48 protein-coding genes and 1 riboswitch (1 of these 49 only partly in view) are annotated in these 56,058 nt (G+C 72.0%); of the genes, 29 read left to right on the forward strand and 19 right to left on the reverse strand.

Translation table 11 applies throughout. From position 1 onward, the window contains the following. Nucleotides 1-1,287: the 3' portion of an NADH-quinone oxidoreductase subunit NuoN gene (gene nuoN / locus ACZ5C2_RS26895; RefSeq protein ID WP_468795992.1), read on the forward strand. 375 nt of this gene lie to the left of the window's left edge; only the last 1,287 of its 1,662 coding nucleotides appear in the window; its start codon lies beyond the left edge, outside the window; the stop codon is at nucleotides 1,285-1,287. 158 nt (nucleotides 1,288-1,445) lie between these two features. Beyond that, complete coding sequence (gene recQ / locus ACZ5C2_RS26900) at nucleotides 1,446-3,407, forward strand: DNA helicase RecQ (protein ID WP_468796617.1); 1,962 nt, start codon at nucleotides 1,446-1,448, stop codon at nucleotides 3,405-3,407. Between the two features lie 121 nt (nucleotides 3,408-3,528). Here recQ and ACZ5C2_RS26905 read toward each other — a convergent pair whose 3' ends face one another. Beyond that, complete coding sequence (locus ACZ5C2_RS26905; RefSeq protein ID WP_468795995.1) at nucleotides 3,529-4,467, reverse strand: M56 family metallopeptidase; 939 nt, start codon at nucleotides 4,465-4,467, stop codon at nucleotides 3,529-3,531. Nucleotides 4,468-4,642: 175 nt separating this feature from the next. Further along, a complete protein-coding gene (gene fahA / locus ACZ5C2_RS26910) occupies nucleotides 4,643-5,857 on the reverse strand; it encodes a fumarylacetoacetase (RefSeq protein WP_468795997.1) in 1,215 nt (404 codons plus the stop codon). A gap of 294 nt (nucleotides 5,858-6,151) precedes the next feature. On the opposite strand from fahA, the gene ACZ5C2_RS26915 reads away from it, so the two are divergent. From ACZ5C2_RS26915 to ACZ5C2_RS26935, 5 genes are all read left to right on the forward strand, one after another. Continuing rightward, complete coding sequence (locus ACZ5C2_RS26915; RefSeq protein WP_468796000.1) at nucleotides 6,152-7,411, forward strand: DegT/DnrJ/EryC1/StrS family aminotransferase; 1,260 nt, start codon at nucleotides 6,152-6,154, stop codon at nucleotides 7,409-7,411. Further along, a complete protein-coding gene (locus ACZ5C2_RS26920) occupies nucleotides 7,404-10,088 on the forward strand; it encodes a lipopolysaccharide biosynthesis protein (protein ID WP_468796003.1) in 2,685 nt (894 codons plus the stop codon). Before ACZ5C2_RS26915 ends, ACZ5C2_RS26920 begins: the two co-directional genes overlap by 8 nt. Nucleotides 10,089-10,281: 193 nt before the next feature. Further along, nucleotides 10,282-12,255: a glycosyltransferase gene (locus ACZ5C2_RS26925; RefSeq protein WP_468796006.1), complete on the forward strand. Its 1,974-nt coding sequence runs from the start codon at nucleotides 10,282-10,284 to the stop codon at nucleotides 12,253-12,255. Then, a complete protein-coding gene (locus ACZ5C2_RS26930; RefSeq protein ID WP_468796009.1) occupies nucleotides 12,252-12,692 on the forward strand; it encodes a hypothetical protein in 441 nt (146 codons plus the stop codon). The genes ACZ5C2_RS26925 and ACZ5C2_RS26930 overlap by 4 nt, the downstream gene beginning before the upstream one ends. Continuing rightward, entirely contained in the window at nucleotides 12,689-13,837 is a 1,149-nt protein-coding gene (locus ACZ5C2_RS26935) for a glycoside hydrolase family 26 protein (RefSeq protein ID WP_468796012.1), read from the forward strand. The genes ACZ5C2_RS26930 and ACZ5C2_RS26935 overlap by 4 nt, the downstream gene beginning before the upstream one ends. Nucleotides 13,838-13,927: 90 nt before the next feature. On the opposite strand, the gene ACZ5C2_RS26940 is transcribed toward ACZ5C2_RS26935, so the two are convergent. The 3 genes from ACZ5C2_RS26940 to ACZ5C2_RS26950 are packed head-to-tail and all read right to left on the reverse strand — an operon-like array spanning nucleotide 13,928 to nucleotide 17,332. Beyond that, nucleotides 13,928-14,743 carry a polysaccharide deacetylase family protein gene (locus tag ACZ5C2_RS26940; RefSeq protein WP_468796015.1) on the reverse strand — a complete coding sequence of 272 codons (816 nt, stop codon included), beginning with the start codon at nucleotides 14,741-14,743 and terminating at the stop codon, nucleotides 13,928-13,930. After that, complete coding sequence (locus tag ACZ5C2_RS26945) at nucleotides 14,740-16,242, reverse strand: glycosyltransferase family 2 protein (protein ID WP_468796018.1); 1,503 nt, start codon at nucleotides 16,240-16,242, stop codon at nucleotides 14,740-14,742. The genes ACZ5C2_RS26940 and ACZ5C2_RS26945 overlap by 4 nt, the downstream gene beginning before the upstream one ends. Nucleotides 16,243-16,261: 19 nt before the next feature. After that, nucleotides 16,262-17,332, reverse strand: coding sequence for a GNAT family N-acetyltransferase (locus tag ACZ5C2_RS26950; RefSeq protein ID WP_468796021.1), 1,071 nt, complete (start codon nucleotides 17,330-17,332; stop codon nucleotides 16,262-16,264). Nucleotides 17,333-17,553: 221 nt separating this feature from the next. On the opposite strand from ACZ5C2_RS26950, the gene ACZ5C2_RS26955 reads away from it, so the two are divergent. Then, a complete protein-coding gene (locus ACZ5C2_RS26955; RefSeq protein WP_468796024.1) occupies nucleotides 17,554-18,426 on the forward strand; it encodes an HAD family hydrolase in 873 nt (290 codons plus the stop codon). On the opposite strand, the gene ACZ5C2_RS26960 is transcribed toward ACZ5C2_RS26955, so the two are convergent. Beyond that, complete coding sequence (locus ACZ5C2_RS26960) at nucleotides 18,390-18,866, reverse strand: transglycosylase SLT domain-containing protein (RefSeq protein ID WP_468796027.1); 477 nt, start codon at nucleotides 18,864-18,866, stop codon at nucleotides 18,390-18,392. The two genes, ACZ5C2_RS26955 and ACZ5C2_RS26960, sit on opposite strands and share 37 nt — an antisense overlap. A gap of 7 nt (nucleotides 18,867-18,873) precedes the next feature. Further along, nucleotides 18,874-19,047, reverse strand: a riboswitch (cyclic di-AMP (ydaO/yuaA leader). Nucleotides 19,048-19,570: 523 nt separating this feature from the next. Here ACZ5C2_RS26960 and ACZ5C2_RS26965 point away from each other — a divergent pair. The 4 genes from ACZ5C2_RS26965 (at nucleotide 19,571) to ACZ5C2_RS26980 (ending at nucleotide 24,040) form a co-directional block, all read left to right on the forward strand. Beyond that, complete coding sequence (locus ACZ5C2_RS26965) at nucleotides 19,571-20,581, forward strand: polyprenyl synthetase family protein (protein ID WP_468796030.1); 1,011 nt, start codon at nucleotides 19,571-19,573, stop codon at nucleotides 20,579-20,581. Nucleotides 20,582-20,948: 367 nt separating this feature from the next. Then, nucleotides 20,949-22,169, forward strand: a complete 1,221-nt coding sequence (locus ACZ5C2_RS26970) for a LolA family protein (protein WP_468796033.1) — start codon at nucleotides 20,949-20,951, stop codon at nucleotides 22,167-22,169. A gap of 40 nt (nucleotides 22,170-22,209) precedes the next feature. Continuing rightward, on the forward strand, nucleotides 22,210-23,184 hold the full coding sequence (locus ACZ5C2_RS26975) for an ABC transporter ATP-binding protein (RefSeq protein ID WP_468796036.1): 975 nt from the start codon (nucleotides 22,210-22,212) through the stop codon (nucleotides 23,182-23,184). Further along, complete coding sequence (locus tag ACZ5C2_RS26980; protein ID WP_468796039.1) at nucleotides 23,171-24,040, forward strand: ABC transporter permease; 870 nt, start codon at nucleotides 23,171-23,173, stop codon at nucleotides 24,038-24,040. Before ACZ5C2_RS26975 ends, ACZ5C2_RS26980 begins: the two co-directional genes overlap by 14 nt. A 154-nt stretch (nucleotides 24,041-24,194) precedes the next feature. Here ACZ5C2_RS26980 and ACZ5C2_RS26985 read toward each other — a convergent pair whose 3' ends face one another. The 3 genes from ACZ5C2_RS26985 to ACZ5C2_RS26995 form a co-directional block, all read right to left on the reverse strand. Continuing rightward, nucleotides 24,195-24,779, reverse strand: a complete 585-nt coding sequence (locus tag ACZ5C2_RS26985; protein ID WP_468796620.1) for a flavodoxin family protein — start codon at nucleotides 24,777-24,779, stop codon at nucleotides 24,195-24,197. Between the two features lie 81 nt (nucleotides 24,780-24,860). Continuing rightward, entirely contained in the window at nucleotides 24,861-25,943 is a 1,083-nt protein-coding gene (locus ACZ5C2_RS26990) for an amidase family protein (RefSeq protein ID WP_468796042.1), read from the reverse strand. 56 nt (nucleotides 25,944-25,999) lie between these two features. Then, nucleotides 26,000-26,515, reverse strand: coding sequence for a DUF6668 family protein (locus tag ACZ5C2_RS26995; protein ID WP_468796045.1), 516 nt, complete (start codon nucleotides 26,513-26,515; stop codon nucleotides 26,000-26,002). A gap of 159 nt (nucleotides 26,516-26,674) precedes the next feature. On the opposite strand from ACZ5C2_RS26995, the gene ACZ5C2_RS27000 reads away from it, so the two are divergent. After that, nucleotides 26,675-27,886 (forward strand): tetratricopeptide repeat protein, encoded by a 1,212-nt coding sequence (locus tag ACZ5C2_RS27000; protein WP_468796048.1) that lies wholly within the window; start codon nucleotides 26,675-26,677, stop codon nucleotides 27,884-27,886. Nucleotides 27,887-27,907: 21 nt separating this feature from the next. On the opposite strand, the gene ACZ5C2_RS27005 is transcribed toward ACZ5C2_RS27000, so the two are convergent. Further along, nucleotides 27,908-28,381, reverse strand: a complete 474-nt coding sequence (locus ACZ5C2_RS27005) for a VOC family protein (protein WP_468796051.1) — start codon at nucleotides 28,379-28,381, stop codon at nucleotides 27,908-27,910. Between the two features lie 112 nt (nucleotides 28,382-28,493). After that, nucleotides 28,494-29,522, reverse strand: a complete 1,029-nt coding sequence (gene rarD / locus ACZ5C2_RS27010; RefSeq protein ID WP_468796054.1) for an EamA family transporter RarD — start codon at nucleotides 29,520-29,522, stop codon at nucleotides 28,494-28,496. A gap of 207 nt (nucleotides 29,523-29,729) precedes the next feature. On the opposite strand from rarD, the gene ACZ5C2_RS27015 reads away from it, so the two are divergent. Beyond that, nucleotides 29,730-30,317 (forward strand): M23 family metallopeptidase, encoded by a 588-nt coding sequence (locus ACZ5C2_RS27015; RefSeq protein ID WP_468796057.1) that lies wholly within the window; start codon nucleotides 29,730-29,732, stop codon nucleotides 30,315-30,317. 116 nt (nucleotides 30,318-30,433) lie between these two features. On the opposite strand, the gene ACZ5C2_RS27020 is transcribed toward ACZ5C2_RS27015, so the two are convergent. Together ACZ5C2_RS27020 and ACZ5C2_RS27025 are read right to left on the reverse strand one after the other, a co-directional pair. Then, nucleotides 30,434-33,328: an AfsR/SARP family transcriptional regulator gene (locus tag ACZ5C2_RS27020; RefSeq protein WP_468796060.1), complete on the reverse strand. Its 2,895-nt coding sequence runs from the start codon at nucleotides 33,326-33,328 to the stop codon at nucleotides 30,434-30,436. A gap of 211 nt (nucleotides 33,329-33,539) precedes the next feature. Further along, on the reverse strand, nucleotides 33,540-34,394 hold the full coding sequence (locus ACZ5C2_RS27025) for an SDR family oxidoreductase (RefSeq protein WP_468796063.1): 855 nt from the start codon (nucleotides 34,392-34,394) through the stop codon (nucleotides 33,540-33,542). Nucleotides 34,395-34,533: 139 nt separating this feature from the next. Here ACZ5C2_RS27025 and ACZ5C2_RS27030 point away from each other — a divergent pair, with 139 nt between their 5' ends. After that, nucleotides 34,534-34,872 (forward strand): winged helix-turn-helix transcriptional regulator, encoded by a 339-nt coding sequence (locus ACZ5C2_RS27030; protein WP_468796623.1) that lies wholly within the window; start codon nucleotides 34,534-34,536, stop codon nucleotides 34,870-34,872. Between the two features lie 36 nt (nucleotides 34,873-34,908). Here the strand turns inward: ACZ5C2_RS27030 and ACZ5C2_RS27035 are convergent, their stop codons facing one another. The 5 genes from ACZ5C2_RS27035 to ACZ5C2_RS27055 all read right to left on the reverse strand — a co-directional run bounded on the left by ACZ5C2_RS27035 (nucleotide 34,909) and on the right by ACZ5C2_RS27055 (nucleotide 41,797). Further along, on the reverse strand, nucleotides 34,909-35,967 hold the full coding sequence (locus tag ACZ5C2_RS27035; protein ID WP_468796066.1) for a 2-oxoacid:ferredoxin oxidoreductase subunit beta: 1,059 nt from the start codon (nucleotides 35,965-35,967) through the stop codon (nucleotides 34,909-34,911). Then, nucleotides 35,960-37,891: a 2-oxoacid:acceptor oxidoreductase subunit alpha gene (locus tag ACZ5C2_RS27040; protein ID WP_468796069.1), complete on the reverse strand. Its 1,932-nt coding sequence runs from the start codon at nucleotides 37,889-37,891 to the stop codon at nucleotides 35,960-35,962. The genes ACZ5C2_RS27035 and ACZ5C2_RS27040 overlap by 8 nt, the downstream gene beginning before the upstream one ends. Nucleotides 37,892-38,021: 130 nt before the next feature. Further along, entirely contained in the window at nucleotides 38,022-38,681 is a 660-nt protein-coding gene (locus ACZ5C2_RS27045) for a LuxR C-terminal-related transcriptional regulator (RefSeq protein ID WP_468796626.1), read from the reverse strand. Nucleotides 38,682-39,065: 384 nt separating this feature from the next. Further along, nucleotides 39,066-40,430 carry a sensor histidine kinase gene (locus tag ACZ5C2_RS27050; RefSeq protein ID WP_468796072.1) on the reverse strand — a complete coding sequence of 455 codons (1,365 nt, stop codon included), beginning with the start codon at nucleotides 40,428-40,430 and terminating at the stop codon, nucleotides 39,066-39,068. Between the two features lie 110 nt (nucleotides 40,431-40,540). Next, on the reverse strand, nucleotides 40,541-41,797 hold the full coding sequence (locus tag ACZ5C2_RS27055) for a sensor histidine kinase (RefSeq protein WP_468796075.1): 1,257 nt from the start codon (nucleotides 41,795-41,797) through the stop codon (nucleotides 40,541-40,543). Nucleotides 41,798-42,036: 239 nt separating this feature from the next. Here ACZ5C2_RS27055 and ACZ5C2_RS27060 point away from each other — a divergent pair, with 239 nt between their 5' ends. The 13 genes from ACZ5C2_RS27060 (at nucleotide 42,037) to ACZ5C2_RS27120 (ending at nucleotide 54,313) form a co-directional block, all read left to right on the forward strand. Further along, the gene (locus ACZ5C2_RS27060; protein WP_030860845.1) at nucleotides 42,037-42,429 is read left to right on the forward strand and encodes an NADH-quinone oxidoreductase subunit A; all 393 of its coding nucleotides are present in this window, start codon (nucleotides 42,037-42,039) and stop codon (nucleotides 42,427-42,429) included. Continuing rightward, the gene (locus ACZ5C2_RS27065; protein WP_468796078.1) at nucleotides 42,420-43,034 is read left to right on the forward strand and encodes an NADH-quinone oxidoreductase subunit B; all 615 of its coding nucleotides are present in this window, start codon (nucleotides 42,420-42,422) and stop codon (nucleotides 43,032-43,034) included. Before ACZ5C2_RS27060 ends, ACZ5C2_RS27065 begins: the two co-directional genes overlap by 10 nt. Continuing rightward, nucleotides 43,031-44,461, forward strand: a complete 1,431-nt coding sequence (locus tag ACZ5C2_RS27070; protein WP_468796081.1) for an NADH-quinone oxidoreductase subunit C — start codon at nucleotides 43,031-43,033, stop codon at nucleotides 44,459-44,461. The genes ACZ5C2_RS27065 and ACZ5C2_RS27070 overlap by 4 nt, the downstream gene beginning before the upstream one ends. Then, nucleotides 44,458-45,426, forward strand: a complete 969-nt coding sequence (locus ACZ5C2_RS27075; RefSeq protein WP_468796084.1) for a complex I subunit 1/NuoH family protein — start codon at nucleotides 44,458-44,460, stop codon at nucleotides 45,424-45,426. Before ACZ5C2_RS27070 ends, ACZ5C2_RS27075 begins: the two co-directional genes overlap by 4 nt. A gap of 2 nt (nucleotides 45,427-45,428) precedes the next feature. Then, nucleotides 45,429-45,980, forward strand: coding sequence for a NuoI/complex I 23 kDa subunit family protein (locus ACZ5C2_RS27080; protein WP_468796087.1), 552 nt, complete (start codon nucleotides 45,429-45,431; stop codon nucleotides 45,978-45,980). Next, nucleotides 45,977-46,648: an NADH-quinone oxidoreductase subunit J family protein gene (locus tag ACZ5C2_RS27085; RefSeq protein ID WP_468796090.1), complete on the forward strand. Its 672-nt coding sequence runs from the start codon at nucleotides 45,977-45,979 to the stop codon at nucleotides 46,646-46,648. The genes ACZ5C2_RS27080 and ACZ5C2_RS27085 overlap by 4 nt, the downstream gene beginning before the upstream one ends. Then, entirely contained in the window at nucleotides 46,648-47,052 is a 405-nt protein-coding gene (gene nuoK / locus ACZ5C2_RS27090; protein WP_468796093.1) for an NADH-quinone oxidoreductase subunit NuoK, read from the forward strand. Before ACZ5C2_RS27085 ends, nuoK begins: the two co-directional genes overlap by 1 nt. Next, the gene (locus ACZ5C2_RS27095; RefSeq protein WP_468796096.1) at nucleotides 47,049-49,043 is read left to right on the forward strand and encodes an NADH-quinone oxidoreductase subunit 5 family protein; all 1,995 of its coding nucleotides are present in this window, start codon (nucleotides 47,049-47,051) and stop codon (nucleotides 49,041-49,043) included. The genes nuoK and ACZ5C2_RS27095 overlap by 4 nt, the downstream gene beginning before the upstream one ends. A gap of 6 nt (nucleotides 49,044-49,049) precedes the next feature. Beyond that, nucleotides 49,050-50,624, forward strand: a complete 1,575-nt coding sequence (locus ACZ5C2_RS27100) for a complex I subunit 4 family protein (RefSeq protein WP_468796099.1) — start codon at nucleotides 49,050-49,052, stop codon at nucleotides 50,622-50,624. Then, on the forward strand, nucleotides 50,621-52,120 hold the full coding sequence (locus tag ACZ5C2_RS27105; RefSeq protein ID WP_468796102.1) for an NADH-quinone oxidoreductase subunit N: 1,500 nt from the start codon (nucleotides 50,621-50,623) through the stop codon (nucleotides 52,118-52,120). Before ACZ5C2_RS27100 ends, ACZ5C2_RS27105 begins: the two co-directional genes overlap by 4 nt. Before the next feature lie 262 nt (nucleotides 52,121-52,382). Continuing rightward, nucleotides 52,383-53,246 carry a zinc metalloprotease HtpX gene (gene htpX / locus ACZ5C2_RS27110; RefSeq protein WP_468796105.1) on the forward strand — a complete coding sequence of 288 codons (864 nt, stop codon included), beginning with the start codon at nucleotides 52,383-52,385 and terminating at the stop codon, nucleotides 53,244-53,246. Continuing rightward, on the forward strand, nucleotides 53,243-53,638 hold the full coding sequence (locus ACZ5C2_RS27115; protein WP_468796108.1) for a YccF domain-containing protein: 396 nt from the start codon (nucleotides 53,243-53,245) through the stop codon (nucleotides 53,636-53,638). Before htpX ends, ACZ5C2_RS27115 begins: the two co-directional genes overlap by 4 nt. Before the next feature lie 108 nt (nucleotides 53,639-53,746). Continuing rightward, on the forward strand, nucleotides 53,747-54,313 hold the full coding sequence (locus tag ACZ5C2_RS27120; protein WP_468796111.1) for an SMI1/KNR4 family protein: 567 nt from the start codon (nucleotides 53,747-53,749) through the stop codon (nucleotides 54,311-54,313). Nucleotides 54,314-54,352: 39 nt separating this feature from the next. On the opposite strand, the gene ACZ5C2_RS27125 is transcribed toward ACZ5C2_RS27120, so the two are convergent. Continuing rightward, nucleotides 54,353-55,600: an APC family permease gene (locus ACZ5C2_RS27125; protein ID WP_468796114.1), complete on the reverse strand. Its 1,248-nt coding sequence runs from the start codon at nucleotides 55,598-55,600 to the stop codon at nucleotides 54,353-54,355. A gap of 93 nt (nucleotides 55,601-55,693) precedes the next feature. Between ACZ5C2_RS27125 and ACZ5C2_RS27130 the strand changes: the two genes are divergently transcribed. Continuing rightward, nucleotides 55,694-55,960 (forward strand): GlsB/YeaQ/YmgE family stress response membrane protein, encoded by a 267-nt coding sequence (locus tag ACZ5C2_RS27130; RefSeq protein ID WP_468796117.1) that lies wholly within the window; start codon nucleotides 55,694-55,696, stop codon nucleotides 55,958-55,960. The last annotated feature ends 98 nt before the right edge of the window (nucleotides 55,961-56,058 follow it).

Genomic DNA, 56,058 nt, shown 5'->3' on the forward strand with positions numbered 1-56,058 from the left:
CGCCGGCTCGACCCGGAAGCGCACGGCAACCGCGTCGACTCCTTCGCCGCGCAGGCGGCGGCCGTACCGGGCAGCGAGGGCGAGAAGAAGGCGGTCAAGGCCGGGTTCACCACCACCGAGGTGTTCCCGCTGCTGCTCTTCGCGGTCGCCGGCATGCTGGTCTTCCCGGCGGCCAACGACCTGCTGACGCTGTTCGTGGCGCTGGAGGTCCTCTCGCTCCCGCTGTACCTGATGTGCGCGCTGGCCCGCCGCAAGCGGCTGATGTCGCAGGAGGCGGCGGTCAAGTACTTCCTGCTCGGCGCGTTCGCCTCCGCGTTCATGCTGTTCGGCATCGCGCTGCTGTACGGCTACGCGGGCTCGATGTCGTACGCGACCATCGCGCAGGTCGTCGAGGGCACCGTCCCGGAGATCACCCCGGCACTCGCCGCCACCATGGGCAACGACGCGCTGCTGCTGATCGGCGCCGCGCTGGTGGTCATGGGCCTGCTGTTCAAGGTCGGCGCCGTGCCCTTCCACATGTGGACGCCCGATGTGTACCAGGGCGCCCCGACGCCGGTGACGGGCTTCATGGCGGCGGCGACCAAGGTGGCGGCGTTCGGCGCTCTGCTGCGGATCCTGTACGTCGTGCTGCCCGGCCTGCGCTGGGACTGGCGGCCGGTCATGTGGGCCGTCGCCATCGTCACCATGGTGGTCGGGGCGATCGTCGCGATCACCCAGACCGACATCAAGCGGCTGCTGGCGTACTCGGCGATCTCGCACGCGGGCTTCATCCTCGCGGGTGTCATCGCGGCCACGCCGTCGGGTATCTCGTCCGTCCTCTTCTATCTGGCGGCGTACTCGTTCGTGACGGTCGGTGCGTTCGCGGTGGTCACGCTGGTACGGGACGCCGGCGGTGAGGCGACGCACCTGTCCAAGTGGGCGGGGCTCGGCCGTCGCTCCCCACTGGTGGCGGCGGTGTTCGCGGTGTTCCTGCTGGCCTTCGCCGGCATCCCGCTGACCTCCGGATTCACCGGGAAGTTCGCCGTGTTCAAGGCGGCGGCGGAGGGCGGAGCCGTCCCGCTGGTCGTGGTCGGTGTGATCGCGTCGGCCATCGCGGCGTTCTTCTACATCCGCGTCATCGTCCTGATGTTCTTCAGCGAGCCGCGCCCCGAGGGTCCGACCGTCGCGGTGCCGTCACCGCTGACGATGGCGGCGATCGGGGTCGGCGTGGCGGTCACGGTGGTGCTCGGTGTGGCACCGCAGTACTTCCTCGAGCTGGCCGCGGACGCGGGAGTGTTCGTGCGCTGACAGCGCGCCCGGCGGACGACGGAGCGGCCCGGTACCCCGTGGGTGGGGGTGCCGGGCCGCTGCCGTTGCGGGTGGGCCTGTGGACAACTCCGGGGCTGTCGGTGCGGGCGCCTATCGTGGACGCAGTGGTCGAGGGACGACGTACGGGGGACGGGACGATGCAGGGGACGGGCGGTGTCGCCGAGATGGCAGTGACGGATGGTGAGGCGCAGGCGGCGCTGCACCGGGTGTTCGGGTATGAGGCATTCCGCGGCGAGCAGGAAGCGGTCGTCGAGCATGTGATCGCGGGCGGCGACGCCGTTGTCCTCATGCCCACCGGCGGCGGAAAGTCGTTGTGCTACCAGATTCCGGCCCTGGTCAGGCCAGGTACGGGAGTCGTCGTCTCCCCCCTGATCGCCCTGATGCAGGACCAGGTGGACGCGCTCCGGGCGCTGGGCGTACGCGCGGGGTTCATGAACTCCACGCAGGACTTCGACGAGCGGCGGACCGTCGAGGCCGAGTTCCTTGCCGGCGAGCTGGACCTGCTGTACCTCGCGCCGGAGCGGCTGCGGCTGGACAGCAGCCTGGATCTGCTCTCGCGCGGCAAGATCTCCGTCTTCGCCATCGACGAGGCGCACTGCGTGTCCCAGTGGGGACACGACTTCCGGCCGGACTACCTCAGCCTGTCCCTGCTGGGCGAGCGGTGGCCGGAGGTGCCCCGGCTCGCGCTCACGGCGACCGCCACGGACGCCACGCACCGGGAGATCACCGACCGGCTGAGGATGCCGGAGGCCCGCCACTTCGTGGCCAGCTTCGACCGGCCCAACATCCAGTACCGGATCGTGCCCAAGGCCGACCCCCGGAAGCAGCTGCTGAACTTCCTGCGCGAGGAGCACGCAGGGGACGCGGGCATCGTGTACTGCCTCTCGCGCAACTCCGTGGACAAGACGGCGGAGTTCCTCTCGCGCAACGGCATCGAGGCGGTGCCGTACCACGCGGGCCTCGACGCCGGGACGCGAGCCGCGCATCAGGCACGCTTCCTGCGGGAGGAGGGGCTGGTCGTGGTGGCGACCATCGCCTTCGGCATGGGCATCGACAAGCCGGACGTCAGATTCGTCGCCCACCTCGACCTGCCCAAGTCGGTCGAGGGCTACTACCAGGAGACGGGGCGTGCGGGGCGTGACGGACTGCCGTCCACGGCCTGGATGGCGTACGGACTGAACGACGTCATACAGCAGCGCAAACTGATCCAGTCCGGGGAGGGCGACGAGGCGTTCCGGCGGCGGGCGAATCAGCATCTGGACGCGATGCTGGCGCTGTGCGAGACCGTACGGTGCCGGCGTGGGCAACTGCTCGCCTACTTCGGTCAGGACCCCGACCCGGCAGGCTGCGGCAACTGCGACACCTGCCTCGTCCCGCCGGAGACCTGGGACGGGACGGTCGCGGCGCAGAAGGTGCTGTCGACGGTGGTGCGGTTGCAGCGGGAGCGCGGGCAGAAGTTCGGCGCGGTGCAGATCGTGGACATCCTGCTGGGGCGGCGCACCGCCAAGGTCATCCAGTTCGACCACGATCAGCTGTCGGTGTTCGGCATCGGTGAGGAGCTGAGCGAGGCCGAATGGCGGGGCGTCGTCCGGCAGCTGCTCGCCCAGGGACTGCTCGCGGTCGAGGGGGAGTACGGCACGCTGGTGTTGACCGAGGCGAGTGGGACGGTGCTGCGGAGGGAACGGGAGGTACCGCTGCGCAAGGAGCCGAAGAAGCCGGTCACCTCGCGGTCGGCTCAGGGGCGGGGGGAGCGCAAGGCCAAGGCCGCCGCTGTCGAGCTGCCCGAAGAGCTGCGGCCCGCGTTCGAGGCGCTGCGTTCCTGGCGTGCCGAGCAGGCCCGCGAGCTGGGCGTCCCGGCGTACGTCATCTTCCACGACGCCACACTCCGGGAGATCGCCACCGTGTGGCCCACGTCGGTGGGCGAGCTCGGGGGGATCAGCGGGGTGGGGGAGAAGAAGCTGGCGACGCACGGGGAGGGTGTGGTGGCGGTGCTGGCCGGGTTGACGGCGCCGGGGGACGCCGGTGTCGGTGCCGGGTCCGAGGACCCCGGTAGCCCGGACGACTGGCCCGAGGAGGAGCCGGAGCCCGACTGGACGTAGGGGGCCGCGTGGTGGGGCTGCGCGGGGGTTTTGCGCAGCCCGGCATCCACGGGGTGCCGGTGCGCCCGCCCCCCCCATGGCCCTTGAGGCGCTGGGGGAGGCGCGACTGCCCGCCATGACCTCATGGCAGTGCGGTCAGGCCCGGGGCGAACGTGATCAGCAGCGGGACCAGCGGTACCAGCGCCGCCGCGGCGGTCGCCAGGGCCCGGTGGCGGCGGCCGAGGCGGGGCGGGGGCTCCAGGAGGCGGTCGACGCGCTCTCCCAGCAGGCGGTGGCTGGAGGCGCAGGACAGTACGCCGCGGTGCCGGTTGAGCTCGATCAGCGCCAGGGCGGTGGTCAGATGGCCGCAGTGGCGGGAGGCCGTGTCGTCGGCCGACAGCTCGACCAGACGGTGGGTCTGGTCGCAGAAGTGGGCGAACAGCGGGATCCGCGGGAAACCGGTGGCCAGGGCAGTGGAGAGGTGCAGCAGCCAGTCGTGGCGGGCGCGGGCGTGGCCGCGCTCGTGGGTGAGGACGGCGTCGAGCTGGTGGTCGGTGAGGCGCCGCAGGGCGCCGGTGGTGACGATCAGCCGGGGCGGACTGCCGGGCATCCACCAGGCGTCGGGGTACGCGTCCTCCAGCACCAGCAGGGGACCGCGGGCGGCCGGGAGACCGGCGGGCAGGTCGGGGGCGCGCTCCCGCAGATGCTCCCGGGACCGGGCACGACGGCGGCGGGTCTCGACCAGCTCGCGTCCGAGTACGGCCGCTGTCCAGGCCGCCCCGCAGACGAGCAGCACGGTGAGGACGACCGTCCAGGGCGAGGCGGCGGACAGGTCGTAGGCCGCGGTCACGGCGGGCGGTGCCGGGGCGAAGAGCTGGGCGCGGACGGTGCCGAAGACGGCGGCCGCGCTCAGCGCGAGAGCCGTCAGACAGCACAGCAGAACGGTGGCGACCAGGCACTGCCACACCCACAGCCCGACCACCGGCTCCCGCTCCGGCCATGTCGCGCGGGTCAGAGCCCGGGGGACGGGCACGGCGGCCGTCACGGCGACCACGCTCAGCAGCAGCAGGCAGAGGGTCATGCCACGGGCTCCGGGTCCTGTCGGAAGGGGCGGCTCGGGGGCGTGCGGGTCGTGCCGGGGTGCCGGGTGAGAAGGGTCGTGCGGGCGCGGAACGCACACACCGCCCGACGCCGATTATGACGGCGAAGGGCGGTGCGGGTCAGGGGTCGTCGGAGATCGGACAGGGCCCAAGGGGTCAGAGAGCGGGGACCACCCGTCCCGTGACCTCGCCGAGGCCCACGCGCACACCGTCCGGGCCCGGTGCCCAGGCGGCCAGCGTCACCACGTCGCCGTCCTCGAGGAAGGTCCGCTTGCCGTCGGGGAGTTCGAGGGGGTCGCGGCCGTTCCAGGTCAGTTCCAGCAGCGAGCCGCGTTCCCGCTCGGTGGGTCCGCTCACCGTGCCGGAGCCGTACAGGTCGCCGGTGCGCAGGGAGGCGCCGTTGACAGTCATGTGGGCGAGCTGCTGGGCGGCCGTCCAGTACATGGTGGAGAAGGGAGGTTCGGAGACGACATGGCCGTTGACGGTGACGGTGATGCGCAGGTCGTAGCCACCGGGTTCCTCGTCGCTGTCGTCCAGGTACGGCAGCAGTGCGTGGGTGCGCTCCGGCGGCGCCACGCGGGCCTCCTCCAAGGCGTCCAGCGGGGTGATCCAGGCCGACACCGACGTGGTGAAGGACTTGCCGAGGAACGGGCCGAGGGGAACGTACTCCCAGGCCTGGACGTCGCGGGCGGACCAGTCGTTGAGGAGGCAGAGGCCGAAGACGTGGTCGCGGTAGTCGCCGAGCGGCACCGGCCGGCCCAGCTCGGACGGCACACCGACCACGAAGCCGACCTCGGCCTCGATGTCCAGCCGGACGGACGGTCCGAAGACGGGGGCGGCGTCGGTGGGCGCCTTGCGCTGGCCGGAGGGGCGTACGACGTCGGTGCCGGACACCACGACGGTGCCGGAGCGGCCGTGGTAGCCGATCGGCAGGTGCTTCCAGTTGGGGGTCAGGGAGTCGGCGGCGTCGGGGCGGAACATCCGGCCGACGTTTCGGGCGTGGTTCTCGGAGGCGTAGAAGTCGACGTAGTCCGCGACCTCGAAGGGGAGGTGCAGGGTCACCTCGGACAACGGATGGAACAGGGGCTCGACGGTCTCCCGGTGTGCCGGGACGGTCACCCAGGCCGTGAGCGCCCGCCGCACGTCCGACCAGGCCGTACGGCCCGCCGCCAGCAGCGGGTTCAGGGTCGGGCGGGCGAGCAGGGTCGCGTAGGGGGAGCCCAGGGCGTGCGCCGCCGCGCCGGCGTCGAGGACATGGTCGCCGAGCCGGACGCCGACGGTCCGCTCCGACGAGCCGGGGGGCGAGAACACGCCGTACGGCAGGTTGTGCGGGCCGAAGGGGTCGCCCTCGGGGACATCGAAGGGGGGCATCGGGTGCTGCCTCGCTTTCGTGTGCGCAGGTGCGCCACGTGTCCGTGGCCGTGCCACACGTTACGGGGGCTGTGGCGTTCTTGGGCAGAGCGGGAGCGGTGGTGCGGCGGCGGAGAGGAAGCGTGGGCGGGCAGCGCGGGGGCGCAAGGGCGACATGCACGGCTTCCACTCGCGTACCGGAAGTTATCCACAGGACGGGACGCAATCTTGACGGAGCGGTGCGAACGGGGCGACTCTGGGCGGGTGCCGGAAGGCCTCGGGGAGGGGGCGTTCCGATGGCACGCAGGGGGGCGGATGGCCATGGGGGAGGCCGGCCCGCGCTCGGCGCGCTCGGGGTCGCGGCCGAAACGGCTGGAAGAGACCATGCGCGGCCGGCTCGGCCGGGAATGTGTGTACGTGCCGTCATGCAGGTTCGGGCTGTACGTGGCGCTGCGCCACTGGTGCCCGCCGGGTGGCCGGGTGCTGATGTCGCCGGTCAACGACGACGTCATCTTCTTCGTGGTGCTGGCGGCCGGACTGCGTCCGGTGCAGGCGCCGTTGAACCCGCTCGACGCGTCCATCGACATCGGTGCCGTGCCCGAGGAGACGTGGGGCTCGCTCTCCGCCGTACTCACCACGAACCTGTACGGCAATCCGGATCCGGCACCGCAACTGAGGGCACGCTGCGACGCGCTGGGCATTCCGTTGTTCGAGGACGCGGCGCACGCGATCGGCAGCGAGGTGGGCGGGCGGCCGGTCGGGGCATGGGGTGAGGCCTCCGTCTTCAGTCTTTCCAAGCATGCCGCCGCCCAGGCGGGCGGCATCCTGTCCCTCGCCGACCCGGATCTGGGGGAGGCGGTGCGCAGCACCTGCGACGGACTGCTCACCCCACGCCGTACGGCATCCGAACTCGTCTATGCCGTACGGCCGTACGCCGAGGCGGCCGTACGAGGGCTGGGACTGCGGCGGGCCGCCTGGGCCGCGATGGGGCTGCTGGGGCTGACGGAGCGCGAAGGGATCAGGATGCCGCTGCGTCCGGACGCACTGGCCCGGGCCGTCGGCGCGGGCCCGGACCTGACCGCGTTCGACCCCTGGGCCCGCGTCGACATGCACACCTACCGCCTGGAGTCCGGCCCGCTGCGGCTGCGGCGGATCCGGCGCAGCCTCGGACGGCTGGACAAGGTGCTGGAGGCGTCCCGGGACGGCACGGAGCTGCTGCTGTCGACGCGGTGGGCCCGGCCGCGTGCGGGACGTGAGGCGCAACCGCTGTTCCGGGTACCGCTGTTCGTGGCCGACCGGGACGCGGCGATCGCGGCGCTGGCGCGGCGCGGGATGGTCGTCGGCTACCTCTACGACCCGCCTCTCGACGACTACGCGGGGGAGACCTTCACGGACCCGTCGCCCGCGCCCGGGGCGGCCCGCTGGTTCGCGCGGCATGCGCTGCCGGTGGATCCGCTGCGGGCACAGGAGGCCGTCGACGTGCTGGAGCGGTCCGGCGCGCGGCCGGCCGAACCGCCGGAGGACCCGGCCCGGGCAGGGACGACGGCCGGCGGGCTGGGGCCGTCCCGTGACTGACGTCCAGGTGCACGCGCCGGCCGCGAAGCGCGCCGGAGGGCGGCCGCCGCCCGCCGGGAACCGGTCCGGCTCCGACTCCCTGTTCAAGAACGCCTACTTCCTGATGCTCAGCACGGGCGTGTCGGCCGTTCTCGGACTGGGCTTCTGGCTCGTCGCCGCCCGCTACTACTCCGAGGACGCCGTCGGGCAGGGCTCCGCCGCGATCGCCGCGATGCGGCTGCTCGCCGGCATCACGGCGACCACCATGATCGGCGCCGTGGTCCGCTTCGTACCGCGCGCGGGCCGTGCGACCGCACGCCTGGTGTGGGGCGTGTACGGGGCGAGTTCGGTGGTCGTCGCCCTGGCCGCGGGCGTCTTCCTGCTCACGCTCGAACAGTGGGGCGCCTCCTACGAACCTCTGGGGACACCGCTGGCCGGGGCACTGTTCGTCGCGGCGTGCGTGGCGTGGGCGCTGCTCACGCTGCAGGACGGCGTGCTCACCGGGCTGCGCAAGGCCGAGTGGGTGCCGGTCGGCAACGCGATGTTCTCCGTCGGGAAACTGGTCCTGCTGGCCGCCTTCGCGACCGGGCTCCCCGTGCTGGGGATCTTCGTGTCCTGGGCCGTGGCCATCGCGTTCTCCACACTGCCGCTCGGCTGGCTGATCTTCCGCCGGCTCATTCCGCGCCAGGCCGCCGAGGACCGGGACGTGCAGCCGCCCGGTCTGCGGAGCATGGGCCGCTTCCTGGCCGGCGACTCGCTCGGCGCGCTGTTCAGCCTGGCGATGATCAATCTGCTGCCCGTGATGGTCGCGGTCCGCTTCAGCGCCGCGGAGAACGGCTACTTCTACGTGGCGTACACCGTCGGCGGCACGATGGAGTTCATGGCCATCAACATGGCCTCGTCGCTCACCGCCCATGCCTCGCACGATCCGCGTCAGCTCGCCGCCGGGGTGCGCGGGGCACTGCGCCGCATGACGCTGCTGCTGGTGCCGGTGGTCCTGGTGCTGGTCGTCTTCGCGCCCCAGATCCTCATGCCGTTCAGCCCGGACTACGCCGAGCACGGCTCGGCCGTGTTGCGGCTGCTCGCCCTCGGGGCGCTGCCCCGGGTGGTTGTGGAGCTGTACATCGGGGTGCTGCGGGTGCAGGGGCGCACCGCTGTGCTCGCCGCGCTCCAGGGGGCGATGTGCGTGCTGGTGCTGGGCAGCGCGGCCGCACTGTTCACCCCGGCGGGGATCGCGGGGGCCGGGTGGGCGGTGCTGACCGGCATGACGCTGATCGCGGTCGTCTCGGTGGTCGGGCTGCGTGCGGCGCTGCGCGACAGGGCCGGCGGGCCCGTGGACCGGCCCGCCGCCGCTCCGGACTACGGCACGCGCTGGGCCCGGCTGAACGCCACCGCCGAGTACGGCACGGGCTGGGCCCGCCGCGCCGCGTACGACGGCGAGGTCGCCGAGAAGGCCGGCGAGGACACGGTCACGTTGTTCATCGGCCGTCCCGGGTACGAACGGGAGGCCCTGCAGGCGGACACGCCGGCGTTCATCGTGCGGCCGCACGGTCCGGAGGCGGGACCGGCTTGCGGGGACGGAGCCGGGAGATCGAAGCGCACCGGACCGGCGGAGGCGGGCGGCCGAGACACCGGTGCCGGGCCGGCCGACCGGAAGGCGGAGCGCGAGGACCCGCACGAGCGGGACGACGGCGACGACCCTGCGACGGGGACTCCGGAACCAGAACCGGCGGACGATCCACACGACCGTGATACGCCCGGTGACCGTGACGAGCCGCGTGACCGGGTGGGCCCCGGTGACCGTGACGAGTCCCGTGACCGGGTGGGCCCCGGTGACCGTGACGAGCCGCGTGACCGGGTGGGCCCCGGTGACCGTGACGAGTCCCGTGACCGGGATGATGCGGGTGACCGTGATGAGCCCGGTCACCGTGACGCGTCCCGCGACCCGGACGACCCCCACGGCCGTGATGAGCCGCACGAGTGGGTCGACGTCCGCCGCCGCCGGGACGAGCCTCGCGACAACGGATATGACAACCGGCTGAGCGGCATCCTCTGGGCGCTGGTCGGGCTCTCCACCCTCGTCTTCTGGGTGTCCCTGCGGGAACTGCCCTGGTTCGGCGGAACCCACGGCGACGAGCTCACCGGGCGTCGGTTGCTGGAAGGGCTGCCGCTCACGGCACTCGCGGCCGGCGGAACGCTGATCCTGGTCTTCGTCGCCTCGGTGACGTGGTGCACGCGCCCCGAGCCCTGGCTCTCCGGCACGGCGCTGGGGTCGGCCCTGGCCGCCCTGCATGCCGCGCCGGTCGCCCTCGGCCGGGAACCGCAGATGGTGGGCGGGGCCTTGTACTCGCAGACGGCCGGTTTCCTCGCGGAGACGCTGGGCCTCGACGGGCCCGGTCCGCTGCTGCGCTGGGCGCCACTCGTCTGCCAGTTGCTGTGCCTCGTACCCCTGTCGCCGCTGCTCGCGACCGCGGGCGGACGACTGTCGTGGCCTGGGCGCTGGGGGGTCCTCTACCTCGTCGCGGTGGGCGGCTGGGTGTGGCGGGACGCCCTCGCGCCGGTCACGCCGCTGCTGCTCGCCCTGCTCGTCGTCCTCCACCTGGTCGTCGTACTCCTGCCGCTCCTCCCGCTCCGCCGTGTCCCGCCGGCGCCGGCGCCGCTCCGCCGCAGACGACCGAACGGCCGATCCAAGGACTGATCACTCTTCAGAGCCGAACTGCCAGGGGGGAACCACCGTGCGTCCGCCAACCACTCCACGAGAGAGATCCGCGCCAGAACCGGCGTCGCAGAACACATCGGCGCCGGACACCCCCGAGGATGCCGCGGCGGAACACCCGTCCGCGTCGCAGGCGCCGTCCTCGTCGGAGTCGTCCAGTCCCGCCCACGAGCCCGTGACGGATCTTTCCGATCTCCCGCCCGTGTGGTCGGGCCGGCGTGGCCCCGCCACGGCCTGGCCCGCCGTACCGCTGCTCGCCGCACTCGCCCTGTGGGTGTACGCGGTACGGCACACCGATGTGTCACGGCTGGACGACTTCGGTCTCGTGACAGCGCTCCATCCGGGCTTCTGGGCGGGCCTGGTCGTGCTCACCGCCGGTTTCTGGTTCACGGTCCGCGATCCGCGACGGCCGGGCGGCTGGGCGGCTGCGTATGTGTGCGGGCTGCTGGTGATGGAGCGGGCCACCCAGGCCGTGGTCTACCCGACCCCGCTGTACGCCTGGGCGTGGAAGCACGACGGTGTCGTCGACCACTTGCTGACGGCCGGCGGACTGCAGACCGCCGACCAGGTCGGCGACATGGCCGTGTACGACCAGTGGCCCGGCTTCTTCGCCGCCCAGGCGGCGCTGGTGCGGCTGCTGGGCGTCGAGTCGACAGCCATGTACATGGCCTGGTGGCCACTGGTGTCCAGTCTGATGCTGCTGCTCCCGCTGCTGCTGATCTACCGCACCTTCACCGAGGACCGGCGGCTGATCTGGACCGGCGTCTGGCTTTTCTGTGTCGCCAACTGGGTGGGCCAGGACTACTTCTCCCCCCAGTCCGTGGCCTTCGCGCTGCACCTCGGTGTGCTGGCCGTCGTCCTGCGCCGGTACGGCCGGTCCGGCGGGGCGCGCGGGAGGCAGAGGCAGGCGGTCTGGACGGTCGTGCTCAGCGTGCTGGTGGTGACGATCGTCATCTCGCACCAGCTCACGCCGGGCATGCTCGTCGTCTCGCTGCTCGCGTTGTGCCTGGTCCGCCGCTACCGCGACGGGGTCCCGCTGGTCACCGCGGTCGTGATCTTCCTGGCCTGGTGCCTGACGGCCGCGCTGCCGTTCCTGTCCGCCGCGCTGCCCGACATGATCCGTTCGGTGGGTGACGTCGGCGGCAATGTCGCCACCGGATACGGATCCACCCCCACCGGTACCGGGGCGGTGGCGACCTCCTGGGCGGCCCGGCTGCTGTCGGGCATGGTGCTGCTGCTGGCGGTGATCGGCATCCGGCGGCAGCGGGTGCTGCGGCACCGGGCGATGCCGCTGTTGCTGATCGCGGCGGCCCCGCTCCCGATGCTCGTGGCGAGCAGCTACGGCAGCGAAATGATCTTCAGGGTACTGATGTTCATGCTCCCCGGCGCCGCCTTCTTCGCCGCCGCCGCTCTGCTCCCGAGGGTGCGCACCCGCACCCTCGCCGCCGAGGCCGAAGCGGGCACCCGCACGGGACCTGGAGCCCGCACAGCCCGCACGGATGCGGCACCCCGTACAGAACCCGGAGGTCGCACCACGGCACCCGCGCCGGGCGCCTGGCGACGCGGCGTCGGCACTGGGGGACCGCTGCTCGTCCTCCTCGCCGGGACCCTGGCCTTCGTCCCGAGCTACTCGGGCAAGGACCGGATCAACTACTTCCCACCGGGGGAGGTGGCCCTGGTCCAGCAGCTCTTCGACGAGGCGCCCGAGGGCTCGATGGTCGTCGCCGCCAACCGCAACTATCCGCTCGCCTACGAGTCGTACGGGAGCATCGACCACTACTGGTTCCTCGAGGACGACCGGCGGCACGTCGACGAGATCGTGCGGAACCCGGCCGCCACCCTCGCCCGCGACATGGCCGGGGTGGACCTCCCGGGCCGGGCCTACTTCCTGCTCACCCAGGGGCAGTTCGCCAACTCCGAAATGAACGGGCAGCTCACCGAGGCCCAGCTGGACCGGATCAGGGAGTCCGTCGCAGAGTCGCCGCGGTTCCGGCCGGTCGCGGAGAACGGAGCGGGTGTGGTCTACGAACTGCGGCGCGAAGGGACGCCAGACACAGCAGACACAGCAGACACAGCAGATACAGCAGACATAGCAGACACGGAAGTCGCAGCAGACGCAGCAGACGCAGAAGGAGGAACGGAGCGATGACACCTCACGACCTCGTGCTGCGGATGCTCCCGCCGTTCGCCGGCTGGCTGGCCCTCGCCGCGCTCGCCCTGCCCGGCGGATCGCCCCTGCGCGGGGCGGCGGTCGCCGTGTTCCTCGCGGCCGGCCCCGGTGCGGCACTGGTCGGCGTGTGCGGGCCGGCGTTGCGCGCCGGGCCGGCACGGGGCCCCGCCGAGTCACTGGAGCCCGGCTTCGCCCGCCGCTCCGATCTGCTGGAACGGCTGATGCTGATCGTCCTCCTCAGCGTCGGCGCGGTGATGATCGTCGCGACGGTGCTGATCGCCACCCACGCCTTCAGCGCGCAGCGGGTGCTGCTCGCGTCCGTACTCCTGACCACGCTCGCCGCGTTCTGTCCGCGACTGCGCGCCTCACCGCCGGCACCGGGGACCGCGAAGACACGGAAGGGTTCCGCTCTGTGACGTTCATCCATCCCTTTCGCCGCGACAGCGGCCCGCGCACCGCCGACGGCCGGCGTCACGGGCCCCGGACGGCGCGCGAACCGACGCCGGGCCGGCAGCCGGTGTCGCGGCGCCGCAGACTGCTGCTCACCTCGGCCACGGTCGTCAGCGCGGTCCTCGTCGCCTCCGGGCCGTCCGGTTCCGGACCGGAACCCTCCGCGGGGGGAGGAGAATGCAGGCCCACCGAGCTGCTCGTACCGCCCTGCGGCGCGTGGTTCGGTGCCTTCGTGCCGCACGAGCGGGACAACCTGGAGGACAGGGTGAAGGCCTACGAGAAACGCGTGGGCCGCGCACTCGACATCGTGTACACGTACCACGACATGTCGCTGCCCGAAGGCAGTCGCAGGGAGGGGCAGTTGCTCAGCCCGGAGGAACAGCGCGTGGGCGAGGACCGCCTGCTGCTGCTGTCCTGGGAGAGCAAGTGGTGGGGCGGGACGAAGGCGCGGCAGCCGACGTGGAAGGAGATCGCGGCCGGTGAGCTGGACGAGACCGTGATCGACGTCCAGGCCCGACGGATCAAGGAGTACGGCGAGCGCACCGGCAAGAAGGTGTTCCTCTCCTTCGACCTGGAGATGGACACCCGGACACCGGAGAACGGCACACCGGCCGAGTACGTGAAGGCCTACCGGCACATCCACGACCGGTTCGGGAGACTCGGCGTCGACAACGTGGTGTGGACCTGGGTCATCACCGGCTACCTGAACCACGCCGACCTGTTCGAGCGGATGTACCCGGGGGACGGGTACGTCGACTGGATCGGCTACAACCAGTACAACTACTACCGCTGTCACACAACGGACTGGCTCACCTTCGCCCAGACCCAGACGGCTACTCACGCGTGGATACGTGACAACATCTCCGACGACAAGCCGCTGATGCTGTCCGAGTTCGGTACGGCGGTCGACTCGGCCCGCCCCGAGCGGCAGGCCGAGTGGTACGCGCAGGTGCCGCGGGTGCTGAAGAATTTGAAGGGGGTCAAGGCCGCCCTCCAGTGGAACCACCGGGACCCCGGACCCCACTGCAACCTCGCCCTGGCCAACGACGCGGCGTGGGAGAGCCTGCGCGAGGCGGTGGCGGACCCGTATCTGAACCAGCCGCCGATGTGATCCGCCCGGCCGCCCAGCCACCGCCGAGCCACCGCCGAGCCACCGTCCAACCACCGTCCAACCACTGCCCAACCACTGCCCAGCCACCGCTCAGCCGGCGAACTCCGGCCCGCGGAGCATCGCCCGGCCACGCCGGTACCAGCGCCAGGCGAGGGTCTTCGGGCCGTCCCGGTACGGGGCGATCCGCGCTCCGGCGCCCGCCAGCCACGCCTCGACATCGGTGACGGTGTGGCCGCGGCGGACGATCAGGCGGGCAATGCGGTAGCGCTCGTCCCGGTCCGAGCTGAGCGCGTGCCGCACGGCGGTCGCCGTCTCGTAGCCGGCCCGGGCGGCCGCCGCGCGCACCCTCGGGCTGTTGTAGCCGTGCGGGTAGGCGAGATGGGGGACGGCGTGGCCGAGGGTGTCCTCCAGCGCCGCCTTGGAGTCCAGCAGTTCGGCGCGCAGCTGCCGCGCGGTCAGCGTGTCGAGCTGGGCATGGGTGACCGTGTGGCTGCCGATCTCCATGCCGGCCTCTTCCAGCCGCTTCGCCTCGTCCAGGGTCATCATGGGGGCGGGCGGCAGCAGACTGCGGCCGCCCGGGGCGATGGCGCCGGTGGTGAGATATGCGGTGGCGGGCAGCCCGCGCCCGGCCAGCACCTCGGCGGTCGGGCCCGGCAGGTCGGCGAAGCCGTCGTCGAAGGTGAGCAGCACCGGCCGGGGCGGCAGCGGCGCCCGCCCGGAGAGACGACCGGCGAACGTGCTGATGGTGACGGGTGTGCGGCCACTGTCCACGACGGCGTCGAGATGGGCCGCGAACTCCTTCGGTGTGACGGTGAACTCGGCGATCCACTCCGGTGGATCGTCCATCACGGCGTGATAGAGGAACACGGGGACCGCCGGAGCCGCCGTCATCCGCGCCTGGTTCATCGCGTTCCCCTTCCTGCACCGCCGGCCGACGCCCGCCGGGCCCGCAGATAGCCGAGTGGTCCCAGGACCATTCCCTTGCGCTGCAGCCGCGACAGCCGGCGTGGCCATGGATGGGTCCGGCTGTCGTGGGCGCCCGGCGCCCCGACGTCACCGCCGGTGTCGCGTACGGCGGTCAGCGTCCGGGCGTGCGCGAGACCGCGGGGCAGCCGGGCGAGGAACGCGGGCAGCAGCGCGGGGCGGTTGACCAGGATCGCGGTGAGACAGGCGGTGAGGCCGGCGCCGTACCCGTACGCCTGGGTCTCCAGATCCGCCCAGGTCTCCCGGTGGTGGTGCCACACCAGCGCGTACGGTGTGTAGTGCAGCCGGTACCCCTGGGCGAGGACGCGCACGAAGCCGTACAGGTCGTCGCCGCCCCGGGCGGGTGTCCCGGCACCGGTGGCCGGGTCGAAGCCGCCGACGGCACGCAGCACTTCCGCACGGAAGGCCATGTTCGCGCCGGAGCCGAAGCGGCCGGCGGCGAAGGGGAACAGCGGCTCGTCGCGGGGCGGGTCATGGGGGTCGTACGTCGTCGGCGTGAAGCCCTTCGCGAAGCCGCCGTGGCTCTCCAGCAGGACCTGCGCCGGGGTGCGCAGCCGCGCGGGAAGGATCAGACCGGTGGCGCAGCCGAGCCGCGGGTCGGCCGTGAACGGTGCGGTCAGTTCGCCGAGCCAGCGGGGATCGGCGACCACGTCGTCGTCGGTGAACGCGATCACCTCGCCCCGGGCCGCCGCCAGCCCCGTGTTGTGCGCGACGGCGAGTCCGGGGACCGGCTCACACACGTACCGCACCCGCTCGCCGTACGTGCGCTCCACCAGCTCCCGCGTCTCGCCGGTCACGGGCGCGTTGTCGACGACGACCACCTCGAACCGCGGATGCTCCTGTGCGAGCAGCGAGTCGAGCGCCTGGGCGAGCTGCCCGGCCCGCTCCCGGGTGGCCACGACGACCGAGACGTACGGCGGCTCGTCGGCGTCCCCCGTGGCGTCGGAGGCCCGTGCCCGCCCCGCCACGGCAATCCGTTGGCCGACCCCCGTGACCGGACTCCGCCCGTTGTCACCGGCCGCCCGCGTCGCGGCGGACGGCGGCCCGGAGACCGCTCCCGCGGTCGTTTCCCGCGCCGCTCCCGCGGGGCTCTCCCGCGCCGCTCCCGCGGGGCCCTCCCCTGCCGCTCCTTCGAACCCCGCCCGCAACGCCCCGCCGAACCTCTCCCGTGCCGCCTCCGTCAGTGCCGCCCGTGGGTCTGCCCCCTCCGGTACCCGCGCCAGCAGCGTGCCCACCGGGCGCCCGGCCCATCTGACCAGCAGGAACACCTCGCCATGGGTCACCGGCGGGCCCCCGGGGCCGGGTCTGAGCCCCGCCTCGTCGTCGCCCGGTCCCAGGTCCATCTCGGCGACCTGCACCGCACCGACGGCCAGGAACCGCCGTATTTCCTCCTGCGTACGCGCTCGTGTCCTGCCGGACATACGTCCTCCCTCCCCCTCCTCACGAGCGGCGCAGCCGGGCCGCACCCCTCAGGGTCCGGGACGCCAGCGACGCCAGGCGTGGACGGGCGCGGACGAAGCCGTGCGCACGGCGCGTCGGCTCGCGGCACAGCCAGTGCAGGGCGGCGCCCAGTCCCGGACGGGTCGCCGCCCCCTCGTGGACGACGAGTTCACCGGTCTTCAGCGAGTCCTTGTACTCGGCCGGCCCGCGCCCCATGTCGAGCAGGCCGATGCCCGCGTCCGCCGCCGCCTCGGCCATCCGCAGATGCAGCACGAGTCCGGGCGAGTACTTCGCGAACTCGGGCTCGTAGGCCGGGAACCAACAGGCCAGCACGGAGGCCGAGCGCAGGCCGAAGTGCGCGGCGACGGGCCGGTCACCGGCGTACAGGACCGACAGCGTGCCCGTGCACTGAGGGGCCCGGGTCTCGGCGAGCCGGCCCACGAGCCGGGCGATCCACTCCTGCGCGAACCGGTCGCGGCGCCCGGTCCTGCGGTACTGCGCCGACTTCCACTCCATGAGCGCCCGCAGCGCGGCCGGGTCGCGTTCGTCGAAGACGAACCGTACGGGTCCCGCCTGGCGGCCCAGCCTGCGTTCCTTGGCCAGGGTGGTCTTCAGGAACTTCGGCGACTGGGTGCGCAGCACGGATTCGTACGTCTCGTAGCCCTTCTCCATGTCGATGACGTAGGTGGCGTGCTCCTCGGCCGCGTACGGCACGAACAGCTCCTGGCCGGCCTCCAGGTTGTCGAAGGCGAAGCTCGACACCGAGCAGGCGCGCAGCAGTTCGGCGGTCTCCAGGACCACTCCGGGAGCCAGCACCGCGCCCTGGCAGTCGGACACCCCGAGACCGATCGCCCGGCCCCGGCCCAACGAGCCCCGCTCGTAGGGCAGAAAGCCCGTCGGGTCCGCTCCCTCGTACAGCACCGCGATCCGGGCCTGTGGCCGCACCCGGCCGACGGCGGTGGTGAACTCCGGTTCCATGAAAGGGCTGCGTGCCGCGTCGGTGGCGGCGCGCAGTTCCCGCCAGCGTTCCCGCTCCCCCTCGCCGAGCTCTTCCGGCCTCAGCACGCGCATGCGTCCACTGCTCACCGGACCCCCCGATCAAGTCCCCCCTGGACTCTTGGAAGGTACCGTCCGATCCCGGGCGGACGGTAGACAGCGGACCATGTTCTTGCCAAACGGTGAAAGGGTCCCGAATCGGTCCCTATCCGGTGATGACGGAAGGGGAACCGCATCGAAGCGAGCGGAAACGGGCACCGTGAATCGGACGGTCGTGTTGTCCGTATTCTCTGATCATGGCCGCACCCACCGATTGTTCACTCATCGCCACCGACCTGGACGGGACGCTGCTGCGCGGCGACGACACCCTGTCCGACCGGTCCCTCGCCGCGCTGGCGCGGGTGGCGCAGACCGGTGCCCAGCACCTCGTGGTGACGGGGCGCCCGGCCCCCAGAGTGCGGCCGCTGCTCGACGACCTCGGCTGCACGGGGCTCGCGGTGTGCGGACAGGGCGCGCAGGTGTACGACGCCGGCGCGCGCCGGCTGCTGTGGTCCGTGACGCTGGACCGGGAACTGGCGGAGACCGCGCTCGGCAAGATCGAGGCCGAGGTGGGGGAGGTGTACGCCGCGGTCGACCAGGACGGGGCCGACGGACTGACCCTGATCGAACCGGGCTATCTGATGCCGCACCCCACGCTGCCCGCCGTACAGGTCGAGCGGCGGAGCGATCTGTGGGAACGGCCGATCAGCAAGGTGCTGCTGCGCCACCCGCGGCTGTCCGACGACGCGCTGGCGGCGGCGGCGCGGGCGGTGGTCGGTTCGCTGGCGACGGTCACCATGTCGGGTCCGGGGACCGTGGAGCTCCAGCCGTGCGGGGTGACCAAGGCGACCGGGCTGGCGCTGGCCGCCGAGCACCTGGGTCTGAGCCCGGAGCGGACGGTCGCCTTCGGTGACATGCCCAACGACATCCCCATGTTCGACTGGGCGGCGCACGGCGTCGCCATGGCCAACGCGCATCCCGAGCTGAAAGCGGTGGCCGACGAGGTCACCACGTCGAACGAGGACGACGGCGTGGCCGTCGTCCTCGAGCGACTGTTCGCCGACGCGGCCGTGCTCGGCCGTCAGCGGTCGGCTCAGTACGCGCCGAAGACGTTGTCGATGGAGCCGTAGCGGTCGGCGGCGTAGTTGCAGGCCGCCGTGATGTTCGCGACCGGGTCGTACGGGTCGAAGACGGTGCCGGGCACGTGGTAGGCGGCGAAGGTCGGGTCGATGACCTGCAGCAGACCCTTCGACGGAGTGCCGGCGGCGGCGTTGGAGTCCCACAGGTTGATGGCGTAGGGGTTGCCGGAGGACTCGCGCATGATGTTGCGGTGGATGCTCTCGTAGGAGCCCGGAATGCCGTGCTGGGCCATCACGGACAGCGACTCGAGGATCCAGCCGTCGAGGTTGTTCGGGTACGTGGTCACCGCGGTGGCGGCGGTGGACGTCGTGGTGGCCGCCGAGGCGCTGGTGGCGCCGAACAGCGGAAGCGCGACCACGGCGACGCCGGCGACGGCGAGGGAGCGGACGAGGCGGCGGCGGCCGAAGCGGGACTGACCGGTGGCGGACATGTCTGGGGTCTTTCCTCTCCTACGCCTGCGAGGTGAGCTGTCGGGTTCGGGCGGGAGAGTGCCCGGCCGTGCCTCTGCGGGCATGGCTTCACCCCCAGCCGTTCCGGTGCGATGCCCGGCCCGGCGACTTACCTGGGTCCCCCGCTCCTGCCGTGCGTGAGTTCGTGGGTGGGTGTGATGCGGGCGGTGGCAGGATTCGGCGTCCGCCCGGCAGGCCCGGAACGTATGCGAGAGCGCATGTCGGGAACAAGTGAAGGCGTCACACAAGGAGGCCTTTGATCATGGAATGGGGGATTTGGCATGCTTGATCCTTTGTGTGTGCTGACGGTCAACTCCCCTCCGGGGGAAGGGGGAACGCGGTTGTGAGGGAATGGCGGGGACGCCGGGGGATGCGTGACTCACTTCACTGGCCGGACGTCGGTGGAGCATTTGCCGCCAAGGGGAATTTGCTTGCCGAGTGCGGCAAATCGGATAGTGGGCCGGGCGGGATGATCCGGTCGCCATCGCGTCCCGGAAAGTAGGGGAATGTCCGTTGCTGTCACCTGATCAGAAGCACCCCGCTCCTGATCCCGTACCGCCCTGGCCGTAACCCCGGGTGCTGGTGGTGATCGAAACGTGACCGGATACGCTGACTTGAGTGAGGGCAGCGACCTATCGACATTCCGTGTAATCGCCCATGGACACCAGCAGACAGGAGACCCCTCGTGACCGTCGTCGGGCCGTTCGGGCTGAGCGTGCGGGACCAGGCTCTGGAAGCCGATGTCCAGGCCGGAATGACGGCTGTCGAGGAAGGGCTGATCGAGGCCACCAAGAGTGAGGTGCCCTTCATCACGGGTGCCGCCCGGCACCTGGTGCGGGCCGGCGGCAAGAGGTTCCGTCCGCTGCTCGTGATGCTCGCCGCCCAGTTCGGTGACCCCTACGCGCCGGGTGTGGTGCCGTCCGCCGTGGTCGTGGAGCTCACCCACCTGGCCACGCTGTACCACGACGACGTGATGGACGAGGCCGAGGTGCGGCGCGGCGTGGACAGCGCGAACACGCGCTGGGGCAACTCCGTCGCGGTCCTCACCGGTGACTTCCTCTTCGCGCGGGCCTCGCACATCCTGGCCGACCTCGGCCCGGAGGCGGTGCGGGTGCAGGCCGAGGCGTTCGAGCGGCTGGTCACCGGGCAGATCCTGGAGACCGCGGGGCCGCAGGACGGCCGTGACCCGGTCGACCACTACCTGGACGTGCTCGGCGGCAAGACCGGTTCGCTGGTCGCCGTCTCCTGCCGCTTCGGCGCGATGATGTCCGGCGCCGACGAGACGGTGGTGGACGTGCTCACCCAGTACGGCGAGCGGCTCGGCGTCGCCTTCCAGCTCGCCGACGACGTCCTGGACATCGCCTCCGACAGCCACGAGTCCGGCAAGACCCCCGGCACGGACCTGCGTGAGGGTATTCCGACGCTGCCCGTGCTGCGCCTGCGCGAACGGGCGGCCCGGATGGGGCTGGCCGAGGACGTCGCCCTGTGCGAGCTGCTCGACTCCGACCTCACCGACGACGCCCGGCACGCCGAGGCGCTGCGTCTGCTGCGGGCCCACCCCGCGCTGGAGCAGGCCCGCCGGGACACCGTGCGGTACGCCGAGGAGGCGCGCGCGGTGCTGGCCCCGCTGCCGGAGTGCGACGCCAAGGCGGCCCTCGTGCAGCTGTGCGACGCGGTGGTGCACCGCGCGGGCTGAGCCGGCCGGCGGCCCGCACGCACCCCACGGATCCCTGCCGGTCGGCCACGACCCGCACGCACCCCACGGATCCCTGCCGGTCGGCCACGGCCCGCACGCACCCTCACGACCCCTGCCGGCGGCCGACGGTCGGCGGCCTGCACTCCCCGCGACCCCTACTGGTCGGGGGAGGAGAGCGCCCTCCGTGTCATACCCCAGCAGTACACGGAGTTGCGCCCGCGGTCTGACGTATCGGCCCGCCGGATTTGGTCAGATGGACAACGACGGACAACACCACCTCTCACCGGTTCGGGTGAGAATGGCGGCTCAGGGTGAGACTGGTGCGAGAACACGAGACGGAAGCCGCCGCCGACCACGGAGGGCACACATGGCACCGTACGAATCCGACGAGATGACCACCGCGGGGGAGGTCGACGAGCCGCGCTCCGGGCGGCGCAGGGCCGCGCGGTACGTCGTCCCGGTCACGGTGATGGGAGTGGCGGTCGCGACCATCGGGCTCGTCCCCGCGCTCGCCGACTCCGGCGACCCCGACCTGCCGAAGATCACTGCCGCACAACTGATCGAGAAGATCGCGACGTCGGACGTCGAGCAGCTGTCCGGCACCGTGAAGATCACCACGGACCTCGGACTGCCGAACCTCGGCGGTCTGGAGAGCGGCCTCACGTCCGGCGCGATGGGCCGGGGCGGGGACGACGGCTCCTCGGCCGATCCGTCCGCCAAGCTCACCGAACTGGCGTCCGGCACGCACACGCTGCGGATCGCGGCCGACGGCCCGGACCGGCAGAAGGTGTCGATCCTGGAGAACGCCGCCGAGTACAGCCTGATCCACAACGGCAAGGACGTCTGGGGCTACGACAGCGAGTCCAACGAGGTCTACCACGGCACGGTCGACCGGTCCGGCGAGGACCGGGAGCGGCAGCCCCCGGCCACCCCGAAGGACTTCGCCGAGGAGGCGCTGAAGTCGGTCGACGACACCACGTCCGTGACCGTCGACGGCACCGCCCAGGTGGCCGGCCGGGACGCGTACAAGCTGGTCGTCAAGCCCAAGCAGTCAGGCTCCACGGTCGGCGCGATCAGTATCGCCGTCGACCACAGGACGGGCATGCCGCTGAAGTTCACGCTCACCCCGTCCAGCGGCGGCTCGGCCGTCGTGGACGTCGGCTTCACCAAGGTGAGCTTCGACCGGCCGGACGCGTCGACCTTCGAGTTCACCCCGCCCAAGGGTGCCGAGGTGACCGAGGACGGTGAGCTGGAGCACGGCCGGGAGCACTCCGCCAAGCCGGAGAGGGCCCCCGAGCCGGAGGAGGACCTGGCCAAGGGCCTCGACGGGCTGAAGATGCTCGGCGAGGGCTGGAACTCCGTCGCGACCTTCGACACCGGCGCCGACGGCGGCCTGCCCACCGGTGAGGCCGGAGGTGACCTCGGCGGCTTCCTCGGCTCGCTCGGCGACCCTGTCAAGGGCAAGTTCGGCACCGGCACGGTGTTCAGCACCCGCTTGGTCAACGCCCTGATGACCGAGGACGGCAAGGTCTACGTGGGCACCGTCACCAAGGACACGCTCGTGAAGGCGGCCGACGCGGGGAAGTAAGGACCTGAACCTTACGACGTGACAGGGAACGAGGGAGCCGATGGGCGAGGCGTCCGCCAGAGAGCCGGACGGCGCGCACGCGGGTGAGGGAGTCATCACCACCCGCGCGCTCACCAAGCGTTACCGCGGCGGGCAGCTCGCCGTGGACGGTCTGCACCTGACCGTCCCGGAGGGCAGCGTCTTCGGCTTCCTCGGCCCCAACGGCTCGGGCAAGACCACCACCATCCGCATGCTGATGGGCCTGATCGAGCCGACCTCCGGCACGGCGCACGTCCTGGGGCGGCACATGCCGCGCTCCGCGCGCGCCGTGCTGCCCCACGTCGGCGCCCTCATCGAGGGCCCGGCCCTCTACGGCTTCCTCTCCGGGCGCGACAACCTGCTCCGCTACGACGCCGCCGATCCCACCGCCGACCCGCACACCCGGCGCACCCGGGTCGCCGCCGCGCTGGACCGGGTGGGCCTCACGGCGGCCGCGTCCAAGAAGGCGAAGGCGTACTCGCTCGGCATGAAGCAGCGCCTCGGCCTCGCGGCCGCCCTGCTCCAGCCGCGCCGGCTGCTCGTCCTGGACGAGCCGACCAACGGCCTCGACCCGCAGGGCATGCGGGAGATCCGCACGCTCGTCCGCGAGTTGGCCTCGGACGGCACCACCGTTTTCCTCTCCTCCCACCTCCTCGACGAGATCGAGCAGGTGTGCACGCATGCCGCCGTGATGGCCCGGGGCCGGCTGATCACCCAGGGCCCGGTCACCGACCTGGCCGCGGGGGCTCGTGGCCGGCTGGTGGTGACCACGCCGGACCCGGCGGACGCGGCCCGGGTACTGAAGGAGCAGGGCGTCGCCGATGTCGTCGTGACCGAGGACCGGGTGACCGGCGAGGCGCCCGAGCGTGACCTCGCCGAGGTCAACGCCGCGCTGGTGACGGCCGGCGTCCGGGTCCGCGGCTTCGGGGTCGAACGGGCCTCTTTGGAGGACGCGTTCGTGGCACTGACCGGGGAGGGTTTCGATGTCGCGGGCTGAAGCGCTGCGGAGGGCGAGCCCGCTGTGGACCCTCGGACTGTTCCGCAGCGAGATGCTCACCACCTTCCGGCGCTGGCGCACCCTCGCTCTGCTCGGGGTGCTGGCGGCGGTACCGGTCCTGGTCGGCATCGCCGTGCGCATCGAGACCGGCGACGGCTCGTCGGCCGGTGGCGGGGGTGGCGGAGGGCCGGCGTTCATCTCACAGATCACCAACAACGGCCTGTTCCTCGTCTTCACCGCGCTCGCCGCCACCCTGCCGTTCTTCCTGCCCATGGCGATCGGGGTCGTCGCGGGCGACGCCATCGCCGGCGAGGCGAACTCCGGCACCCTGCGCTACCTCCTGGTCGCCCCTGCCGGACGCGGCCGCCTGCTGCTCACCAAGTACGCGACGGTCATGGCCTTCTGCCTGGTCGCCACACTCGTGGTCGCCGTCTCGGCGCTGATCACCGGCGCGCTGCTGTTCCCGCTGGGCGACCTCACGACCATCTCCGGCACCCGGATCAGCTTCTCCGAGGGCCTGGCCAGAGCCCTGTTGATCGCCCTGGTCGTCGCCGCGTCACTGATCGGGGTGGCGGCGCTCGGCCTGTTCGTCTCCACGCTGACCAACAGCGGCATCGCGGCGATGGCGACCACGGTCGGGCTGCTGATCACGGTCCAGATCCTCGACCAGATCCCCCAGCTGCACGCCCTGCACCCCTACCTCTTCTCCCACTACTGGCTGTCCTTCGCCGACCTGATGCGCGAACCGGTCCACTGGGACGACCTGACGAAGAACCTGGGCCTTCAGGCCCTCTACGCGGCCGTGTTCGGCTCTGCGGCGTGGGCGCGGTTCACGGCGAAGGACATCACCGCGTAGGACAGGGGTCGGCACGGGCGGCCTCGCCCGGAACCTCGCTGCCGGTACGGGCGGCGAGTTCCGGGGCGGCAGGTCGCCGACGGCTCACCTGTGAACGAAGACGGTGTGCTGCTCGGTCCGGTCGCCCCACAGCCGGGCTGGTGACTCGCGGGGGTCAGCCGGCCTCGTAGGGGAAGCGGGCGAACGGCGCCTCCTGCGCGAAGAACGTCTTGGCCCGGGTCAGCGCCTCCGTGTCCTTCAGCACGTCACCAGGCTTGCTGCCGTTGCCGAGCAGCACCCCGCCGAACCGCATCCCCATGTACGCGGCCGAGTTGTTCAGCGTGCCGACCAGCGGACCGGCGACCTCCGGCTCCTCGTGGGCGAGCGCGGTGACGCCCCACAGGGTGCGCCCCGCCATCCTCGCCTTGAAGTCCAGCCCCGGGGTACGCAGCCAGCCCGACCAGTGGTCCAGGTAGCGCTTGGTCTGCGCGGACACCGAGTACCAGTAGAGCGGCGAGGCGATCACCAGGTCCGTCGCCGCGAGGGTGGCGTCCAGCAACAGCGCCGCATTGCCCTCGGTGGGGCGGACGTGGTCGCTGTCGTGGCGGAGGTCCTCGAAGTCGGGGACGGGGTGGGCGGTGAGGTCGATCCACTGCCGCTCCACATCGGGAGGCAGTTGCTCGGCGGCCCGGCGGGCCAGCAGTTCGGTGTTGCCGTCGGGGCGGGCGCTGCCCTGGACGAAGAGGAAGCGGCGAGTCATGGTCATCCCCAAGGTAATCGGCGTGCGCCATTTACAGGCCTTCGCATTATATGTACACGCAAGTAAATTGCCCAGGGGTGCTCAGGTGACGGCACCGCGCTTCTCCGCCTCCCGCGCGACGGCGAGCAGCAGCCCCTCCCGCCCCGGTGGCGCCACCAACTGGAGCCCCACCGGGCAGCCGTCGGCGCCGAACCCGGCCGGGAGGCTCAGCGCGGGGTGCCCGCTGACGTTGAACGCCCAGGTGAGCGCGGTGGAGTAGACGTCACCTGGGCCCTCGTGGCCGTGCGGTGCGGTGGGCACCGTGGGGGTGAGCAGCAGATCGGTGCCGGAGAAGAGGGCGTCCAGGCGCCGGTCGTTCTCGGCGCGGATGCGGTGGGCACCGGCCCGGTCGGCGCCGGGTGTGCGCAGGGCCAGCCATGCCGGGGCGGGGTCGAGGAGCAACGGCGGCGGCACGGGGGGACGTACCAGCCGTACGATCCCTGCGGCGGCGAGCCCGCCCGCCGCCGCGTGGGCCAGGGCGACCGGCTCGGGGTCGGGGCGGGCGAAGCCGAGGTCGGGGGACCAGACGGCGGAGACGGGAAAGCCCGCGGGCGCCCCGGCCGCGACGGCCGGCCGCATCAGCCGCCACCAGACCGCCGCGTCCGCGGCCGTGCGGGTCAGGACCCCGGGCGCCGCGAGCCCCGTACGGTCCGGCGAGGGCAGTCGGCCGCCCGTGACCTTCAGCCCGACCACCCCGCACCACGCCGCCGGGATCCGCACCGAGCCCGCGCCGTCACTGCCCGTCGCCAGCGGCACCAGCCCGGCCGCCACCGCCACCGCGGACCCGGCCGACGAGCCGCCCGGTGTGCGGTCCGCCCGCCACGGGTTGACGGTACGGCCGTGCTTCCCGAGCCCCCAGGTCTGCCAGCCCGTCCCCGGGCCGGGTACGGAGGTGGCACCCACGGCGACACAGCCGGCCGCGAGCAGCGGCCCCGCCGTACGCAGTCCGTGCCGCCCCTTGACCCCGATCGGCACCCCGGCCAGCGGCAGCCGCTCTCCGGCGGCGACGCGCGCGTCCACCTCGTCCGCCCGCCGCAGCGCCTCCTCGCCCCACACCTCGAGGAAGGCGCACAGCACCGGATCGGCTCGCTCGATCCGCTCCAGCGCCTCCGCGACCACATCCACGGCCCGAAGCGTGCGCGCGCATACGGCGGAGGCGATCTCCGCCACGCCGCCCCCGCTCAGCGCATCGCACCCGTCAGTCGGGCCAGCGACTCCGTCTCCCGGGGCGGCCGGCCGCTCAGGTCACCCAGGCGCCACTCGTGCACCCACGGCACCCGGTACACGTCGATCACCGACTCGACGAGCCGGATCCGGTGGGCCAGGGGACGCGGCAGCCGTCCCGGCGCGTCCGCCACCAGGACGACGGCATCCAGGTCGAGCTCCTGGGGTGCCTCCCCACGCCGGAACGCCTCCACGGCCGGAGCCACGCAATCCAGGCCGGCGGCATGGGTCCGGGCGACGAGCAGCACCGACGGCGGACCGTCGGGCGCGGGCCAGGCCCGTCCGCTGTCATGACCGCCGTAGACGGCGGCGAGCGTGGAGACACCGGCGCCGCCGTGCAGGCCGACCCAGGAGAAGCGCCGGGCCGTCGCGTGCGCGTGGGCGGGCTCCGGCGGGGCCGCCACCTCCGCGTCCGGTGCCGCCACCGGCCCTCGGATCCAGATCTCCGGTCCCTGTCGCATGCCTGTCCGCATGCCCCCTCTCCTGCTCGCCACCTCGATCCTCATGCAGCCGGGCGGCCGGGAAACCGGAGCCGGCGGCCGTTGGGACGAGCCTGTGACAACGCGGTGACGCGAGAAGCGCGGGCGAGCGGACAGACTCGACGGTAGGTGTACGACCCGAATGAGGGAACGATGTCTCGACTCAGCCGCGAGAAGAAGCGGGAACAGCAGCAGGCCGCGCAAGCGGCGGACCCTGCGGTGGCGCCGATCGACGTCCATGTCCCCGTGGGTGCCGCGGCTGCGTCGGTCGGCGGGGTACCGGTGATCGCGGGGCCCGGCGAGGAGATCCAGCACGCGGTGCTGAACCGCCTCCACCGCATCGCCATCGCCTCCGGGCACGCCGTCCTCGCCACCGTGCGCGACGAACGCATCGGTTGCGTCGTCCCGCTCCAGGTCGAACCGGACGGCTCCAGCCATTTCACGGCACAGCCGGACCGGCTGAGCACGGCGCGGGACCACGAGCCGGCGCACGGGACGGAGCCCGTGCGGGAGCCCGGCGCGGACCGGCCCACGCACCTCCTGCGCCCCGGGCCGGAACCGCGGACGCCGGCCCCCGTACGGGAGGCCGCCCCCACCTTCAAGCTGCGCCCGGTCACCGGGGCGCCGGCTCACCGGGACGCTGTACCGACCTTCCCGCTGCGGCCCGTGCCCGAGTCGGCGGAGGTCACGCCGCCCGGCACCGTGGTTCCCCCGACGGGCGAGTTCGGCCCGCCCCCGGCCATGGACGCCAGGTCGCACCCCGCGGACCCGTTCCTCGACCCCGACCCCGACCCCGAGCCCGTGCCCGACCCCGAGCCCGTGCCCGACCCCAAGCCCACCCCGCCCCGCGGTTTCGACGCCGTGGCGGAGGCGGTGCTCGGCGACGACCCTCTCGCCGCATCCGGCGACCACCACCTCGCCGAGCCCATGGCCCGGGTCAACGAGGCCGTCCGGGCCGGCCGGATCGACACGGCCGCCCGCCTGGCCGAGGAGACCGTGGCTCAGGCGTCGGCCACTCTGGGGCCGGAGCACCCCGAGGTGCTCCGCCTGCGCGAACTCACCGCGTACATCGCCTACCTGGCCGGTGATCCCCTGCGCGCCTTCCGGCTCTCCCTCGAACTCGCCCTGATCTGCCGCCGGGCGGAGGACGCCGAGACCGCCTACGGCAACGTCCGCAGCGCCGCCACCGCATGGCGCGCGGTGCGGGACCCGCTGCTCGGCCTCGAGCTCGGGCACGAGCTGATCGCGCTGTGGACCGAGCTCGCCACCGAGGGCGGTGCCGCCGCCGACGAGATCGAGGAGCTGGAGTCCGCCCGCGCCCGCATGGGCCGCCTGACCGGACGGGCCCGCGCGCGGCAGACCTGAACGGCCCTCGTCACACCGGCGTCAGCGCAGGCAGAACTCGTTGCCTTCCGGGTCGGTCATCACCAGCCACCCCCCGGAGGCCTCCTCCACCCGCCGCAGCACACGGGCCCCGAGACCCTCCAGCCGAGCGAGCTCCTCCTCGCGGTGCCCGTCACCGGGATGGAGATCGAGGTGGAGCCGGTTCTTGACCGTCTTCACCTCCGGTACGCGCTGGAACAGCAGCCGCCGTCCGCGGCCGGTGCCGCTCTCCTCGTCGTAGGGGTCGTCGGGATGCCGTACGGCGGCCAGGTCGCGCCAGGCGTGGCGGCCGTGGGACTCGAGGGTGAGCTCGGCGGGCACGGCTCCCGCGCCGAGCAGCTTCCCGATGAGCGCGCTGTTGTCCTCGACCGCGTACCGGAGGGCGGCGGCCCAGAAGTCCGCCTGTGCGTGCGGGTCGGCCGCGTCGATGACGACCTTCCAGTGCACGGGAGTCGCCGGAGTCGGTGTCTGCGTCATGAGACCAGTTATAGGGCCTGCCACTGACACCGCCCGGGCTCGACGCCTGGCACCGGGCTCGACGCCCCACCTGACACCCGGGGCCCGGCCACCGGCGCCCCGGCCGTGGTTCTTACGGTCTGGCCTCCACCTGGTCCGGCTCCGGCGAGGCGGGCACCCTCTCGGGGCTGCGTGCACCGCCCACCGTGCCGGTCGTCGCGGAGCTCGCTGCGGCCGCCCGCGCGCCACGTGCCTGGGCCTGCGTACGGGCGGCCCGGCGGGCGGTGCGCAGCGCGTCCCAGGTGAGCAGGGTGAGCGCCAGCCACACCAGCGTGAACCCGGCCCAGCGCTCGGGAGGCATGGCCTCCTTGAAGTACAGGACACCGAGCAGGAACTGGAAGACCGGCGTCATGTACTGCAGCAGCCCCAGGGTGGACAGCGGCACACGGATGGCGGCCGCGCCGAAGCAGACCAGGGGGAGCGCGGTGACGATCCCGGACGCGACGAGCAGCATGGCGTGCCCCGTCCCCTCGGCGCCGAAGGTGGCGCCGCCCCGGGTGCTCAGCCACAGCAGGTAGCCGAGCGCGGGCAGGAACTGGATCGCGCTCTCGGCGGCCAATGACTCGACGCCGCCGAGATCGACCTTCTTCTTCACCAGCCCGTAGGTGGCGAACGAGAAGGCGAGGCAGAGGGAGATCCACGGTGGCTGGCCGTAGCCGATGGTGAGGACCACCACCGCCGCGGCCCCGACCCCGACCGCCGCCCACTGCGCGGGCCGCAGACGTTCCTTCAGCAGCAGCACGCCGATCGCGATGGTGACCAGCGGGTTGATGAAGTAGCCGAGGGAGGCCTCGACGACGTGCCCGGAGTTCACGGACCAGATGTAGACGCCCCAGTTCACGGTGATGACCGTCGCGGCGACCGTGATCAGCGCCAGCTTGCGCGGCTGCCGCAGCAGTGTGCCGAGCCAGGCCCAGCGGCGTATGACGAGCAGGGTGGCGGCCACGAAGACCAGCGACCAGACCATCCGGTGGGCCAGGATCTCCACCGCCCCGGAGGGCTTGAGCAGGGGCCAGAACAGGGGCACGAGCCCCCACATGCCGTAGGCCGCGAAGCCGTTCAGCAGTCCGAGGCGTCGCTCGCCCCCCGGTGTTCCGGTCATGCGGCACCCCTTCCCCGGTTCGCTGTGCACGCGCCCCACCGAAGGTAGCGCCGACGGCCCTCGTCTGTCATGCCCGTATCGGCATACGGTCATGACGGCTACGGGTGCCGCTTCCGTTCCGGGACATCGCGTGCAGTGACTTGTATCCGCTTTGTATGCGCACCTCCTTCAATCGCCCCAGTCACCTCGGCGACCACGGGAGGAACCATGCGCGTACAGAAGAGACAGGGCCGTCGGCTGCTCGCGGCACTGTGCGGCCTGGCCGCACTGATGGCGGCCGCACCGGCCTCGGTCGCGGCGCCCGAGAAGGCCTCGGCCGAGCTCCAGGCAACAGCGACACGCCCCGCGTTCCGCATGCCGTTCGTCTGCGGACAGACCTGGCGCGGCAGCAACTGGCAGGGCCACAGCCCCGCCCACTCCATCGACTGGAACCACTACGACGCGAACGGTACCCCGGACGACCTCGGCCGCCGCGTCCTCGCCAGCGCCGGCGGCACAGTCCTCTCCTCGTACTACGCCACCGGCACCGGCTACGGGAACACCGTCGTCGTCGGGCACGGCAACGGCTGGCGGACCCGGTACGCGCACCTGAAGTCCCGTGCCGTGAACAAGGGCGACACGGTCTCGCGCGGCCAGCGCATCGGCACGGTCGGCGCAACGTCCGCGCTCTACGACATCTCCCCGCATCTGCACTACGAGCAGATCCACAACGGCAGTGTCGTCGTCGCCGTCGTCCAGGGCGTCACGTGGTACGACTACCTCGCGCGCTACCAGACCAGCACCAACCGCTGCTGAGCCCGGAGACCGGCACCAACCGCTGCTGAGCCCGGTGCCGCACCGAACCGGGGAGTGGGTACGGCGGCCGTCTGCCGCCGTGCCCACGTGCGCGGTGCCGTCCCGCCTCCACCGGCTCAGCGCAGCGAGCGCAGCTTGGCGTCCACCAGCTCGGCCTGGTCGTGTACGTCGAGGCGCCGATAGGCCGACAGGGAGCGGTGGAAGTAGCGCCGCGCGGTCTGTTCCCGGCCCGTCGCGTGGTGCAACTCGCCCAGCAGACACGCCACCCGGGCCTCCGCACGGCGGTCGCCGAGCCGCTGCTGCACCGCCAGCGCACCCACCAGCAGCGCCGACGCCCGGCCTGCGTCGCCCTGCCGCAGGCACAGCTCCCCGATGCTCTGCTGCACGTACGCCGCGCAGTGCGTGTCGGTCAACTCGTCGAAGATCCCCAGTGCCCGCTCCAGCTCGACCCGCGCCATGTGCGGTGTGCCGCGCAGTTCGTGCAGTACGGCGATACGGCGCCGGACCTGTGCCTCGCGGTGCCGGTCGCCGATGTCGCGGGACAGGGCGAGCGCGTCGTCGAGCCACGGTGCCGCGGCGTTCGCGTCGCCCCGGTCCAGCCACACCGAGGCGATCGCGTTGTGCGCGATGGCCTCACCGTGCCGGTCGGCCGCCGCCCGGAAGGCGTGCTGCGCCGCGGTGAAGGAGGCCAGCGCCGAGTCCAGGTCGCCGGTCACCCGGTGCACGGAACCGATGCCGAGCCGGGCGACCGCCTCACCCGAGCGGTGGCCGAGGGCGGTGAAGACCTCCCGGGAGCGGGTGAACGCGGTGAGCGCGTCGGCGTACCGGTCCTGATAGAGATGGAGCTGGCCGAGGTTGCGCAACAGGGCGGCGGACCGGGTGTCGGTGGGGGCGGGCCCTGCGTGGAGGGCGAGCCGGTGGGTGCGCAGCCAGTCGTCGTAGTAGCCCCGCATGTCGAAGAAGCCGGCCAGCTCGACGGCGAGGTCGCCCGCCCGCGCGTGGTCGCCGAACCGCAGGGCGGACTCCACGGCGGTGACGAGGACCCGGCGTTCGCTCTCGAACCACTCGACCGGCCGGGTGCGTACGGCGCGGGCGATGCCGGCGGCCGGACCGGGCAGCGGCACCGTTTCCCCCAGCACCCCGAGGAAACGCGTCGGCATCGCGGCGTTCGCACAGCGGGCCAGCGCGATCAGGGCGTCCACGGTCCGCAGCCCGTGCTCGCGCCGGACGTCGGGGCCGTCCGCCTTGGTGAGTTCACGGGCGTAGATATGGAGCAGATCGTGCATGCGGTAGCGCTGAAGCCCCAGTGGGTCGGTGCCCACCACCTCGACCAGGTGCTCGTCGAGCAGTGTCTCGAGTACTCGGGCCGGCTCCTCGGCGTGGCCCATCGCGACCGTGACGAGCCAACCCGGTACCGCCTCGCCGGGCAGTCGGCCGAAGGCTCGGAAGGCAGCGGCGGCATGCTCGGGCAGATGCCGGTAGCTCAGCTCCGCACTCGCCCGAACCTCCAGCTCGCCGGCTCGCAACCGGTCCAGCCGGTCACGCTCGTCGTGCAGGAAGTCGGCCAGCGCGGCGACGGTCCAGCCCGGCCGGTTCGCCAGCCGGGCCCCGGCGATCCGCACGGCCAGCGGCAGCGACCCGCAGCCGGCGAGCACCCGGTCGGCATGCGCGTCGGCACCGCGCAGCCGCTCCTCACCGACGATCCGGCCGAGCAGCGTACGGGCCTCGTCGTGCCGCATCACGCCGAGGGGACAGTGGTACGCGGGCAGGGACGGCATGCGTCGGCGCGAGCCGACCAGGACCGCGGAGCCGCCGGTGCCTGGCAACAGCGGGCGGACCTGCTCGCTGGTCGAGGCGTCGTCCAGGACGATCAGGAAGCGCCGCGGAGCCAGTCGGGAACGCAGCAGTGCGGCCCGCTCGCCCGGTTCGGCCGGAATGGCGTTGTCGATGACGCCGAGGCCCCGCAGTATCTCGGCGAGCACGTCGGCCGCCTCACGGGGGCGGCCGCTCATGCCGCCCAGATCGACGAACAGCTGCCCGTCCGGGAACAGGTGCCGCACCCGGTGGGCGACATGGACGATCAGCGTGGACTTCCCCGAACCCGGCAGGCCCGACACCACGGCGACGACCGGCCGCTGACGGGCCCCGGACAGCAGCTTCTCAAGGGCGGCGATCTCCACGTCGCGGCCAGTGAAGTCGGGTATGTCCATCGGCAGCTGCCGCACCGGCGTGACCGGGGCGGGGCGGTGCCTGGCCACATGCCCGTTGACCTCCTCACCGGTGGCGCGCAGCGGGGCACCGGGGGCGACGCCGAGTTCGGCGGCGAGGACCCGCTCGGCCTCGGCGTAGGCGACGCGGGACTCCGTGACGCGTCCGGCGCCGTACAGGGCGCGGACCAGCATCTGCCACAGGTCCTCGCGCACCGGGTCCTCGGCGAGGCGGGTCCTGAGGTCGGCGACGAGCGGCGCGTAGTCGCCCAGCCGCAGCCGCACCTGGAGGCATTCGTCGACGGCGAGGGAGCGCAGCCCTTCGATCCGGGCGACGGCCGGATCCCATACGACGCTGGGCGGCAGGTCCTGGAGCATGCCGCCCCGCCACAGCGCGAGCGCCGTGTCGTAGCCGCGCAGGGCGGCGCCGTCGTCGCCCTGGTCGCGGGCCGCGCGGGCATGGTCCAGGAGGTGCTCGAAGAGCAGCATGTCGTGATCGCCGGGTTCCACGTCCAGGGTGTAGCCCGCGGGCAGGGTGCGCAGCCCGTCGGTGGCGATGCCCGCGGCTTTCAGAGCCACCCGGACCGCCCGTACGTAGGTGCGGACGTTGGCCACCGCCGAGCGGGGCGCGCCGCCGGGCCACAGGACCTCTGTCAGGACGTCGAGCGAGACGAACGCCCCGGGCTGCAGCAGGAGCGTGGCGAGGACCGCCCGCGGCTTGGGGCCGCCCAGCGGCAGCGGCTCCGATTCGCCCCGCGCCCGTACCCGGAGCGGGCCCAGCACGCCGAATACCGGCTCCCCCATGCGCCTGCCTCCGCAAAGCCTGTGACAGCCCGTGACTGCATGCCCAGCCTAGCCGTACACACAGTTGCCGAACAGGAGTTCAGTGATCCGGGACGGTACCGACACCACGGGGTCACTTCACGTCCACCCGCTCCGCCCCGGGCTGCGCCAGGAGGTGAGGTCGCTCCCCAGCGCGCGGGAGCACGGCGGGGAGCGCTGTGCGGCAGGGGCGTCAGCCCTTGAGCGCGACGGCGACGGCCTCGGAGAGCGGGGTGGTCGGGCGGCCGGCCAGCCGGGACAGGTCGCCGCTGTCGACGACGAGCTCGCCCTTCTCGATCGAGACGTCCACGCCCGCGAGGACGGCGGCCATCGGCCCGGGTACGCCGGCATCGGCCAGGATGCCGGTGAGCGCCTCGGGCGTGACCGCGTTGTAGACGATCTCCCTGCCGGTCTGCCGGCTCAGCTCGGCCGCGTACTCGGCGAAGCTCCACGCCTCGTCGCCGCCCAGCTCGTACGTCTTGTTCTCGTGCCCCTCGCCGGTCAGTACGGCCACGGCGGCGGCCGCGTAGTCGGCCCGTGAGGCGGAGGAGACCCTGCCCTCACCGGCGGCGGCGAGGACCGCGTCGTGCTCCAGCACCGGGGCGAGGTTCTCGGTGTAGTTCTCGTGGTACCAGCCGTTGCGCAGCAGCGTGTACGGCACGCCCGAGTCCAGCAGCGCCTCCTCGGTGCCGCGGTGGTCGTCGGCCAGGGCGGCGGTGAGGGAGCCGGGGCCGCTGGTGTAGGCGAGCAGGGCGACACCGGCGGCCTTGGCGGCGTCGATGACGACCCGGTGCTGCCGCACCCTGCCCTTGTCGAACTCGTTGCCGGAGATCAGCAGCACCTTGTCGCCCGCCGCGAACAGGCCGTCGAAGGTCTCGGGGGCGTTGTAGTCGGCGACCGCGATCCGCACCCCGCGCGCGGCGAGGTCCGCCGCCTTCCCGGCGCTGCGGGCGACGGCGGTGACCTGCTCGGCCGGGACCTTCTGGAGCAGCTGCTCCACGACGTGACGACCGAGGTGTCCGGTGGCTCCGGTGACGACGATGCTCATGATGTGACTCCTTGTGCGTGGGAACACCACTCACCCTAGGACGTGCGCTAACTCTTAGAAAGTACCCACTTTGAAGTAAGGTACTGGCATGGACGTAAGCAGCAGTGGCCGGAGTGGCCGGAGTGGCGACGGCGAGGACATGTGTCCTAACCGCTTGGTCCTGGAACATGTGACCAGCCGCTGGGGCGTGCTCGTGCTGATCCGGCTCCTGGAGCGCCCGTACCGCTTCAGCGAACTGCGCCGGGCCATCGGCAGGGTCAGCGAGAAGATGCTCGCCCAGACCCTGCAGACCCTGGAGCGTGACGGCCTCGTCCACCGCGACGCCAAGCCGGTCATCCCGCCCCGCGTCGACTACTCCCTCACCGGCCTGGGGCGCGAGGCCGCCGGACAGGTGCGCGACCTGGCCCTGTGGACCGAGAAGCGCTTGACCGATGTGCTCGCGGCCCGGCAGACGTACGACGAGGCCCGGACGCCGTAATGCGCCCGGGCCTCGTCGGGGGAACCGCGGCGGGGTTCAGCCCACGACGGTCCAGGTGTCGCCGCCGGTCAGCAGAGCGGCCAGGTCACCCTTGCCGTTCTGCTCGACGGCCGTGTCGAGCTGGTCGGCCATGAGCGTGTCGTAGACCGGCCGGCCGACGGAGCGGAAAACGCCGATCGGGGTGTTGTGCAGGGTGTTGGGGTCCGCGAGCCGGGACAGCGCGAACGCGGACGTCGGGGACGCGGAGTGGGCGTCGTGGACGAGGATCTCCGCCTCGTTCTCCGGTGTCACGGTGACCACTCTCAGATCGCCCGTGCCGCGGTCGCGCACGACGCCCTTGGAGCGGTCCGCGCCGAAGCGGATCGGCTCACCGTGCTCCAGACGGATCACCGCCTCCTCCGCCTGCCGGCGGTCCTTGAGGACCTCGAAGGCGCCGTCGTTGAAGATGTTGCAGTTCTGGTAGATCTCCACCAGCGCCGTGCCCGGATGGTCGGCGGCCTGGCGCAGCACCTCGGTCAGGTGCTTGCGGTCGGAGTCCACCGTGCGGGCCACGAACGACGCCTCCGCGCCGATGGCCAGCGACACCGGGTTGAAGGGTGCGTCGAGCGATCCCATCGGCGTCGACTTGGTGATCTTGCCGACCTCGGAGGTGGGGCTGTACTGGCCCTTGGTCAGGCCGTAGATCCGGTTGTTGAACAGCAGGATCTTGAGGTTGACGTTGCGGCGCAGGGCGTGGATGAGGTGGTTGCCGCCGATGGACAGCGCGTCGCCGTCACCCGTCACCACCCACACGCTCAGGTCGCGGCGGGAGGTGGCGAGGCCGGTCGCGATGGCGGGGGCGCGGCCGTGGATGGAGTGCATCCCGTAGGTGTTCATGTAGTACGGGAAGCGGGAGGAGCAGCCGATCCCGGAGACGAAGACGATGTTCTCCTTCGCCAGACCCAACTGCGGCATGAAGCCCTGCACGGCGGCGAGCACGGCGTAGTCACCGCAGCCGGGGCACCAGCGCACTTCCTGATCGGACTTGAAGTCCTTCATGGACTGCTTGCCCTCGGCCTTGGGGACGAGCTGGAGCAGCGCGTCGGCGTCAGTCATCGATGGCCTCCTTCAGCGCCGTGGCGAGCTGCTCCGCCTTGAACGGCATGCCGTTGACCTGGTTGTACGACTGGGCGTCGACCAGGTACTTCGCCCGGATCAGGGTGGCGAGCTGCCCGAGGTTCATCTCCGGCACCACCACCTTGTCGTACGTCTTGAGGAGCGTGCCGAGGTTGTGCGGGAAGGGGTTCAGGTGCCGCAGATGTGCCTGGGCGATGGACTCCCCGGCATTCCGCAGCCGTCGCACGGCCGCCGTGATCGGTCCGTACGTCGACCCCCAGCCCAGCACCAGCAGGCGCGCGGTCCCGTCCGGATCGTCGACTTCGAGGTCGGGGACGTCGATGCCGTCGATCTTGGCCTGGCGGGTGCGGACCATGAAGTCGTGGTTGGCAGGGTCGTAGGAGATGTTGCCCGTGCCGTCCTGCTTCTCGATCCCGCCGATGCGGTGCTCCAGGCCTGGCGTGCCGGGGATCGCCCAGGGGCGGGCCAAAGTCCCTGGGTCACGCTTGTAGGGCCAGAACACCTCGGTGCCGTCGTCCAGGGTGTGGTTCGGGCCCTGCGCGAACTGCACACCCAGGTCGGGCAGCTCCTCGATGTCCGGGATCCGCCACGGCTCCGAGCCGTTGGCCAGGTAACCGTCGGAGAGGAGGAACACCGGGGTGCGGTAGGCCAGGGCGATCCGGGCCGCCTCCAGGGCGGCGTCGAAACAGTCGGCCGGGGTGCGCGGGGCGACGACCGGGACCGGCGCCTCGCCGTTGCGGCCGTACATCGCCTGCAACAGGTCCGCCTGCTCCGTCTTGGTCGGCAGACCGGTGGACGGGCCGCCACGCTGGATGTCCACGATGAGCAGCGGTAGCTCCAGGGACACCGCCAGCCCGATCGTCTCCGACTTCAGCGCCACACCCGGGCCGGATGTCGTGGTCACCGCGAGCGAACCCCCGAAGGCCGCCCCCAGCGCCGCCCCGATGCCGGCGATCTCGTCCTCCGCCTGGAAGGTCCGCACACCGAAGTTCTTGTGCCGGCTCAGCTCGTGCAGGATGTCGGACGCCGGGGTGATCGGGTACGAGCCCAGGAACAGCGGCAGGTCCGCCTGCCGGGACGCGGCGACCAGTCCGTAGGACAGGGCCAGGTTCCCGGAGATGTTGCGGTAGACACCGGGCGGGAACGCCTTCGCCGCCGGGGCCACCTCGTAGGAGACCGCGAAGTCCTCGGTGGTCTCGCCGAAGTTCCAGCCCGCCCGGTAGGCCGCGATGTTGGCGGCCGCGATGTCGGGCTTCTTCGCGAACTTGGTCTTCAGGAACTTCTCGGTGCCTTCGGTGGGCCGGTGGTACATCCAGCTCAGCAGGCCGAGCGCGAACATGTTCTTGCTGCGCTCGGCCTCCTTGCGGGTGAGGTCGAACTCCTTCAGCGCCTCCACGGTCAGCGTGGTCAGCGGAACCGGGTGCAGGTGGTAGGCGTCCAGCGAGCCGTCCTCCAGGGGGCTGCTGTCGTAGCCGACCTTCTGCATGGCCCGCTTGGTGAACTCGTCCGTGTTGACGATGATCTCCGCGCCGCGCGGCAGATCGCCGATGTTGGCCTTGAGGGCGGCCGGGTTCATCGCCACCAGCACGTTGGGGGCGTCGCCGGGCGTGAGGATGTCGTGGTCGGCGAAGTGGAGCTGGAAGGACGAGACACCCGGCAGGGTGCCGGCGGGGGCCCGGATCTCGGCCGGGAAGTTCGGCAGCGTGGAGAGGTCGTTGCCGAAGGACGCGGTCTCCGAGGTGAAGCGGTCGCCGGTGAGCTGCATCCCGTCACCCGAGTCCCCCGCGAACCTGATGATCACTCGGTCGAGCCGACGGACGTCCTTCGCGTCGCCCGCTTTGCGCTGCTCTCCTACGATTGCTCCGTCGGCCTGCTCCGTGGTGCTGCTGACCTGGCTGGTCACTGAACTGGACCTCCTCGAGGCGGCTGTCCGGGACGGCCTTCCCGTAGGCCTTCCCCGCATAAACCCTACGTCCGTTAGGGTCGCCTTCCTCGGGTCATTCGCATCGTGGACACGACTTCGAGATGTCCCACTAGGAGTTGAGGTAGGTGAGAACGGCCAGCACCCGCCGGTGATCGCCGTCGCTCGGCGACAGCCCCAGCTTCAGGAAGATGTTGCTGACGTGCTTCTCCACGGCACCGTCGCTGACCACCAGCTGCCGGGCGATCGCCGAGTTCGTCCGCCCCTCGGCCATCAGCCCGAGAACCTCCCGCTCACGCGGGGTGAGACCGGCCAGTACGTCCTGCTTGCGGCTGCGCCCCAGCAGCTGCGCGACGACCTCCGGGTCCAGCGCCGTACCGCCGTCGGCCACGCGCACCACCGCGTCCACGAACTCACGCACCTCGGCCACCCGGTCCTTCAGCAGATAGCCGACGCCCCGGGTGGACCCGGCGAGCAGCTCCGTGGCGTAGCGCTCCTCCACGTACTGCGACAGCACCAGCACCCCGACACCCGGATGCGACTTGCGCAACTGCACCGCGGCCCGCACTCCCTCGTCCGTGTGCGTCGGCGGCATCCGTACGTCCGCCACCACGACGTCCGGGAGCAGGTTCTGCCCGTCCAGCTCGGCGATGGTCTTGATCAGCGCTTCCCCGTCGCCGACACCGGCCACGACCTCGTGCCCCCGGTCGGTCAGCAGTCGGGTCAGGCCCTCCCGCAGCAGCACCGAATCCTCGGCGATGACCACCCGCACCCTGTCCTCCACGTTCCTCGGCCCCCACGCCCCTGCCCCCGGCCCGCCCTCGTGGCGGGCCCGGTCGGCAGGTTCAGCATCCCAGCATCCGGTGGGGGATGGGTTGGGACAAGTCGATTGGGGGTGTCATCGAGGCCGACGTCCGTCCGGTTTCTCTCGGGCGGGGCTCGCGAACGGCGCAGCGGGGGACGGGTGCGGGCCCGTGGCCCGCACCCGTCGCCGCGTCCGTCCGCGGACCGCCCGCCGGTCTCGGCGGGGGCCCGCGTGTCCCGGTCCGGGGCGCTCTCGTCCCGGGATGGGACAGGCCCGTCCCGGTTGCGCGGCCCGGTCGCGAGGTCGTTGAGCCGCGGCCCGGCTGTCCCGGCCCGGGGTCTCAGTGCGTGGTCATCGTGTCCGCTCCGCGCGCCACGGAAGCTCGGCGGTCACCCGCGTCGGACCGCCGGACGGTGAGTCCACCACCAGGATTCCGTCCACCGCGTTCAGCCTCTCCGCCAGACCGGACAGTCCGGAACCCCGGGAGGTGTCGGCGCCGCCCACCCCGTTGTCCACCACCTGGAGCATCAGACGGTTCTCCGTCCGCCACACCTCCACGGCCGCCGAGGTCGCCCTGGAGTGCTTGCTGACGTTCTGCAGCAGTTCCGAGGCCGTGAAGTAGGCGATGCCCTCGATGGCCGGCGCGGGCCGCTCCGTCAGGTCCACCTCCACCTGCACGGGGACCGTGCAGCGCGAGGCGACCGAGGACAGGGCGGCGTCCAGGCCCCGGTCGGTCAGCACCGCGGGATGGATGCCGCGGGCCAGGTCCCGCAGCTCCTGCAGCGCCGTCTTCACCTCGCCATGTGCCTCGTCCACCATCTGCGCCGCGACCTGCGGGTCCTCCCGCAGCTTCTCCTTCGCCAGCCCCAGATCCATGGCCAGTGCCACCAGCCGGGCCTGCGCCCCGTCGTGCAGATCCCGCTCGATGCGCCGCAGGTCCGCCGCCGCCGTGTCCACCACGACCCCGCGGTCCGACTCCAGCTCCACCACCCGCGTCACCAGCCGGGACGGCCCGAGCAGCCCGTGCACCATCACCCGGTCCACCGTCGTCAGCGCCCGGACGATCCAGGGCGTGGCGAGCGTGAACAGCAGCCCCACCCCTGCGGTCACCGTGATCTCGAACGGGTTGTCCAGATAGACCTGGTGCCGCTCGTCGCCGTACAGCTGTATGCCGTCCTGCCCGCCGGACACCGGGAAGACCCAGAACCACAGCGGATACGTCAGTAGCGACCAGCCCACCGACCAGAGTGTCACGGTGACGACGAAGGAGAACACCGCCCACGGCAGTTGAAGCACCGCGTACAGCAGGGACCGCCAGGAGGCGCCGCTCTTGAGCACGGCCCCCACCCACGCCATGAACCCCTGCCGCTTCACCCGCAGCGGTTCCGGCTCACCCACCTCGAGGCCCAGCAGCCCCCGCGCCCGTGCCCGCTCCACCGACCCGAACCCGCGGCATCCGGCGAGCGCCGCCGCCAGCACCGGGACACCCAGGAACGTCACCAGCAGGCCCGCCCCCAGCGACACCATGGTGACCGCGTAGGTGAACAGCAGAATGCTGATCGGCAGGCTCAGCAGCACATACCCCAGCTCGCGCCAGCTGCGCCCCTCGACCGGCGCACGCAGCGCGGCCGGCAGCCGGTGCCGCCGTCCCTCGGCGTTCCCGGGATGTCCGGGCTCCGTGGGGAGCCCGTAGCCCTGTCCGTACTCCGTGGCCATCGGTGTCGTCCTTCGTCTCGTCCGGAGGCTGTGCTTTCGTATCTCCAGACTGCTCCGCCGCAGGTCGGCGGACCATGGAGTCCGTCGCAGTCTTGGACGGGGGGTTTTCCCTACCTCCTGCCGCGGGTGGACGCCCCCTTGGCCGTCCGCGTGTCCTCGGCCAGGACACCGGAACGGTCCCGCCACGGCAGCTCCGCCGTCACCGTCGTCGGACCGCCCTCCGGCGAGTCCACGACGAACAGACCGTCCACCGCGCCCAGCCGGTCGGCGAGGCCGCGCATACCCGACCCGCCCTCCAGGCTCGCGCCCCCGCGCCCGTCGTCCCACACCTGCAGGAACAGCCGGCCCTCCGACCGCCACGCGTCGACCGAGGCCGACCGTGCCCCGCTGTGCTTGCTGACGTTCTGCAGCAGTTCGGAGACGGTGAAGTAGGCGATGCCCTCGATGGCGGCGGCCGGACGCTCGTCCAGGTCGGCCGTCACCTTCACCGGCACCGTGCAGCGCGAGGCGACCGAGGACAGGGCGGCGTCCAGGCCCCGGTCGGTCAGCACCGCGGGATGGATGCCGCGGGCCAGGTCCCGCAGCTCCTGCAGGGCCAGTTTCACCTCACCGTGCGCCTCCTCGACCATCGTGGCCGCGGCGTCGGGGTCCTCCAGCAGCTTCTCTTTGGCCAGCCCCAGACCCATCGCCAGATTGACCAGCCGGGCCTGCGCCCCGTCGTGCAGATCCCGCTCGATGCGCCGCAGGTCCGCCGCCGCCGTGTCCACCACCACACCCCGGTCGGACTCCAGCTCCGCGATGCGCCGCTCCAGTTCGTCGGAGGGCGACAGCAGGCCGCGCACCATCGCCCGGTCCACGTTGGTCAGGGCCCGCGCGACGAACGGCAGCACCGGCCACAGGACGAACAGCCCGGTCAGCGCGACGGTGAAGGTGAGCACGCCCCACGGCAGCCGTATCAGCTCGTACAGCACCGTGCGCCAGCCCACCGGGTCCCTCAGCGCCAGCCACAGCCCTGGCCAGAACCCCCCGGCCCGGTGCGGCAGCGGGCTGGGCTCCTCCACCCGCACCCCGAGCAGCTTCCTGGCCCGTGCCCGCTCCAGCCGGCCCAGCAGCCGCGCACCCATCAGTCCGGCGGCGAGCAGCGGCAGCCCGATCACCGTGACGGTCAGTCCGACACCGGTGAACAGCATGGTCACCGTGTAGGTGAAGCCGACCAGCGACACCGGGAGGTTCACCAGGAGATGGGCGATCTCCCTCCAGGTGTGCGCGTCGTAGGCGAAGCGGACCGGCGGCGGGCGGTCGCCGGGCCCGGCCGGTGCGGGGACCCCCGTCACGGGCGTGCCCGGCGGCGGAAAAGGTTCGGTCATGCGCCCAGCCTGCCCGGAGCCGGGGGGCCCGCGCCATGAGGCGGACCGCCAGGACACACTGAGGAAAACCCCACCCCCGGTATCCCGAGTGGTGACAGGCTGCTTACCGCTCCTTTATGAGGGCCTAGACTCCCGTGCGTACAGATCGTCGAACCGTGCCGTTCGGCGTTCACCGGCACGGATCACGGGCACGGGACGGACAGGGCCCGGGTGCCGATCCGAGGGAGTGAGGGGCGGACGTGCGGGAAACGACCGTCGTCGCGGCGGACTACTTCCAGTCCTACTCGGTCGTCGGACTGCTCGCCGTCGTCGGCCTGCTGTTCGTCGCCGTCGCCTTCGGGGCGGGACGCCTGCTGCGGCCGGTGGTCCCCACGCCCGAGAAACTTCTGACGTACGAGTGCGGAGTCGACCCCGTCGGTGAGGGCTGGGCCCACACCCAGGTCCGCTACTACGTCTACGCCTTCCTCTACGTGATCTTCGCCGTCGACTCGATCTTCCTCTTCCCCTGGGCCACCGTCTTCGCCGCCGACGGCTACGGCGCGACCACCCTCGTGGAGATGTTCATCTTCCTCGGCTTCCTCGCCGTGGGCCTGCTGTACGCATACAAGAAGGGCGTCCTGACATGGACGTGAACCCTGCCGCCCCCGAGCCGGTCCTGCTTCCGGAGCCCAAGCGGCTCGGCGCGCTCTCCCGGCTGGCGCCCGAGCCGATGAAGGTGGTCCTCAACTGGGGCCGCCGCTACTCGCTCTGGGTCTTCAACTTCGGCCTCGCCTGCTGCGCGATCGAGTTCATCGCCGCGTCGATGGCCCGGCACGACTTCATCCGCCTCGGCGTCATCCCGTTCGCGCCGGGACCGCGCCAGGCCGACCTGATGGTCGTCTCCGGCACGGTCACGGACAAGATGGCGCCGGCGGTGAAGCGCCTGTACGAGCAGATGCCCGAGCCGAAGTACGTCATCTCCTTCGGCGCGTGCAGCAACTGCGGCGGGCCGTACTGGGACTCCTACTCCGTCACCAAGGGCGTGGACCAGATCATCCCGGTCGACGTCTACGTCCCCGGCTGTCCGCCCCGGCCCGAGGCGCTGCTCCAGGGCATCCTGAAACTCCAGGAGAAGATCGCGCGCGAGTCGCTGGGGGAGCGGTACGGGTCCGGCGGCGCCGGTCGGCCTTCGGCGGCCGCGCTGCGGAGCGGGCTGGTCCGGCCGCCGGCGCCGACCGGTGAGGGGGAGGGCCGATGACCGCGGCCGGCTGGCTCCCCGCCGACGCAGGGGAACTGTTCGGTGCCGACGCCACGGCGGAGGAGTCCTACGGCGTCCTGACCGTCGACGTACCGCCCGCCTCCTGGATCAGCGCCCTGGAGACCGCGCGCGACCGTGTCGGCTGTACCTTCTTCGACTGGCTGAGCGCGGTCGACGAACCCGGCACGGGATTCCGCGTCACGGCGCACGTCGTCGCCCTGGCTCCCGTACGGCGCCTGCTGCTGCGCACCACGGTGCCGCACGACACCCCGGTGCTGCCGTCCGCCGTGGACGTCTACGCGGGCGCCGCCTGGCACGAACGCGAGACGCACGAGATGTTCGGCGTCGACTTCACGGACCACCCGGGCCTGGACCACCTCCTCCTGCCGGACAACTTCGAGGGCCACCCCCTGCGCAAGGACTTCGTTCTCGCGGCCCGGGTCGCCAAGGCCTGGCCCGGCGCCAAGGAACCCGGCGAATCCGAGCACGGCGGCCCCAAACGCCGCCAGATGCTGCCCCCCGGCGTCCCCGACCCGAACGAATGGGGCCCCCTGAAGGGCCAGCTCCCCCCGGCCCCGGCCCGCCCGGCCCGGGGCACCGGCAGGCCGACGGCCGGCGCGTCCCGCACTCCAGCCGACCGCCCACCCCGCCGTACCCGTTCGGTGGCGGAGGGTTCGGCGAGTCAGTCGCCTCCCGGCTATGCTGCTGCCCAGTCCTCGACCGCGCCGCGTCGCTCCGGCTCGGCGGCGGAGGGTTCGGCGAGTCAGCCGTCCGCGGCGGAGGCTCCGGGCAGGCCGTCGGCGCCGCCCCGCCGTACCCGTTCGGTGGCGGAGGGTTCGGTGAGCCAGTCGGCTGAGGCAGGCCCCGAGTCGGCCGCGGCTCCCGCACGACGTGCGCGGAGTGCGGGCGAGGGGTCGGCGTCGCAGCGTTCCGGTACGCCCGCTGCCGGAGGACCCCGCCGGTCGCGCAGCGCGTCGGAGGGGTCCGCGAGTCAGCGTGCGGTGCCGGACGAAGCCGCGTCGGCGGGCGACGGGCCCGCCCCCACCGGGGCCGACGGACCGGACCGGAAACCACCTGCCGTCCCACGCAGCCCGGACGCCCCCTGGCACCATGCCCGCCCGGCCTTCACGGATTCGGAACCGGAACAGGTGACCGAGTCCGACGACGGGCCGGCCCCCGAGACCGGACCGGAGCCGGAGGACGGCGCCGGAGCGGTCCGCGAGTCCGGCTCCGAACCGGACCCCGCGGCCGGGCGTGAACCCGAAGCCGCCGCCGAAGCCGAATTCGGAGCCGCCGCCGAAGCCGAATCCGGAGCCGCCGCCGAGCCCGAAGCCGAAGCCGAAGCCGCCGCCGGCACCCGCCCGGAGTCCGGCAGCGACGAACCCGGGACCGGCACCCCCGAAGACTCCTCAGGAGGCGTGCGGTGAACGACGTGCTCGACGTCGCCCTGCGACTCCTGGTCGTGTTCGTCGTCTTCCTCACCTTCCCCCTGATCGTGGGTCAGACCGAGCACAAGGTGATGGCCCACATGCAGGGCCGTCTCGGCCCGATGTACGCCGGCGGCTTCCACGGCTGGGCCCAGCTCATCGCCGACGGCGTGAAGTTCGCGCAGAAGGAGGACGTGGTCCCGGCCGGCGCGGACCGACGTGTCTTCCAGCTCGCCCCCGCCGTTGCCCTCCTGCCGTACCTCCTCGTGCTGCTCGCCATCCCGATCGGCCCGGGCGAGGGCGCGGTCGGCCAGGTGCTGGACGCGGGCGTGTTCTTCGTACTGGCGGTCATGGGCGTCGGCGTCCTCGGCTCACTCATGGCCGGCTGGGCCTCCGCCAACAAGTTCTCCCTCCTCGGCGGCCTGCGCACCGCCGCCCAGCTCCTCGCCTACGAACTCCCGATGCTGCTCACCGCCGCCTCCGTGGCGATGGCGGCCGGCACTGTCTCCCTCGTCGGCATCCTGGACGCCTTCGAGTGGTGGTGGGTCCCCTGGCAGATCACCGGCGCGCTCGTCTTCTTCATCGCCGGCCTCGCCGAACTCCAGCGCCCTCCCTTCGACATGCCGGTCGCCGACTCGGAGATCATCTTCGGCGCGTACACCGAGTACACCGGCCTGCGCTTCGCCCTGTTCCTCCTCGCCGAGTACGCCGGGATCGTCGTCCTGTGCGGCCTGACGACCGTCCTGTTCCTGGGCGGCTGGCACGGCCCCTGGGGCGCCGACGGACTCGGCTGGGTCTGGACCCTGCTGAAGACCGCGGTCCTCGCCTTCGTCGTCATCTGGCTCCGCGTCACCTACCCCCGCCTGCGCGAGGACCAGCTCCAGAAGCTTTCCTGGACCCTCCTCGTCCCCCTCTCCCTCGCCCAGATCGCCCTCACCGGCATCGTCAAGGTGGTGATCTCCTAGCCATGTCCCCCATCCCCGGCTCCGGTCTGGCCAAGGGCCTGGCCGTCACCCTGCGGACGATGACGAAGAAGTCCGTCACCGCCCCGTACCCGGACACCCAGCCCGACCTGCCGCCCCGCACCCGCGGTGTGATCGGCCTGTTCGAGGAGAACTGCACGGTCTGCATGCTGTGCGCCCGTGAGTGCCCGGACTGGTGCATCTACATCGACTCCCACAAGGAGACGGTCCCGGCGGCGGCCCCCGGCGGTCGCGAACGCAGCCGCAACGTCCTCGACCGCTTCGCCATCGACTTCTCCCTGTGCATGTACTGCGGTATCTGCATCGAGGTCTGTCCTTTCGACGCCCTCTTCTGGTCACCGGAGTTCGAGTACGCGGAGACCGACATCCGTGACCTCACACACGAACGCGACAAGCTCCGCGAGTGGATGTGGACGGTGCCGGCCCCGCCCGCTCTCGACCCCGGCGCCGAGGAACCGAAAGAGCTCGCCGCCGCCCGCAAGACCGCCGACAAACTCGCCGCCGCCCAGGCCGAACCGCAGCAGGAGGAGTCGTGACCCTCGCCGCAGCCGCAGCAACGGCCGCGCACGCCACGACCACCACCGCCGCCGAGACACACGGCTTCCTCTCCCCGACCGGAGTGGAGATCGCCTTCCTCCTCGTCGGCCTGGTCACCCTCGGGGCCGCCGTCATCACCGTCACCACCCGGCAGCTGGTGCACGCCGCACTGTGGCTGGTGGTGGCCCTCGGGGGCCTCGCCGTCGAATACCTCCTGCTCACCGCCGAGTTCATCGCCTGGGTGCAGGTCCTCATCTACGTCGGTTCCGTCGTCGTCCTCCTCCTGTTCGGGCTCATGCTCACCAGGGCCCCCATCGGCCGCTCGCCGGACGCCGACTCCGGCAACCGCTGGGTCGCCCTCACCGTGGCCGTCGTCTCCGCGACGGCCCTGGTCTGGGTCGTCGTCGACGCCTTCCGGACCACCTGGATCGACCTGGACGGTGCCCCCGCCGGCTCGACCGAGGTGACCGGCGCGAGCCTCTTCCAGCACTGGGTCCTGCCGTTCGAGGCCCTCTCCGTCCTCCTTCTCGCCGCCCTCGTCGGCGCGATCGTCCTGTCACGCAAGGCGAAGGCCCAGCAGGCAGCGGCCATCGCGTCGGCACCGGCCACCACCCCGGGTACCCCCGGGCCCGTGGAAACCCGGAGCGACACGGAAGGGGCCCGCTGATGCACCTCGCCTATCCCGCCGTGCTGTCCGCCCTCCTCTTCTGCACCGGCCTGTACGGCGTCCTCGCCCGCCGCAACGCGATCCTGGTCCTGATGTCGGTCGAGCTGATGCTCAACGCCGTCAACCTGAACCTGGTGGCGTTCGACGTCTGGCTCAGCCGGGCGGCCGAGGAGACCCTGCACTCCGGTCAGGCCCTGGCCCTGTTCACCATCGCCATCGCCGCAGCCGAGATCGGTATCGGCCTGGCGATCGTCCTCGCCGTGTACCGCAACCGTGGCACCTCGGACATCGACAGGCTCCGCGACACCGCCGAGGGCCACGATCCCGACGGCCCCGACGACGTATCCGACAGCGACGCCTCCGCGCCCCGGGCGACCGCCGAGAAGGCTGAGGCCACCGCGTGACCACGACCACCCTCGCCGTCCTCGTCCCCCTCCTTCCGTTCCTCGGCGCGCTCGCCGGCCTGCTCCTGGGCCGCACCGCGCCCGGTTTCGTCCGCCCGCTCGCCGTCCTGCCCGCACTCGCCTCCCTCGTGCTCGCCGTCGCGGTCGCCGCGCGCCAGGGTGGTGACGGGGCCGTCGACGCCGCCACCGAGCTCACCCCGACCGGCTCGGTGCCGATCGAACTCGCCCTTCACATCGACGGCTTCGCCGCGCTGACCGCCGTCCTGGTCACCGTCGTCGCCACCTGTGTGCAGATCTACTCGACGGGCTACCTGCGCGACGACCCGCGCTACCCCTCCTACGCCGCCCTCGTCTCCCTGTTCACCTCCGCGATGCTCCTGGTCGTCTACTCCGGCGACCTGATGGTCCTGCTGGTCGGCTGGGAAGTCATGGGCATCTGCTCCTACTTCCTCGTCGGCCACTACTGGGAGACCCCCGAGGCCCGCGCCGCCTCCCTCAAGGCCTTCCTGGTCACCAAGCTCGGCGACGTCCCCTTCCTCATCGGCCTGTTCGCCCTGGCCAACGAAACCGGGTCCTTCCGCATCACCCGGATCCTCGGCGCCGTCGCGAACGGCGGCATCGAACACCCCACGCTGATCGCCCTGCTGCTCCTGGCGGGCGTGGCCGGCAAGTCGGCGCAGTTCCCGCTGCACACCTGGCTGCCCGACGCGATGGCCGGCCCGACCCCCGTCTCCGCGCTGATCCACGCCGCGACCATGGTCGCCGCCGGTGTCTACTTCATCGCCCGTCTCCTTCCCCTCTTCGAGGCCTCGCGGGCCGCGATGACCGTCCTGGCCGTCATGGCCGCCGTGACCATGGCCGGCTCCGCGCTCGCCGCCCTCGCCCAGGACGACATCAAACGCGTCCTCGCCTACTCGACGATCGGCCAACTCGGCTACATGACCGGCGCCCTCGCCGTCGCCGACCGAGGGGCCGCCGTGTTCCACCTCCTGTCCCACGGCGCCTTCAAGGCACTGCTGTTCCTCGCGGCCGGCGTGATCATCCACGCCGCCGGCACCAACTCACTGGCCGCCATGTCCCGCATGGGTCACCTGCGCGACCGCGTCCCCGACGCCTACTGGACGATGACCGTGGCGCTCCTCGCGCTCGCCGCGATCCCGCCGTTCAGCGGCTTCTTCTCCAAGGAGGCCGTCCTCGGTGCCGCCGAACACGTCGTCACCGGTCACACCGAACACACCCCCGCCGCGGCGGGCTGGATCGTCCTCCTCTCCGGCCTCGTCACGGCCCTGCTCACCGCCGCGTACGCGACGCGCCTGTGGCTGCTGGCCTTCCGCGGACACGGCGCCGAGGCGCCCGACCACGGCAGGCAGCCGCTGACGATGACCGCGGTGCTGTGGGTGCTCGCCATCCCGTCCCTCGCGCTCGGCGGACTCGCGTACCGCGTACTGCCCGACTGGTTCGACGGCCACGACCTGGCCCCGACCCTCACCACCTCCGTCCTCGGCACCGGTGTGGCCCTCGTCGGTGGCATCGTCACCTACGCCACCTGGCGGCACACCACCGCACACGCCGCCCGCGTCCCCCTCGGCGCCGTCGCCGCCCACCCCGGGGGCGACGCGGGACTGGTCGAGGCGGAGGCCATCGCGAGCCACGAACCGGCCTACGGGGACATCGCCTACGCACCCGACCCGTCGGACCCCGGACGGCTGTTGCTCGGCCCGCTGCACCGCCCCGCAGCCGCCGGCTTCCACCTGGACGCCCTGTACACGGCCCTCTTCGTCCGCCCGGTCCAGGCCGGCGCGAGCCTCGTACGGTTCCTCGACCGCGAGGTCGTCGAAACCTACGTACGCGGCGCGGGCACCCTGCCCCGCTGGCTCGGCACCGCCGTACGACGGGCCCAGACCGGCAATCTGCAGACCTATGTGAGCGCGCTGCTCGCCGGCACCGTCGTCCTCGCGGTCGCCGCCGTCCTCGTCGCCACGGGAGCGTGAGCAGGCGTGATCGATATCAACGAGTCCGTGATGCAGTTCCTTCTGGCATTCCTCGTCGCCGGACCGCTCCTCGGCGCCGTAGCCGCTCTCCTGCCGGCCCCGCCCGGACTGAAGGGGAAGTCACCCGAGCAGGCCGTGCTCCGCCACGGCGTGACCGTCACCGGCGCGATCCTCAGCGCGGCGGTCGTCCTCGCGCTCGGCTTCGACCACGACCAGCCGTCGAAGATGCAGGCCACGACCGACATCAGCTGGATCCCCGCACTCGACGTGCGCATCCACCTCGGCACCGACGGCATCTCCCTCCCCCTTCTGGTCCTGACCGCGCTGCTGACCTTCCTCAGCGCCCTCTACTCGTACTTCAAACCGCCCGTGGGCCCGTCCCCGAAGGCGTTCGTCGCCCTCCTGCTCGTCCTCGAGTCCGGCACGCTCGCGACCTTCGCCGTCCTCGACCTGATCCTGTTCTTCCTCGCCTTCGAGATGGTCCTCATCCCGATGTACTTCCTCATCGCCCGCTGGGGCGGCGAGGGCCGGGCCGAGGCCGCCTGGAAGTTCATCCTCTACACGCTGCTCGGCTCCGTGGTCATGCTGCTCGGCCTGCTTCTGATCGGAATCAAGGCGGGCACTTTCGACATGGTGGCACTCGCCACTGACAACGGCCGGTCGCTGACCACGTCCGTGCAGGTCATCGCGGTTCTGGCGATCGGTATCGGGCTCGCGGTGAAGACCCCGATGTGGCCGTTGCACAGCTGGCTGCCCGATGCCCACACCGCCGCGCCGACCGTCGGCTCGGTCCTGCTGGCGGGCGTTCTGCTGAAGATGGGCACCTACGGGTTCGTGCGGATCCTGCTGCCCGCCGCGCCGGACGGCTTCCGCACCTTCGCGCCCTACCTCGCCGCGTTCGCCGTCGTCGGCATCATCTACGGATCCCTCGCCTGCCTGGCCCTCGCCGGACGGGGCGCGAACGGTGACCTCAAACGCCTGATCGCCTACTCCTCCGTCGGCCACATGGGTTTCGTCCTCCTCGGTATCGCGACCATGACTCCGACCGGGGTCAACGGTGCCCTGTTCGCCAACGTCGCCCACGGCCTCATCACCGGCCTGCTGTTCTTCCTGGTCGGCGGCCTCAAGGACCGCACCGGCAGCACCGACCTCGACACCCTCGCCAAGGAAACGGGCGCCGCCCTCTACGGCAGGGCCCCCCGCCTCGGCGGACTGCTCGCCTTCGCAGCCGTCGCCTCCCTCGGCCTGCCCGGACTCGCCGGTTTCTGGGGTGAGATGCTCGCGCTGTTCGGCGCCTTCGACCCCGCCGAAGGCCTCAACCGGCCGGCCTTCCTCACCTTCATGGCGATCGGCGTGTTCGGCACCCTGCTGACGGCCGCGTACCTGCTGATCGTGGTCCGCCGGGTCTGCATGGGCGCCGTCCCCCAGGACGCGCCGGCACTCACCGACGTGCGCTCCTACGAGTTCGCCGCCTGGGTCCCGCTCGTCGTCCTCACCGTCGTCGCCGGCCTGTGGCCGAAGGCCCTCCTCGGGCTGACCGACCCGGCCGTGCAGCAGCTCCTCTCAGGAGGCACCCGATGAGCTCCCTGGTCCAGTCCGTCGACTGGCTGGCCATCGCGCCACCGACCATCGCGGCGGTCGTCGGACTCGTCGTCCTCGTCGCCGACCTGTTCGTCGGAGAAACCAGGAAGCCACTCCTCGGCTGGCTCTCGGTGGCCGGCCTCGCCGCCGCCACGCTCATGCTGCTGCCCCTCCTCGACGCCGACCGCAGCACCTTCTGCCTCGTCGGCGACACCGGCGTGTGCAGCTACACCGCGGACCGCTTCACCCTCGTCATCCAGTTCCTGGTGCTCGGCGGCGCCCTGCTGGCCGCCCTGCTGTCCGTCACGGTCCTGAAGGACGAAGGCAAACGACTCCCCGAGGGCGAGTACTGGTTCCTGTTCCTCTCCTCCGCGGCCGGCGCCGCCCTGCTGCCCGCCTCCCGCGACCTCGCGACCCTCGTCGTCGCCCTGGAGGTCGCCTCCCTGCCCGCCTTCGCCCTGGTCGGCCTCCGGCACGGCGACCGGAAGTCCTCCGAAGCAGCCCTGAAGTTCTTCCTGTCCTCCGTCACGGCCACCGCGGTCAGCCTGCTGGGCATCAGCTTCGTCTACGCCGCCACCGGAACGCTCCACCTCACCCTGGTCGCCGAGCGGATCCAGACCGTCGAGGGACAGCTCCACACCCTCGCCCAGACCGGCGTCGTCCTGACCCTCGTCGGCTTCGCCTTCAAAACCGCCGCCGTGCCCTTCCACTTCTGGGTCCCCGACACCTATGTGGGCGCCCCCCTGCCGATCGCCGCCTACCTGTCGGTCATCGGCAAGGCGGTCGGATTCTCCGGCCTGATCCTCGTCACCGTCGTCGCCCTGCCCTCGTACGCCGACGTCTGGGGCCCCGCCCTCGCCGTCCTGGCCGCCCTCACCATGACCGTCGGCAACGTCGGGGCCCTCCGCCAGCAGGTCACGCGCGCGCACAGCGCGGTACGGCTCCTCGCCTGGTCCTCCGTCGGCCAGGCCGGCTACCTCCTGGTGCCGATCGCCGCCGCCGCGTACTCCGACGACGCCGAGAAGTCGATCGGCTCCACCCTCGCCTACGCCCTCATGTACGGCGCCGTCAACCTGGGAGCGTTCGCGGTGGCCGCCCTGGTCGGCCGCACGCACCGGCTCAACCGCGTCGCCGACTACCGCGGTCTGTACGCCTCCAGCCCTCTCACCGCGCTCCTCCTCGGGTTCTTCCTGCTCTGCCTCGCCGGGCTCCCGCCGGGCATCATCGGCCTCTTCGCGAAGGTCACCGTGTTCGCCGCGGCCGTCGACGCCGGACTCGGCTGGCTCGCCGTCGTCATGGCCGTCAACGTCGTCATCGCGCTGGTCTACTACCTCCACTGGACCGCTCTGCTGTTCCGCGCCCCCGAGGGGGAGCCGGTCCGGCACCGCCTCCCCGCACCGCTCACCGCCGCGATCGCCCTGACCGGTGTCATCGGGATCGTCCTGTCCGGGGCTCCCCAGCTGATCCTCCGCTTCACCGACACCGGACTCTTCTGACCACACCGGGCCGCGTCCCGCACGCGCGCGTAAGGCCACCGGACCCCCCGCGCGCGTGCCGCCGAGGACCGGCCGGGAGGGCCGTCACCCGGACGGTTTACACGCGCCACCGCGCGCACAAGGGAACTAGTGCCCTTCGCCTGGCGTTGACCGGTACGGGAGGGTCCACTGGACGTGACATCAACAAACCAGTGGGCAACGCAGGTCAGAAGCAAGATCAGCAAGCAAGGGTCCCCCTGCCGCACGACTTGGAGGGCGTACCGTGCACCGCCGGCACAACGGGCTCAGGACCGCAGTCCTCCTCGGAGGGCTGTCCGCACTCATCATCGTCATCGGCAGCTTCTTCGGCCGTATGGGGCTCGTCGTCGCCGTCCTGATCGCGCTGGGCACCAACGCGTACGCGTACTGGAACAGCGACAAGCTGGCCCTGCGGGCGATGCGCGCCCGCCCGGTGAGCGAGTTCGAGGCCCCGGGGCTGTACCTGATGGTCCGAGAACTCTCCACCCAGGCCCGCCAGCCCATGCCCCGCCTGTACATCTCCCCGACGGAGGCGCCCAACGCCTTCGCCACCGGCCGCAATCCGCGCAACGCGGCCGTGTGCTGCACCGAGGGCATCCTGCGCCTGCTCGACGAGCGGGAGCTGCGCGGCGTCATCGGCCACGAGCTCAGTCATGTCTACAACCGCGACATCCTGATCTCCTCGGTCGCGGGTGCCCTCGCCTCCGTGATCATGTTCCTGGTCAACTTCGCCTGGCTGATCCCGATCGGCCGCTCGGACGACGACGACGGCCCCGGTCTGCTCGGCATGCTGTTGATCATGATCCTCGGCCCGCTCGCCGCATCCCTCATCCAACTGGCCATCAGCCGCTCCCGGGAGTATGAGGCCGACGCCTCGGGGGCCCGGCTGACCGGCGATCCACTCGCCCTCGCCCGCGCCCTGCGCAAACTGGAACACGGCACCAAGCAGCTTCCGCTGCCCCCCGAGCCCCGCATCGAGACGGCCAGCCACATGATGATCGCCAACCCGTTCCGTCCGGGCCAGGGGCCTGCGAAGATGTTCTCCACCCACCCGCCGATGGCGGAACGCATCGCCCGGCTCGAGAAGATGGCAGGTCCCCCGCAGTGAAGACCATCCTGAATCTCATTTGGCTCGTCTTCAGCGGCTTCTGGCTGTTCCTCGGCTACCTGCTGGCGGGCGTGCTGCTCTGCATCACGATCATCGGCATTCCCTTCGGCGTCGCCGCGTTCCGCATCGGTGTCTACGCCCTGTGGCCCTTCGGGTACACGACGGTCGAACGCCGGGACGCGGGCGCCCCCTCCTTTCTCGTCAACGTGCTGTGGCTGCTCCTGGCCGGCTGGTGGCTGGCGCTCGGTCACATCGTCACCGGCATCGCTCTGTGCGTGACGGTCATCGGCATCCCGCTCGGCCTCGCCAACTTCAAGCTGATCCCGGTCTCCCTGTTCCCGCTGGGCCGTGAGATCGTGCGGACCGACCGGGCGTTCACAGAGCGCTGGTAGGACGGCGGACCCACTCGCGGGTCCCCGTCCCGACCCGGGAGTTGTCCACAGCCCCGAGGTTGTCCACAGGCCCGCACGGCTGTCATTGGCGGCGCGCATGATGAACCCATGAGCGAGCACGAGCAGTTGCTGACACAGGTGGCGGACAAGGCCCGCAACACCCGCCCGCGGGGCCGGCCTTCGCTCCAGGAGCCCATCGACGCGGCCATGCTGGCACGGGCCGAGGCCACCCTGGGCTTCGCCCTGCCCCCGCTGCTCGCGCAGCTCTACCTGCGGATAGCGGACGGTGGCTTCGGCCCCGAGTACGGTCTGCTGCCCCTCCTGGACAGCGAGCCCTCCGGTGAACCCGCCGCCGTGGCCCAGTACCTGGCCCGCCGCGAGAGCGGCCGGGAGGACCCCGACTGGGCCTGGCCCGAGGGCGTGCTGCCGATATCCCACTGGGGCTGTGGCATGTACGCCTGCGTCGACTGCCACTCGCCCCGGGCCACCGTCCTCCTCTTCGAACCCAACCCGGGGGACCCGGACCACGCCTGGTTCCTCGACTCCCCGGCCCTCACCGACTGGCTCCACTCCTGGGTCCGGGGCACGGGCTGGTACGAGGAGGGGAACGAGGACACGGACCTGGTGCCGTGGACCGGTTTCCCCGGACCCGCGACACCGGCGCGGACGTCCTGACCGAGCCCCGTAACCGTCGCCGAGCCCCGTAACCGTCGGCTAGCGCCGGCCGCCCAGCCCGCGTACGCCGTACACCACCACGCCGGCCACCAGGACCCCCGCGCCCGCGGCCACCGAGACCCACGGCAGCGCGAAGGCCAGCACCAGGCACCCGGCGAACCCCACGGCCGGCACCACCCGCGCCACCGCCCTCGCGTCGAGCGTCCAGGCCGACGCGTTGGCCACCGCGTAGTAGGTCAGCACGCCGAAGGAGGAGAAACCGATCGCACCCCGCACATCCACCGTGGCGGCCAGCACGGCGACCACGAGGCCCACCGCCAGCTCCGCGCGGTGCGGCACCCGGAACCGCGGATGCACGGCGGCCAGGGCACCCGGAAGATGCCGGTCCCGGGCCATGGCCAGCGTCGTCCGCGAGACCCCCAGGATCAGGGCGAGCAGCGAACCCAGCGCGGCCACCGCCGCGCCCACCCGCACCACCGGCGCGAGCCCGGGAACGCCCGCGGCCCGCACAGCGTCGGCGAGCGGCGCGGCGGCGTCGCCCAGCCCCTTCGGCCCCAGCACCGAGAGAACGGCCACGGCGACAGCCGCGTACACGACCAGCGCGATGCCGAGCGCCAGGGGAATCGCCCGGGGGATGGTGCGTGCCGGATCCCTGACCTCCTCACCGAGCGTCGCGATACGGGCGTACCCGGCGAAGGCGAAGAACAGCAGACCGCCCGCCTGGAGCACCCCGCCGGCCCCGCCCGACACCCCGATGTCCAGCCGCCCGGCATCGGCCTCTCCCGACGTCAGACACACGACCACCACGGAAGCGAGGACCGCCAGGACCACACCCACGATCGCCCGCGTCAGCCACGCGGACTTCTGGACACCGCCGTAGTTCACCGCGGTCAGCAGCACCACGGCGGCGACCGCCACCGCGTGCGCCTGATCCGGCCAGACGTACGCGCCCACGGTGAGCGCCATCGCCGCACAGGAGGCCGTCTTGCCCACCACGAACGCCCAGCCCGCGAGGTAACCCCAGAAGTCTCCGAGCCGCTCGCGCCCGTACACGTACGTGCCGCCCGAAGCGGGGTACAGGGCGGCGAGGCGCGCGGACGAGGTGGCGTTGCAGTAGGCGACCACGGCGGCGACGGCCAGACCGATGAGCAACCCGGAACCGGCCGCGTGCGCGGCGGGTGCCAGGGCGGCGAAGATCCCGGCGCCCACCATCGAGCCGAGACCGATGATGACGGCGTCACCGACGCCGAGGGTGCGGCGGAGTTGGGGACCGGACGTGTCTGTCACAGAACCGCACCCTACTGACCAGGTGCAACCGCCACATGTACGGGTGGCGTCTTCCAGGGTGCGAGGGCAACGGGAAAGGGGCAGGTGTACGGCATGACGATCATCAGCTGGATCATCCTGGGACTACTGGCCGGAGCGATCGCGAAGTTCCTGCTCCCCGGCCGCGACCCGGGCGGCCTCATCGGCACCACCCTGATCGGCGTCGCCGGCGCGTTCATCGGCGGCTGGATATCCGCCCGTTGGCTCGACCACCCGATCACCAAGGACTTCTACGACGGCACCACCTGGGTCGCCGCGATCGGCGGCGCGCTGGTCCTCCTGATCGCCTACCGCATCCTGTTCGGCCACTCGCGCGACTGACGTGGGGGGGGGGGGGGGGGGGGGGGCCCCCCCCCCCCCCCCCCCCCCCCTCCACCCCCCCCCCCCCCCCCACCCCCCCCCCCCCCCCCCCCCCCAAC

The organism is Streptomyces sp. NPDC031365, assembly GCF_055569765.1.

What these genes read in the sequence shown, in the direction of transcription:
- ACZ5C2_RS26945 (WP_468796018.1), bottom strand. Translation starts at nt 16,242, where the DNA reads ATGTCCGGCAGGACACGAGCGCGTACGCAGGAGGAAATACGGCGGTTC.
- ACZ5C2_RS26905 (WP_468795995.1), bottom strand. Translation starts at nt 4,467, where the DNA reads ATGACCCTCTGCCTGCTGCTGCTGAGCGTGGTCGCCGTGACGGCCGCC.
- ACZ5C2_RS26940 (WP_468796015.1), bottom strand. Translation starts at nt 14,743, where the DNA reads ATGAACCAGGCGCGGATGACGGCGGCTCCGGCGGTCCCCGTGTTCCTC.
- ACZ5C2_RS27015 (WP_468796057.1), top strand. Translation starts at nt 29,730, where the DNA reads ATGCGCGTACAGAAGAGACAGGGCCGTCGGCTGCTCGCGGCACTGTGC.
- ACZ5C2_RS26955 (WP_468796024.1), top strand. Translation starts at nt 17,554, where the DNA reads ATGGCCGCACCCACCGATTGTTCACTCATCGCCACCGACCTGGACGGG.
- ACZ5C2_RS27000 (WP_468796048.1), top strand. Translation starts at nt 26,675, where the DNA reads ATGTCTCGACTCAGCCGCGAGAAGAAGCGGGAACAGCAGCAGGCCGCG.
- ACZ5C2_RS27030 (WP_468796623.1), top strand. Translation starts at nt 34,534, where the DNA reads ATGTGTCCTAACCGCTTGGTCCTGGAACATGTGACCAGCCGCTGGGGC.
- rarD (WP_468796054.1), bottom strand. Translation starts at nt 29,522, where the DNA reads ATGACCGGAACACCGGGGGGCGAGCGACGCCTCGGACTGCTGAACGGC.
- ACZ5C2_RS27120 (WP_468796111.1), top strand. Translation starts at nt 53,747, where the DNA reads ATGAGCGAGCACGAGCAGTTGCTGACACAGGTGGCGGACAAGGCCCGC.
- ACZ5C2_RS27130 (WP_468796117.1), top strand. Translation starts at nt 55,694, where the DNA reads ATGACGATCATCAGCTGGATCATCCTGGGACTACTGGCCGGAGCGATC.
- ACZ5C2_RS27105 (WP_468796102.1), top strand. Translation starts at nt 50,621, where the DNA reads ATGAGCTCCCTGGTCCAGTCCGTCGACTGGCTGGCCATCGCGCCACCG.
- ACZ5C2_RS26960 (WP_468796027.1), bottom strand. Translation starts at nt 18,866, where the DNA reads ATGTCCGCCACCGGTCAGTCCCGCTTCGGCCGCCGCCGCCTCGTCCGC.
- ACZ5C2_RS27065 (WP_468796078.1), top strand. Translation starts at nt 42,420, where the DNA reads ATGGACGTGAACCCTGCCGCCCCCGAGCCGGTCCTGCTTCCGGAGCCC.
- ACZ5C2_RS26995 (WP_468796045.1), bottom strand. Translation starts at nt 26,515, where the DNA reads ATGCGGACAGGCATGCGACAGGGACCGGAGATCTGGATCCGAGGGCCG.
- ACZ5C2_RS26915 (WP_468796000.1), top strand. Translation starts at nt 6,152, where the DNA reads ATGGCCATGGGGGAGGCCGGCCCGCGCTCGGCGCGCTCGGGGTCGCGG.
- recQ (WP_468796617.1), top strand. Translation starts at nt 1,446, where the DNA reads ATGCAGGGGACGGGCGGTGTCGCCGAGATGGCAGTGACGGATGGTGAG.
- ACZ5C2_RS27070 (WP_468796081.1), top strand. Translation starts at nt 43,031, where the DNA reads ATGACCGCGGCCGGCTGGCTCCCCGCCGACGCAGGGGAACTGTTCGGT.
- ACZ5C2_RS27025 (WP_468796063.1), bottom strand. Translation starts at nt 34,394, where the DNA reads ATGAGCATCGTCGTCACCGGAGCCACCGGACACCTCGGTCGTCACGTC.
- ACZ5C2_RS27080 (WP_468796087.1), top strand. Translation starts at nt 45,429, where the DNA reads ATGTCCCCCATCCCCGGCTCCGGTCTGGCCAAGGGCCTGGCCGTCACC.
- ACZ5C2_RS26930 (WP_468796009.1), top strand. Translation starts at nt 12,252, where the DNA reads ATGACACCTCACGACCTCGTGCTGCGGATGCTCCCGCCGTTCGCCGGC.
- ACZ5C2_RS27020 (WP_468796060.1), bottom strand. Translation starts at nt 33,328, where the DNA reads ATGGGGGAGCCGGTATTCGGCGTGCTGGGCCCGCTCCGGGTACGGGCG.
- ACZ5C2_RS27005 (WP_468796051.1), bottom strand. Translation starts at nt 28,381, where the DNA reads ATGACGCAGACACCGACTCCGGCGACTCCCGTGCACTGGAAGGTCGTC.
- ACZ5C2_RS27035 (WP_468796066.1), bottom strand. Translation starts at nt 35,967, where the DNA reads ATGACTGACGCCGACGCGCTGCTCCAGCTCGTCCCCAAGGCCGAGGGC.
- ACZ5C2_RS26985 (WP_468796620.1), bottom strand. Translation starts at nt 24,779, where the DNA reads ATGACTCGCCGCTTCCTCTTCGTCCAGGGCAGCGCCCGCCCCGACGGC.
- ACZ5C2_RS27050 (WP_468796072.1), bottom strand. Translation starts at nt 40,430, where the DNA reads ATGGCCACGGAGTACGGACAGGGCTACGGGCTCCCCACGGAGCCCGGA.
- ACZ5C2_RS26980 (WP_468796039.1), top strand. Translation starts at nt 23,171, where the DNA reads ATGTCGCGGGCTGAAGCGCTGCGGAGGGCGAGCCCGCTGTGGACCCTC.
- ACZ5C2_RS26950 (WP_468796021.1), bottom strand. Translation starts at nt 17,332, where the DNA reads ATGCGCGTGCTGAGGCCGGAAGAGCTCGGCGAGGGGGAGCGGGAACGC.
- ACZ5C2_RS27055 (WP_468796075.1), bottom strand. Translation starts at nt 41,797, where the DNA reads ATGACCGAACCTTTTCCGCCGCCGGGCACGCCCGTGACGGGGGTCCCC.
- ACZ5C2_RS26975 (WP_468796036.1), top strand. Translation starts at nt 22,210, where the DNA reads ATGGGCGAGGCGTCCGCCAGAGAGCCGGACGGCGCGCACGCGGGTGAG.
- fahA (WP_468795997.1), bottom strand. Translation starts at nt 5,857, where the DNA reads ATGCCCCCCTTCGATGTCCCCGAGGGCGACCCCTTCGGCCCGCACAAC.
- nuoK (WP_468796093.1), top strand. Translation starts at nt 46,648, where the DNA reads ATGCACCTCGCCTATCCCGCCGTGCTGTCCGCCCTCCTCTTCTGCACC.
- ACZ5C2_RS26970 (WP_468796033.1), top strand. Translation starts at nt 20,949, where the DNA reads ATGGCACCGTACGAATCCGACGAGATGACCACCGCGGGGGAGGTCGAC.